This window comes from Cupriavidus sp. SK-4 (genome assembly GCF_000611125.1).
GTDB classification, from domain to species: Bacteria; Pseudomonadota; Gammaproteobacteria; order Burkholderiales; family Burkholderiaceae; genus Cupriavidus; species Cupriavidus necator.
In genome coordinates, this window is sequence record NZ_JFJW01000172.1 from 1 (window position 1) to 57,671 (window position 57,671).

The 57,671-nt window shown below is 65.0% G+C and carries 45 protein-coding genes and 2 pseudogenes (1 of these 47 running past the window's edge); 19 read left to right on the plus strand and 28 right to left on the minus strand.

The genetic code is table 11. The annotated features are described in order from the left end of the window. The 6 genes from CF68_RS32435 to CF68_RS37830 form a co-directional block, all read left to right on the plus strand. A partial coding sequence (locus CF68_RS32435) for a flagellar hook-length control protein FliK (protein WP_035827164.1) occupies nt 1-1,050 on the plus strand: 1,050 nt, incomplete at its 5' end. A gap of 197 nt (nt 1,051-1,247) precedes the next feature. Further along, nucleotides 1,248-1,424, plus strand: coding sequence for a type II toxin-antitoxin system HicA family toxin (locus CF68_RS32440; RefSeq protein ID WP_035827165.1), 177 nt, complete (start codon nt 1,248-1,250; stop codon nt 1,422-1,424). Nucleotides 1,425-1,474: 50 nt separating this feature from the next. Continuing rightward, nucleotides 1,475-1,891 carry a type II toxin-antitoxin system HicB family antitoxin gene (locus CF68_RS32445; RefSeq protein WP_035827167.1) on the plus strand — a complete coding sequence of 139 codons (417 nt, stop codon included), beginning with the start codon at nt 1,475-1,477 and terminating at the stop codon, nt 1,889-1,891. A gap of 30 nt (nt 1,892-1,921) precedes the next feature. After that, nucleotides 1,922-2,584, plus strand: coding sequence for a DNA oxidative demethylase AlkB (gene alkB / locus CF68_RS32450; RefSeq protein WP_035827168.1), 663 nt, complete (start codon nt 1,922-1,924; stop codon nt 2,582-2,584). An 84-nt stretch (nt 2,585-2,668) separates the two neighbouring features. After that, complete coding sequence (locus tag CF68_RS32455; RefSeq protein WP_035827170.1) at nt 2,669-3,157, plus strand: GFA family protein; 489 nt, start codon at nt 2,669-2,671, stop codon at nt 3,155-3,157. A 461-nt stretch (nt 3,158-3,618) separates the two neighbouring features. After that, nucleotides 3,619-3,807: a hypothetical protein gene (locus CF68_RS37830; RefSeq protein WP_035827172.1), complete on the plus strand. Its 189-nt coding sequence runs from the start codon at nt 3,619-3,621 to the stop codon at nt 3,805-3,807. 1,152 nt (nt 3,808-4,959) lie between these two features. On the opposite strand, the gene CF68_RS32465 is transcribed toward CF68_RS37830, so the two are convergent. From CF68_RS32465 to CF68_RS32485, 6 genes are all read right to left on the minus strand, one after another. Next, nucleotides 4,960-8,142 (minus strand): calcium-binding protein, encoded by a 3,183-nt coding sequence (locus tag CF68_RS32465; RefSeq protein WP_035827173.1) that lies wholly within the window; start codon nt 8,140-8,142, stop codon nt 4,960-4,962. A gap of 412 nt (nt 8,143-8,554) precedes the next feature. Then, nucleotides 8,555-8,761 (minus strand): hypothetical protein, encoded by a 207-nt coding sequence (locus CF68_RS37335; protein ID WP_152548589.1) that lies wholly within the window; start codon nt 8,759-8,761, stop codon nt 8,555-8,557. 157 nt (nt 8,762-8,918) lie between these two features. Further along, the gene (locus CF68_RS32470) at nt 8,919-9,254 is read right to left on the minus strand and encodes a hypothetical protein (RefSeq protein ID WP_035827174.1); all 336 of its coding nucleotides are present in this window, start codon (nt 9,252-9,254) and stop codon (nt 8,919-8,921) included. 646 nt (nt 9,255-9,900) lie between these two features. Continuing rightward, on the minus strand, nt 9,901-11,250 hold the full coding sequence (locus tag CF68_RS32475; protein WP_152548590.1) for a hypothetical protein: 1,350 nt from the start codon (nt 11,248-11,250) through the stop codon (nt 9,901-9,903). Next, a complete protein-coding gene (locus CF68_RS32480; protein WP_235205968.1) occupies nt 11,243-13,102 on the minus strand; it encodes a CHASE2 domain-containing protein in 1,860 nt (619 codons plus the stop codon). Before CF68_RS32480 ends, CF68_RS32475 begins: the two co-directional genes overlap by 8 nt. A 47-nt stretch (nt 13,103-13,149) precedes the next feature. Beyond that, nucleotides 13,150-14,484 (minus strand): FecR domain-containing protein, encoded by a 1,335-nt coding sequence (locus CF68_RS32485; protein WP_051591794.1) that lies wholly within the window; start codon nt 14,482-14,484, stop codon nt 13,150-13,152. A gap of 244 nt (nt 14,485-14,728) precedes the next feature. Here CF68_RS32485 and CF68_RS32490 point away from each other — a divergent pair, with 244 nt between their 5' ends. Further along, on the plus strand, nt 14,729-15,448 hold the full coding sequence (locus CF68_RS32490) for a Crp/Fnr family transcriptional regulator (protein ID WP_035827177.1): 720 nt from the start codon (nt 14,729-14,731) through the stop codon (nt 15,446-15,448). On the opposite strand, the gene CF68_RS32495 is transcribed toward CF68_RS32490, so the two are convergent. The 10 genes from CF68_RS32495 to CF68_RS32540 form a co-directional block, all read right to left on the minus strand. Continuing rightward, complete coding sequence (locus CF68_RS32495) at nt 15,412-17,808, minus strand: glycosyltransferase (protein ID WP_235205964.1); 2,397 nt, start codon at nt 17,806-17,808, stop codon at nt 15,412-15,414. The genes CF68_RS32490 and CF68_RS32495 overlap by 37 nt on opposite strands. Nucleotides 17,809-17,883: 75 nt before the next feature. Next, on the minus strand, nt 17,884-18,909 hold the full coding sequence (locus tag CF68_RS32500) for a glycosyltransferase family 4 protein (RefSeq protein WP_035827180.1): 1,026 nt from the start codon (nt 18,907-18,909) through the stop codon (nt 17,884-17,886). After that, on the minus strand, nt 18,906-20,540 hold the full coding sequence (locus tag CF68_RS32505) for a methyltransferase domain-containing protein (protein WP_161786888.1): 1,635 nt from the start codon (nt 20,538-20,540) through the stop codon (nt 18,906-18,908). Before CF68_RS32505 ends, CF68_RS32500 begins: the two co-directional genes overlap by 4 nt. A 49-nt stretch (nt 20,541-20,589) precedes the next feature. Then, entirely contained in the window at nt 20,590-21,858 is a 1,269-nt protein-coding gene (locus CF68_RS32510; protein WP_035827182.1) for an ABC transporter ATP-binding protein, read from the minus strand. A 1-nt stretch (nt 21,859) separates the two neighbouring features. After that, nucleotides 21,860-22,612 carry an ABC transporter permease gene (locus CF68_RS32515; protein ID WP_235205965.1) on the minus strand — a complete coding sequence of 251 codons (753 nt, stop codon included), beginning with the start codon at nt 22,610-22,612 and terminating at the stop codon, nt 21,860-21,862. A 32-nt stretch (nt 22,613-22,644) separates the two neighbouring features. After that, nucleotides 22,645-24,147 carry a mannose-1-phosphate guanylyltransferase/mannose-6-phosphate isomerase gene (locus CF68_RS32520; RefSeq protein ID WP_035827186.1) on the minus strand — a complete coding sequence of 501 codons (1,503 nt, stop codon included), beginning with the start codon at nt 24,145-24,147 and terminating at the stop codon, nt 22,645-22,647. Between the two features lie 21 nt (nt 24,148-24,168). Beyond that, nucleotides 24,169-25,608, minus strand: coding sequence for a TolC family outer membrane protein (locus tag CF68_RS32525; RefSeq protein ID WP_084187579.1), 1,440 nt, complete (start codon nt 25,606-25,608; stop codon nt 24,169-24,171). Further along, on the minus strand, nt 25,605-26,951 hold the full coding sequence (locus tag CF68_RS32530; RefSeq protein ID WP_035827188.1) for an HlyD family type I secretion periplasmic adaptor subunit: 1,347 nt from the start codon (nt 26,949-26,951) through the stop codon (nt 25,605-25,607). The genes CF68_RS32525 and CF68_RS32530 overlap by 4 nt, the downstream gene beginning before the upstream one ends. Before the next feature lie 11 nt (nt 26,952-26,962). Beyond that, a complete protein-coding gene (locus CF68_RS32535; protein WP_051591797.1) occupies nt 26,963-28,780 on the minus strand; it encodes a type I secretion system permease/ATPase in 1,818 nt (605 codons plus the stop codon). A gap of 180 nt (nt 28,781-28,960) precedes the next feature. Beyond that, the gene (locus CF68_RS32540) at nt 28,961-30,115 is read right to left on the minus strand and encodes a glycosyltransferase (protein WP_035827191.1); all 1,155 of its coding nucleotides are present in this window, start codon (nt 30,113-30,115) and stop codon (nt 28,961-28,963) included. 144 nt (nt 30,116-30,259) lie between these two features. Between CF68_RS32540 and CF68_RS32545 the strand changes: the two genes are divergently transcribed. From CF68_RS32545 to CF68_RS32565, 5 genes are all read left to right on the plus strand, one after another. Continuing rightward, a complete protein-coding gene (locus CF68_RS32545; protein WP_051591798.1) occupies nt 30,260-31,501 on the plus strand; it encodes a glycosyltransferase family 1 protein in 1,242 nt (413 codons plus the stop codon). 353 nt (nt 31,502-31,854) lie between these two features. After that, on the plus strand, nt 31,855-32,247 hold the full coding sequence (locus CF68_RS32550) for a GtrA family protein (protein WP_035827193.1): 393 nt from the start codon (nt 31,855-31,857) through the stop codon (nt 32,245-32,247). Then, a complete protein-coding gene (locus CF68_RS32555; protein WP_152548592.1) occupies nt 32,244-33,923 on the plus strand; it encodes a DUF6311 domain-containing protein in 1,680 nt (559 codons plus the stop codon). The genes CF68_RS32550 and CF68_RS32555 overlap by 4 nt, the downstream gene beginning before the upstream one ends. Before the next feature lie 5 nt (nt 33,924-33,928). After that, entirely contained in the window at nt 33,929-34,999 is a 1,071-nt protein-coding gene (locus tag CF68_RS32560) for a glycosyltransferase family 2 protein (RefSeq protein WP_051591799.1), read from the plus strand. A gap of 294 nt (nt 35,000-35,293) precedes the next feature. Next, entirely contained in the window at nt 35,294-35,668 is a 375-nt protein-coding gene (locus CF68_RS32565; protein ID WP_035827197.1) for a helix-turn-helix domain-containing protein, read from the plus strand. Nucleotides 35,669-37,077: 1,409 nt separating this feature from the next. Here the strand turns inward: CF68_RS32565 and CF68_RS32570 are convergent. Further along, a pseudogene (locus CF68_RS32570) lies at nt 37,078-37,459 on the minus strand (SMC family ATPase); the annotation flags it as partial. A gap of 192 nt (nt 37,460-37,651) precedes the next feature. On the opposite strand from CF68_RS32570, the gene CF68_RS37340 reads away from it, so the two are divergent. Beyond that, nucleotides 37,652-37,939, plus strand: a complete 288-nt coding sequence (locus CF68_RS37340) for a hypothetical protein (RefSeq protein WP_152548593.1) — start codon at nt 37,652-37,654, stop codon at nt 37,937-37,939. Between the two features lie 242 nt (nt 37,940-38,181). Here the strand turns inward: CF68_RS37340 and cysK are convergent, their stop codons facing one another. Next, nucleotides 38,182-39,099: a cysteine synthase A gene (gene cysK / locus CF68_RS32580; protein ID WP_035827201.1), complete on the minus strand. Its 918-nt coding sequence runs from the start codon at nt 39,097-39,099 to the stop codon at nt 38,182-38,184. A gap of 296 nt (nt 39,100-39,395) precedes the next feature. Here cysK and CF68_RS32585 point away from each other — a divergent pair, with 296 nt between their 5' ends. Together CF68_RS32585 and bcsS are read left to right on the plus strand one after the other, a co-directional pair. Continuing rightward, nucleotides 39,396-41,555, plus strand: a complete 2,160-nt coding sequence (locus CF68_RS32585) for a glycosyltransferase (RefSeq protein WP_035827202.1) — start codon at nt 39,396-39,398, stop codon at nt 41,553-41,555. Then, nucleotides 41,552-42,283: a cellulose biosynthesis protein BcsS gene (bcsS, locus tag CF68_RS32590; RefSeq protein WP_152548594.1), complete on the plus strand. Its 732-nt coding sequence runs from the start codon at nt 41,552-41,554 to the stop codon at nt 42,281-42,283. Before CF68_RS32585 ends, bcsS begins: the two co-directional genes overlap by 4 nt. Nucleotides 42,284-42,413: 130 nt before the next feature. On the opposite strand, the gene CF68_RS32595 is transcribed toward bcsS, so the two are convergent. The 3 genes from CF68_RS32595 to CF68_RS32605 form a co-directional block, all read right to left on the minus strand. Then, nucleotides 42,414-43,043, minus strand: a complete 630-nt coding sequence (locus CF68_RS32595) for a DUF938 domain-containing protein (RefSeq protein ID WP_035827207.1) — start codon at nt 43,041-43,043, stop codon at nt 42,414-42,416. A gap of 74 nt (nt 43,044-43,117) precedes the next feature. Then, nucleotides 43,118-43,630 (minus strand): GNAT family N-acetyltransferase, encoded by a 513-nt coding sequence (locus CF68_RS32600; protein ID WP_035827209.1) that lies wholly within the window; start codon nt 43,628-43,630, stop codon nt 43,118-43,120. 109 nt (nt 43,631-43,739) lie between these two features. Continuing rightward, nucleotides 43,740-45,725 (minus strand): PhoX family phosphatase, encoded by a 1,986-nt coding sequence (locus CF68_RS32605; protein WP_035827210.1) that lies wholly within the window; start codon nt 45,723-45,725, stop codon nt 43,740-43,742. A gap of 298 nt (nt 45,726-46,023) precedes the next feature. Between CF68_RS32605 and CF68_RS32610 the strand changes: the two genes are divergently transcribed. Further along, nucleotides 46,024-46,683 (plus strand): YigZ family protein, encoded by a 660-nt coding sequence (locus tag CF68_RS32610; protein WP_235205966.1) that lies wholly within the window; start codon nt 46,024-46,026, stop codon nt 46,681-46,683. Then, nucleotides 46,676-46,990 (plus strand): 2Fe-2S iron-sulfur cluster-binding protein, encoded by a 315-nt coding sequence (locus CF68_RS32615; RefSeq protein ID WP_035827214.1) that lies wholly within the window; start codon nt 46,676-46,678, stop codon nt 46,988-46,990. The genes CF68_RS32610 and CF68_RS32615 overlap by 8 nt, the downstream gene beginning before the upstream one ends. Before the next feature lie 56 nt (nt 46,991-47,046). Here the strand turns inward: CF68_RS32615 and CF68_RS32620 are convergent, their stop codons facing one another. Then, on the minus strand, nt 47,047-48,144 hold the full coding sequence (locus CF68_RS32620) for a PHB depolymerase family esterase (protein ID WP_035827217.1): 1,098 nt from the start codon (nt 48,142-48,144) through the stop codon (nt 47,047-47,049). Nucleotides 48,145-48,275: 131 nt separating this feature from the next. Between CF68_RS32620 and CF68_RS32625 the strand changes: the two genes are divergently transcribed. After that, nucleotides 48,276-48,476: a DUF3606 domain-containing protein gene (locus CF68_RS32625; RefSeq protein ID WP_010810704.1), complete on the plus strand. Its 201-nt coding sequence runs from the start codon at nt 48,276-48,278 to the stop codon at nt 48,474-48,476. Between the two features lie 328 nt (nt 48,477-48,804). Further along, a complete protein-coding gene (locus tag CF68_RS32630; protein ID WP_035827218.1) occupies nt 48,805-49,554 on the plus strand; it encodes a carbonic anhydrase in 750 nt (249 codons plus the stop codon). A gap of 31 nt (nt 49,555-49,585) precedes the next feature. Here the strand turns inward: CF68_RS32630 and CF68_RS32635 are convergent, their stop codons facing one another. The 6 genes and pseudogenes from CF68_RS32635 to CF68_RS32660 all read right to left on the minus strand — a co-directional run. Continuing rightward, entirely contained in the window at nt 49,586-50,338 is a 753-nt protein-coding gene (locus CF68_RS32635; RefSeq protein ID WP_035827220.1) for a sulfite exporter TauE/SafE family protein, read from the minus strand. Nucleotides 50,339-50,350: 12 nt separating this feature from the next. Next, nucleotides 50,351-50,707 (minus strand): antibiotic biosynthesis monooxygenase, encoded by a 357-nt coding sequence (locus CF68_RS32640; protein ID WP_010810707.1) that lies wholly within the window; start codon nt 50,705-50,707, stop codon nt 50,351-50,353. Between the two features lie 25 nt (nt 50,708-50,732). After that, nucleotides 50,733-51,857 carry a cytochrome P450 gene (locus CF68_RS32645; RefSeq protein WP_035827222.1) on the minus strand — a complete coding sequence of 375 codons (1,125 nt, stop codon included), beginning with the start codon at nt 51,855-51,857 and terminating at the stop codon, nt 50,733-50,735. A 155-nt stretch (nt 51,858-52,012) separates the two neighbouring features. Further along, nucleotides 52,013-55,189, minus strand: coding sequence for a CusA/CzcA family heavy metal efflux RND transporter (locus tag CF68_RS32650; protein ID WP_035827225.1), 3,177 nt, complete (start codon nt 55,187-55,189; stop codon nt 52,013-52,015). Between the two features lie 13 nt (nt 55,190-55,202). Further along, the gene (locus tag CF68_RS32655; protein WP_035827226.1) at nt 55,203-56,471 is read right to left on the minus strand and encodes an efflux RND transporter periplasmic adaptor subunit; all 1,269 of its coding nucleotides are present in this window, start codon (nt 56,469-56,471) and stop codon (nt 55,203-55,205) included. Nucleotides 56,472-56,487: 16 nt separating this feature from the next. Beyond that, nucleotides 56,488-57,671, minus strand: a pseudogene (locus CF68_RS32660) (TolC family protein) (it continues 105 nt past the right edge of the window).

Genomic DNA, 57,671 nt, shown 5'->3' on the forward strand with positions numbered 1-57,671 from the left:
GCCGCGCCGGCCGGCGCGGCGGCTTCCGCGCTCGCCGGCGTTGCCGACACCGGCGGCGCCGCCGCACTGCAGGCGGCGCTGGCAAATGCCGCGCAGCCGGCCACGGCAGATGCCCAGGCCGATGCCACGCCGGCGGCCGCCACGCCGCTGCCGGACACGCTGCAGGTCGTCACCACCGAAGCCCGGCCCGCACAGCCTTCGGTAGCCGACACGCTGGCCACCATCGCATCCCAGCGCGCCGCGATGCAGGCCAACACCGGCGCAGGCACCGACGGCAAGGCCGGCACGACCCAGGCCATCCCGGGCGGCGTGCTGGCCGTCCAGCAGCAGGACGCCAGCGGCCAGTCTGCCGGCGGATCGGGCAATCGCCCGGACAGCGGCATCGCCCAGCACCGCGCCGATCCGCTCGCCGCCAGCCCCGGCACGGCCGATGCCAGGCCCGTGGCAACGCCGTTCGCCGTCGCACAGGCTACCGCCCGCACCGGCGAGGCTGCTGCGGCCAGCCCCGACAACACACAAGCCGTGGCCGCCGCGCTGGCCGGCCAGGCCGCCCCGTCGGCTACTGCAGCCGCTGCGGCCGCCCGTCCTGTGATCGCCCCGCAGCTGTACGACAGCCAGTGGCCGCAGGCCCTCGGCCAGCAGATGATCCGCATGAGCACGCAAGGCCAGCAAAGCGCCGAACTGCAGCTGAACCCGCCCGATCTCGGACCGCTCAAGGTCGTGCTCAACGTGGTCAACGACCAGGCCCAGGCCCAGTTCGTCTCACCCCACCAGGCCGTGCGCGCCGCGGTGGAAGCGGCGCTGCCGCACCTGCGCACCGCACTGTCGGAAAGCGGCATCCAGCTTGGACAGACTTCGGTGGGCGCAGACGGCTTTGCCAGCCAGGCGGGCAATGGGAACGGGCAGCAACAGCAGGCACCTGGGAATGGGCGCGGGCAAACCGGTTTTGGTGCCGGCACGCTCGCGGCTGTTGAGCCGGCGGCAGTGGCCAGTACGACGGCGCGTCCCGCGCGCGTGCTCGGGCGTGGCGAGATCGATACGTTTGCCTGAGTTCGCGCTGTGTAGCGCGTGGTCATTGCGCCACGGAAGAAAGCAAGGCCGCCCGACGGGGCGGCCTTTGTCATGTCAGCGGCGGGGCGATTCATGTACTTCGCTCACAATCCTGCAACCAGATTTAACGGATTGCTGCTAGAATCAGTAAACATTTTTGCTTACCCTTATTTTCCCTGAGGTGCAGGAAAATTCGGGTGAAGCAGAGTGAATTCCGGCGATGGCACGCCGGACAGGGCGCCACCTTCAGTGAAGGCGCGAAGCATGTGAGGGTGTATCTCAATGGCAGGCAAACCAGGCTGCCACGGCATCCCAGCCACGAGTTCCGGGAGGGGTTGCGCAAGGCGATTCTCAAGCAACTCGGCCTGTCATGAGTCTTCAATCTCACGCCCCAACGTGCCCTTGTCGCCAAAGGAGTCCCAATATGCTGCGTTTTCCTGCCAACATCGTCCCGGACGACGCTGGCTTTGCTGTGTCGTTTCCCGATATCCCCGAAGCCCTGACCAGCGGCGACACCATCGAGCAGGCCCGCGAAATGGCCGCCGATGCGCTCGCCACGGCCATGGAGTTCTATTTCGAAGATGGCCGCCCGGTGCCGCTGCCGTCGAAGGCAAAACGCGGCCAGCATCTGGTTGAACTGCCGGCCAGCGTGTCGGCGAAGGTGCTCCTGCTTAACGAGATGATCGCGCAGGGCGTGACGCAAGCGGAACTGGCGCGCCGGCTGCATACGCGCAAGCAAGAGGTGCAGCGTATCGTCAACCTGGACCATGCGACCAAGATCGATACGATCGAGGCCGCATTCCGGGCGCTGGGGAAGCGGCTGGAACTGACGGTTGCCTGACCGCGCCAGGGCGTCCGCAATCCTCCACCCATGACTTTCGACCTGTTCGACGACCTGCCACCGAGCGGCCCCGCCAGCCCCGCCATCGAGCCCCTCGCCGACGGCGCCGTAGTCCTGCGCGGCCTGGCCCGTGCGGATGCCGAAGCGCTGCTGGCCGACGTCCAGGCCATCAGCGCGCTTGCGCCCTGGCGGCACATGATCACCCCCGGCGGGCTGAGAATGTCGGTGGCGATGGTCAACTGCGGCACGGTCGGCTGGGTCTCCGATGCGCGCGGCTATCGCTATGACCCCATCGATCCGCTGAACGGAAAGCCGTGGCCGGAGATGCCGGCGAGTTTCCGGCACCTGGCCACCACCGCCGCGGCGCAAGCGAGCTTTGCCGGTTTCGAGCCGGATGCCTGTCTCATCAATCGCTATGAGCCGGGCACCCGGCTCTCGCTGCACCAGGACCGCGACGAGCGCGATTTCAGCGCGCCCATCGTCTCGGTCTCGCTGGGGCTGCCCGCGGTGTTCCTGTTCGGCGGCATGCGCCGCGCGGACCGTCCGCAGCGGGTGCGGCTGGCGCATGGCGACGTGGTGGTATGGGGCGGACCGTCGCGGCTGGCCTTCCACGGCGTGGCGCCGCTGGCCGACGGCGACCATCCGCTGCTGGGGCGGCTGCGCATCAACCTGACGTTCCGCAAGGCGCTTTAGCCATCACCGCCGCCTTGGCACTTTGCCGGGGGTTTTCTACAGTCAATGGACTGTCCTGAACGCCACCGTGCAAAGGCCCACACCATGCATCTCGACGGCTCCTGCCATTGCGGCGCGGTCCACTTCTCGCTCGAATCCGATTCGCCCAGTCCGTACATGCATTGCCATTGCTCGATCTGCCGCAAGACGGCCGGCGGTGGCGGCTACGCGATCAACATCGGTGGCGACGCGGCCACGCTGCGCGTGCGCGGGCGCAAGCACCTGGGCGTCTATCACGCCGTACTGCGCGAGCCCGGCAAGCGCGCGCGGCGCTCGCCGGCACAGCGGCATTTCTGCGTGCAATGCGGCAGCGCGCTGTGGCTTTGGGACCCGCGCTGGCCGGAGCTGGTGTATCCGCATGCATCGGCCATCGACACGCCGCTGCCGCGCCCGCCGGAGGTGGTGGAGGCCTCGCTGGAATCGGTCGCGCCCTGGGTCGACGTGCCCAAGGGCAAAGGCCATGTGCACTGCGACACCTGGCCGGAGGAATCGCTGGCCGACTGGCACAAGCGGCACGGCCTGTCGTCGCGCTGAACGGCTGACGTTCGCGATATGAACGTTTTCATCGGCCGATCTTAGTCCTTCTTTGCCTCGCGGCGAATGCAACGGTTTGCCCGCCGCGCGCATTGCCTCGTGCGGAGCGCACCAGTGTCGCCGGTGAGGACGTCATTGCGCGTCGGGCTGGCATCGAAGCAGTTGTTGAGATAAACAACTGGCCTACGCCATACGAGCGACAACGTGCTTCAGGTGCGCCGCCCCACTTCCGATTAGGTTGTGACAAAGGTCACCACATCAAACGATGACAGCCCGTACCATTCCAATCGCTGACAGTGACCTCGTTGGCAATTAGCGACACGCCGAGCCCTTCCCCGCGGCTCGGCGCTTTTTTGGGTCGACCGATAGTGGACTACATGACCAATGTGGGGACCACCCTAAGCAGCTATCGTCCCGACTGTTCCTGGGGCTACGGGACGGCCCCAGTCTGACCACGCCGGGTGCTGCGCCATGCGAGCCACACCAGCACCGCGCACCTGCGCGAGCGCATGCCAGCCTTACCCGCCAAACATCACGCTGCCGAACTGCTGCGGCAACTGCGCAGCCTGCTCGCCCACGAGCAGATGGTCACGCAAGCCTACGGGCTCGTCACGCTCCTGCAGCCGTACTTGCAGCCCGATAATTATTAAACCTGTTTACGGGATGTTGTACTAGCGACATTCCATTCCATGTCCGGTGTCGTAGGAGCTTTCCACGCGGAGTGTGATAGCCGGCACGTTCGTTTTTGTCCGCTTCTGGTAGGACTGTATCCAGCGTAGACATGCCTGCGCAAACTCACCACTCAAGGAGCCACGTATGACCGACGGAACGAGTTCGCAAACCAGGCCTGACGCCGTATACGGCTGCAATCTTGGATGTGCAAGGGATGGTTCGTTCCTGGTAGCGAGGTTTGATCTTGGTATCTCCGCACGTGCGGTTCGCATACCCAGGGGGGCCGCCATCTGGATGCTCGATAATATTCCTATTAGCGAAGGCTTGGTATTCGGTGGTCACTATCCAATCCTCGAGCCAGAAGACTGGGACGACGCACATACTCCAAGCGTCGTGAAAGTCGGAGCGGTCGAGATGGAAGGGAGACTCGCCCTATTGCTTGAACTACAAGACGGGAGCGAAGCGAACTTCTACTTGCCGAAAATGCCGCGGTGGACGTTCACACACCAGCTACGTTCATATGAACCGCAGTTAAGGAGTCAGCGCGCAAGCGGCATGCTCTGAACGGCAGGCCGAGCGAAGTTAGCACCGTCTATGGGATCTTCAGTCGCTTCGAGGTGGGGTCCTTGGGGATCGACTACACCGTTGGAGGTGGAAAGGAACATCGCCAGCAGTAAGTTGATCGCCTATAGCTGGAATAGAAATAAGGATCCTGCGGGTCTCTTCTGAAAAGTGCTGGCTATCGATCGCTTTCGGGTTGTTCGGCAATCGGGAAGCGGGGGAATACCTGCCTCGCTGCCTCTACAGCGTCCAGCTTCGTCATGAAGGACTCGGTTAGCACAACGTCATGGTCCGCAGTGACGAGTTTGACGTACCAGCCGTCCTCTTGCCGGAGGATGAGTACAACAGGAATTGGCGGCGTCTGGCTGATTGCTTGTGGCTGGTGCGCTGGCTCAGTTGCGTAGTTTCGCTGCGAAGAGGGCGACATGGTTGTGGGCTTGCTTCAATGAGGGGCGGCAAGGAATGAGATCCCGCATTGAGTGGAATTTTCTGCCGTCAAGGAGAAGGGGCTGGCTTGTGCCAGCCCCTTTTACAGCCAACTACATGGAACTACATGGAACTACAACAGCTTAAACCCAAGCGAAGTCGGCCTGGCCGATGCTGCCGAGCTTATCGGCAGCACCCAGCAGTGCCACTTCATGCTCGGCCTGGTTGAAAGCGTTCAGACCGTTATTGGTCGTCGCGTCGAGCACCGAGAAGCCGTCGCCGTTGTTGTTGAACAGCAGTTGGACGTCCTTGCCACTGTCGGTGTAGTTGAACGTGCCATCTGCGTTGTAGTTGCCAATGCGCGCGACAACTTCAACGCCATTCACCAGGGTCAACGGGCTGCTGCTGATAACGCCTTGGGCGGAACCGTTCGTGATCGCGATGTCGAAGCCGATGACATTGAACGGAATCGGGTCTGCCACATCGATCTGGATCCTGTCCGTGCCGAAGGTGTAGTCGGTGATGTAGTCCTGCTTCAGATCCGGGTCGGTCGACTTGCCAGCTTCAGCCGCGTTGTTGGTGAAGTTGAAGTAGAACGTATCTGCACCTGCTCCGCCGGTCAACACGTCAGATCCGTGACCGCCGGAAATGAAGTCGCTACCGTCACCACCGTCGATCTCGTCCTTGCCTTCGCCGCCGAACAGACTGTCAATGCCCGCCCCGCCGCTGATGCTGTCATCGCCGTCGTTACCATAGATCGTGTCGTTGCCAGCGCCACCGTTCAGCACGTCCGCTGCGTTGGAGGCATAGACCGTGTCAGCCGCGTCGGAGCCGATGAACGTGAAGCTGCTAGCACTCGACGGGTTCTCCATCACGATGGTCACGCCGCTGCCCTTCAGGGCGGATGCGTCGATCGTGGCGAAGTTGTTGTCGGCGAACGCGAAGCCAGTCACCTCGCCCTTGCCCGACAGAATGAGCTTGCTGTCGGCGCCAGCTTGCTCATCAAGGTCAAGACGGGCCAGTTCAGAGGCGTTCACGAACAGGTTCGAGCCGTCGACACCTGCACCGACGACGACTTCGCTAACGAGGGCGTTGCCATTGAGCGAAGCACCGGCAGCCACGTCGACCTTCAGCAGGTTGACCGATGCCGCCTCAAGCCATTCGCCGCCGTTCTCGAAACCGACACCATTCAGGTGCACATGCCCCGAGGCTGCCGCCGCGATGTCGATGCTGGTGATCGTCGCGCGCTTGTCGGCGCCGGCAGCATCGATGCCCCACGAAGTCACTTCCGAGCTGATGCCGGCGCTGATCTTCACGGTTTCCAGATCGCCAGCAGCACGCCAGTCGCCAACCTGGCCGACTACGATGTCGCTGTCGGTAGCCGACTCGATCACCAGGTTCTGCAGATTCGACGCCTCGTCCATCAGGCTGATGGCCGAATTGCCCAGGGTGATATCGCCGACGTTGCTCGACTTGATCGTCAGGCGCTGCACGGTGTCGCCGTCCAGGATGACGCTATCCGTGAAGTTGTTACCGTCGATCGTCAGATCGCCGACCGAGTTGTTGGTGATCGACAGATCGGTGGTGTAGCGACCCGAGAACGAATCATCCACCTGCAGGCCACGAGCGATCACGACGCTCTCGGTGCCGTTGTGAGCCAGGGCCACCTTGTCGGCGTTGATCACGCGGATGCCAGCCGGGTTACCGGCGTTGCCAATCGAAGTGGTCTTGCCTTCGATGTTGATGTCCAGCGTGGTCAGACCTTGGCCGTCGTAGTCGACTTCGACGCCCTGCGCCAGGTTGCCCTGGATGTTCAGGGTCTTCAGCGTGCTGTCGAAGTTGTTGAAGTCCGCGCGGCCGGCCGACGCCTTCAGGTTGATGGTCGCCAGGTCGTTGATGTTGGTGCCGTCCAGGTGAACAGCGTTCAAGAACGTAGCATCCAGGGTCTCGACGCGATTGATCGTCGGTGCACGGTTGGCTTCAGCCACGGTCGCGTTCGCATCGAACACGGCGACGATCTTGTCAGCACCGGCGCCGCCGTCGATCACGTCACCCGTGCGCAGCGAGTCGCCGACGTTCAGCACGTCGTTGCCAGAGCCCAGCTTGACGTCGACCTGCTGGTCGGATTCCGAAATGTTCAGGCTCAGGTTGGCCAGCGCACCGGAAGCGTCGATGGTCGTCAGCGTCGAATCCAGGGCGCCCACGATGCCAAAGTTCAGGCCGGCTTGGCCGCCCTTGATGTTCAGCGTCTTGGTACCGTCGCCGATCAGGTCCGTCAGGTTCGACTCGAATCCAGCCTTGTCATCGTTGATGGTCAGGTTGATGGTCTCGACGTCAAAGCCTGCATCGGTGTTCACTTCAACCGTCGCGTTGACTTCCTTGACCGACACGTTGGCTTCTTTGCCCTTGATCTGCTGGCCGTCGAAGTTCAGCGTGATCTTGTCTTCGCCGTTGATCGCGTCGACGAGGTCATATTGGGTGGCGGCGCCTTGCAGGTCTTCCAGGCTCACGTCGCCCTTAACCTTCTCGACCACGACTTGCTGCAGGTCGGTCCAGTTCTTGGTCGTGACAGCCACGTCGCCGGTCGGCTGAATGGTGACCTTGCTGGCACCGGTGATGGTGGTGCCGGAGTACAGGTCTTGTTTCGCTGCCAGGCTCAGGACCACCTTGCCGGGGCCAGTGATCGAGTCGCCTTGGGTCAGGGTCTCGGTGCCACCAGTCACCGTGTCGGCGGCACCGATGACGATGGTGTCGATGGCCGTGGTCAGCACCTTGCTGACCGGCTCCGGTGCCGGGCCGGCGACGATCTTGTCGATCACGGCTTGCGGGTTGGAACCTTCGCCCTGCTGGTCCACCGGCTTCAGCCAGTCACGGGCCTGCTGGGCGGCCCAGTCGCCGCTGTACTTCAAGATCTCAGCCGTTGTGTTCAGGGCTGCGGTGAAGCCTTCGGCAGCAGCCAGCTTGGCTTCGAACGCTACCTTGTCGGTACCTTGCGCACCGTTGACGATGTCCAGCGCAAGGCTGGCCAGAGTCGCCTTCGGCGGCGTTGCAGCCAGCAGGCCAGAGTAGAAGGCGAGGGCAGAGGGTTCGGCGTCACGGCCAAACATCTGTTGGAAGATCGCGTTGATCTTGGTCTCGACGGTCTGGTTGCCGTACAGAGCGTTCGACTCGGCAGAATTGCCGAAAGCATCGATGATGGCGTTCAGGTTGCCGTTCACGCCGTCCAGCTTGGTGGCCCAGAATTCGAGACCAGTCGGATCGGCAGGGCGACCGTAGTAGGCGATGTAGACCTTCTGTACCTGATCGTAGTAGGCAGATGCTGCCATGAGGTTCTCCTAGGAGGTAAAGACAAGGGATCTGGATTTCGACCTGGCCTCTGCAAATAGATGGCAGATTGAACTCCAGATCTCGCTTCGTTGCGGCCTTCACTAGCACGTGCTATTCGCGGTGCAGTCCGCGACACGCAAATGACGTGTCGGGGTGGAGTATCGGGAAACAACGCGTCGACTTCGGTGATGGCGGGCACAAAACGCGCGACTAGCCGCTGCGGCAGCGGCCGTTGTCGACAGGCAACGCTGCCGGTGCGGCAGCGAAGGATCTCTGGCAGGCTGCTGAAGTACTCGCCGCACAAACGGGCTGCTTTCCGCAGGTACAGGTGAGTACTGTGTGATTTCACAAGCCGGAAGCCGCGCAGCAGATAGCTCTTGCTGATAGTGGCCCTTTCGGCGAGCTCTCTAATCAGTAGTCCGCGAGATCTCCGCCACATGCGGATTCGGGAAGAAGCCGTTCGCTGCACTCCTTAATGAAATCCCACGCTTCGGCTGGGATGACCGCGGAGCGCTCGCCTTCGCGTTCCATGTACTGGGCATTACCTGGTGGGCTTCCAAGCAGGGTGGGAGTCGAAGCAAAGCCGGCGATGGCTGCATTAGGGGTGATGCTGGTCACCAGGATGCGGCGGTCGCTCGTGACAACGCTGTTCTTTGGGGAAGCTGTGCAGAATCCTCGGAGGACGATGAGGCTTGGGGGTACTTCCAGCCAATGCAAGCCAGTGAGTTTCTGCTAGACGTCCAACGTCGGGCCGGTGCCGAAGGAAAGGGGAAGATCAGTGCGCATAGCGACGGATAAGTTCGCGGTGCGCCTCCGCGACGCGGCTATCTACTTCCTGTGGCGACTTCGCACCTAGGAAAAGCATGATAGGTCGCCCGTCGATATCGCCTGCAACAATCGCCAAGCATTCGATCGCCCCATCCTTGTATTCTGCAATCGCGTCGGCCAAGGCGGCGCCACACTCCGAGGTGCTCTCAATGCCATCGAGCCCGTCTAACTGATCGACATGGCCAGCGGCCCACAGGACTTCAACGCCGCCGAGCAGGCCAATCAGCAATCGATCCCTCGCTTCCAATCTTTCGATTGTGGCAAATGCTTCGAATAGGTTCATGGCAGAGCGAACGGTTCGGGGATGGCGGCGCGCTTTCCGATAATCCTGCCTGCTGCACGACAGACGTTTGGCATGGGACGGAAACCTGGCCGCCTGAAAAAAGTACGCCGAGTCACGGGGATGCTCGGCGTGTCAGGAATGCTGACCGGGCCGCAGTCAGCAGCTCATAAAATACATGCGGGCGTTGTTGGATGCGGTGATGCATGTCACATTTGCGGAATACAATCCGAAGCGTCGCGCGACCTGTTGGCGTGAGCTATTGTGGTCGCGGCAAGCGCTTACATTTTCCCGCATTCGCGTATGTCAAGATATTCGCTTTGCGCGCTTGCCGAAGCGGTTTGGCTCGTATACGCCCCTTCGGTCAGAAAGGCGAAACGCGTCAGTTTGCGCCAGTCCCCAGGGCTCGACTTACCACACCCAGTATGCCGTGGCCAACCCTGCGGCAAGCACCAACACCACGAGAATGCGCAACGTGCGGTTTCGGCGGGGAGCCCTCGGATAGCGATGGAACTCACCAAGGCCGCCATTACTCAGTTTTTCCCAATCCATGAGAGAAGTCTGTTTCGGGCGCAGCAGCCGATTTTACTTTCCCCGATGCACATCCGAGTGTGTCCGTCGGCACAAATTGTGAAATCCGGTGCACTGTTCAGAAGTCCATCAGCACTCCAGTGCTGACGCTGCCGGCCTGATAGCGGAACATTGCAATGGAGTCCTCCGACTGCTGGTACAGCCCCTGGACATAAAACGAGAGGCCGGGCGCATGCCGATACGTGTAGCGCAGCGCGAGCTGCCTGAGCACCTGGCGCCGTTGGGTGTCGCCGAAGAATGCCCGGAAGTATGGTTCACGATCGCGTAGTGTCTGGTGTTGCGCAAGCACTACCACGAGGTGGCGGGGATGGGGCAGCCATGACACATTGGCCACGATGCCGTATCCGTCGCGGTCACCGCCCGCCCGATCATTCAGGGCCGTATCCCGGATAACGCCGAGAGCACCAAAAAACTCCAGGTTCGGCATGATGTGGGCTCGGCCCCGCAGGCGCACTTCGTGGCGGCGTGCGTCAAAAGCATGCCCGTCCGGATAGCTGGCCAGCGCCATGCTGGTGTCAAACCCAATTCGATATGGCACCCCGGCAAACTCGCGCCCAGGCAGCCAGTAGCCCAGTTGCACGTTGCCGCCGTACTGGTAAGGACGCGCTCCCAGCCACGTATAGCCGAGTGCTGCCTGCGACTCCACCATGCCGAACTTCGTCTCACGGCCGTAGTACGCCGCGAGGCTGACGCCGGCCTGGTTATAGTCGTGGCGCTGGGCGTACTGTCGGATCGACGCGCCAACTGTCAAGTTCAGCCCCTCCGGGCCGGCGGTGCCCCACGACACGCTACCATCCATGCCGACAAAGCGATCAGGGTTCGCCAGCTGGGACGGCATCAGTAGCAGGTACGGCACCGGGGCACCCGCTGCCAACGGTACCAAGGGGCCGCCGGGACCGTAGTTGACATTGCTCGTGTAGCCGGTCAGGACGGATAGTTGCGAGCGTATTGGCCTGTCCGGGCGCCTGCATCCTGTCTTGACATAGGAATCGATGAGCATCCGGATTGCCGGCGGCACATCGTTGCCGGCCTGCAGCCGCGAGAATAGCGTAAAGGCTTGCTCTCGCTCGCCGACTTCGCACATGGCAATGGCAATATCCAGTTGGGCGCCCTCGTGCGGCAGCTGCAGCGGCTCGACTTCCGCGAGCATATGCCGCGCCGAATCGAAATCGCCCTCGCGCATCGCACGATGGACGCGCTGATAGAACGCCTCGTAGGTGTCATTCGCATCGGATTCAGCCACCGGTCGGCCGGCAACGCCGGCTGTCGGTGCGCCGGCCTGGTACGGCCCCCGCATGTCCGGCATGGCGGGTCGGGGGGGCATCGCCGGTTGCGCGGGCGCCGTGGCGATCCACAGCGACAGGACAAAGGGGCCGAATCGCCGGCCCCTCGCACTCGCATCAATCAACAGCCAACTCCGCCAGGTCGAAGGGCTGCGGCCGAGGGCGGCCGCGGACTGCGTAAATCGCTTCGGAGCGGCTGCGCCCACGTAACCTCGCGTGGCCGACCGGCAACAATGCATGACGGCGGGCGTGGGCCTTGGTCCCCCACCCCACAAGCAGGTCAGCCGAGACAGATTTGCATAGGTCCTGCAAACGTGATGCGATATTGACCGTGTCACCGATGGCCGTATAGCTCTTGCGCAGCACAGAGCCGATTTCCCCGACCACCGCGTCGCCGCTGTGCAGTCCGATGCAGATGCGCACCGGCGCAAGCCCCGGGCATGCCTCCTGAAGCCGCAGGTTGAGCGCCGGCATGCCGGCCAGTATCGCGCAGGCGCAGTCGAGGCCCATATCCGCGTGATCTGGGTGGTCCAGCGGGGCATTCCAGAATGCCATCACCGCATCCCCCATGTATTTGTCTACCGTGCCGCCAGCCGCGTGAATCCTCGCGGTCAATTCGCCCAGCACGATCTCCGTGACTTTCACCAGCCGCTCCGGCGCCATCGTTTCGGCGAGCGCGGTGTAGCCCTCCATGTCCGCGAACAGCACAGTGAGGGTCCGTCGCATCGGCAGCATGGCCTCGTAACCGCGCTCGCGCAGCAGTACGTCCATCACCGCTGGCGGCAGATAGCGGCGGAAGCGGCGCTCGAACTGGCGTGCCTGCATGCGCGCCAACGCCCACTCCATCGGCGCCTGCAATAGCAGTAGCATGAGACCAGCAACGCCGGGAAGCATCGCCGCTCGACCTGCACCGCCGGCCGGTAGCATCAGCAGCACCAGTATCCACAGAGCCGCCAGCCCGGTCATTGCGCCGTAGACAATCAGCAGGTTTCCGCCGCGCGACAACCAGGCCAGCCACAGCACGCTCGCTACCGTCCAGGCCCAGCCGAGCCAGGGGAGCACCAGTCGTGGCGAAGGCGCAGCGGCCTCGGCCAGCAGCCAGTCGAGCATCTCCGCATGCGCCATCACGCCTGGCACGCGAGGATCGTGTGGGCTGACGACATGGTCGGACAAACCCAGCGCGGATGCACCGATCAGCACATAATGTCCCGCCAGCGCACCCGCAGGCACGCGCTGCGCCAGCACGTCCGCAGCACTGAACACCGGAAATCCCTCGCCGGCGTGGCGCCACGGCACCGGTAGGAAAACGTCGGCATCCCTGCCTGTCGCGAGCAGCGGCGCAAGCTCCGTCCAACTCAGAGCCGGGGCGAGGTTTTTCCTGGCGCACAGCAGTATGGCCGCCGCCAGCATCGGATAGCGTTGCCCCTGGTAGGCGATCACCGGTGCCATGCGCCTCACCACGCCGTCAGGGTCGACCTGCGGTGTGATATGACCCACGCAGTCATCGGGCGCGGTCGTGAAGAAGTTGCCGAGATGTCCTGTTGCAGCCGGCACCTCAGGCAGCGTTGCGGTGGCGGACGACGGTAGCGCGCCGCCCGGATGACCGGCGCGGGCCGGAGCGTCGGGCGACAGATAGAAGGCTTGCGAGAACACGAGTCGATGCCGCCGGGCGACATCAACTAAGGCAGCGTCGGCACTAGCATCCGTCGGTTCCGGGAACACAATGTCGAGCGCAACGGCACGCGCCCCATGCCGTTCGAACAATTCACGCGCCAGGCCCGCCATGACCTGCCGTGGCCACGGCCACGGACCGAGCGTGTCGAGACTCGCCTCATCGATCTCCACGACCGCGACCTGCTCTGACGTGCCCGTTGACGGGCCGAGCCGCCACCGCAGGTCGGCAACCAGGTCCTCGAAGCGGTGGAACCAGCGCGGCGACCACGCACCGCTGCCCAGCAACCCGCAAACACCCAGCACCAAAACAAACAGTCCTGAACGTAGCCAGACGCGCGGCGAGGCCGCGCCTAGCGCCCCCAATTCGTCGCCCCGACTGCGGTCTGCCTCGATGCGCCAATCTCGCTGCTGAAGACGTAGCCGGCCTGCGACGCGTCCTTGCCCGCCAGGGCACCGCGCACGATGGCATTGCCCGCGGCCTGATCGCTTCGCATCATGCCGTCTGCCGCGACCGATCCCTGCGCATGCACCTGGTGCCTGAGCTGGTCGGTGCTGACAGTGAGTTGAGTTTCAAAGCGCCGCTTGCCGAAGTCGACCATCAGGGAAGGATCGCTGACCGTCGCGGCTGTCGTCTTACCGTCGCTCATCACATAAGCCTCGGCACCCTGTAGTCGGAAGCGGAACACCCCCGTGCCTGGCATTGTCATTGCCTCGCGCGCATCCCGCACCATGGCGAACGGACCGAACCCGCCCATGGCAACAATGCTGTACACGCCTGCGCGCAGCGCATCGAGGCTGGTGTCGGCCGGCAGCTTGGCGAGCGGTTGGTAGCGCCCCCAGAAGACTTTCTGCGGCTCGGGCTCGGGCGCGGGCTGTGGCGGATGCACCACCGACGGTTCGGGCACGGGTAGCGGGGCGGGACGCAGCTCTGGCGGCGACCTTAAGCTGCCGCCAAAGGCGATTTCGTTGGCGGTGACAACCACCGGCACGCTGATCGACGATACCCCCGTTTGGGAGGCCGCGGCGCTGCCTTCATCCTTGCCCGGAGGCGTTACTGACTCCGGAGACAGGTGCTGGAACTGTGGGCTGAGCAGCGTCGGCTGCGTGTCACCATGGCGCAGCTGCAAGATGCCGCCCGCCTGGCCAGACAGGCCCATGCCGTTGTCGCACGGGCCCTCGCCGGCCGGCATGCAGCCTCCGAGGAACGGCGACATCACGATGCCGCCGGTGCGAACGCTGGCGCGCGTGGTCTGGTCGTCGGTGAACACCGAGAAATCGGTGCCCCGGATGCCGATCGCCGCCACCGGGGTATTCATGCGGAAGCGCTCGCGTGCCGCCTGCGCGCCTTCGCCGGAGATGGTCCGCACCACGCCCCGGTTCAGGCGCAGCTTGATCTGGGTACTCGCAGGCGCAGCGCTGTCATAGGCATATGCCTCGATGGTGAGGCTCGAGTTCGGTCGAAGGCTGATGAAACCGCGGTCCACCGTATTGACGTAGACGTAGCCGTCGCCCCCCGTCAGAAGGGTTGCGCCCTCATGCACGGATACGCCCGCCGCCAGGGGCTGGCGCTGCCCTTGCGACTCGACCCAGGCGCTGCCAGCCACCACCGAAACCTTGCCCAATACGGCCGGCGCCTGCGCCCACCCGAACCCCACACCGCAGATCGACAAGACGCCAATCAGCATTCCCCGGATCATCGCTCTCATTGCTACCCCCGCATACTTCAGTGCGGCCATCAGATATGGCCGCGCAGTCCGGACCTGTCCCGATCCTCTTGGTGACGCACAAATCTGTGCCAAGCCGACAACGGATAATGGCCCACAGACGCGCTGCGCTTTGTGACAATTGTCACAAATCTTCTCAACGAGGACGTGTTAGCTTGAACGCGGGGTGAAAGCTAAGTAAACGTCCATGTCTAGAATTTCAGCAATGAAGCCGCTTGAGCTGCTGCGGCGACAGCGTATCCTCGCCGGCCTGGATGACGCGACGCTGCTCGAACTGCAAGCCGAAGTACGCATGCAACGGTTTCGCAAGCGCGAGTTCGTCGTCCACCATGGTGCGGCCGGTGATTCGCTAATGATGCTGCTCAGCGGCAGGCTCCAAGTCATCGCACTGACTGAGGATGGACGCGAGGTCGGGCTCGATTTCGTCGAGCCGGGGGACTACTTCGGCGAGCTGTCTATCATTGATGGCCTCCCCCGCTCTGCGTCCATCGTTGCGAGCGTCGACTCGCTGGTTGGCTTCCTGCCCAGGCACAAGGCCAAGTGGCTGTTCTACAACCATCCGAGCGTGATCGAGACACTGCTTCAAAAGCTGTGCAACACAATACGCCAGGCCTCAAGCTACCGGTCGATGCTTGGCATGACGCGTGCCTACTCGCGCGTCTATGCGATCCTGATGAGTGCCGCGCGCAACCCGACCGGTAGCCTCGTCACAATCGAGAACCTGCCTAACCAGCAAGGTATCGCGATCATGGCCAACGTTAGCCGCGAAACCGTCTCGCGCGCGATCCACGCGCTGGTCAGCACCGGCATCGTCCAGAAGGACCTGCGCCGGCTCATCGTGCGCGAGCCGGTCATTCTTGAGAAACTCGCCAAAGGCGAAGCCGAGATTCAGGTCCGCAAGAAGCCGGAAGCAAAGGCCGCGTAGCGCGCGCCGATCGTGCGCCAGTCCCCCGTCGCCACCACCTTGGCGCGGGCGGACGCGACCAGCGCGCCATGGCTGCTGGTACCAAGCTCGCGCGCGGCGCGCAATGCGCCCATCAGGTCATCGGCCTCGATCGGCACGAACTCCTCCCACGCCCGCAGGCCGCTGCCGCGCGCGCCAAACTCTGTGCTGAGCACCAGCAAGCCGCTTGCCATGTACTCGGCCAGCTTCAGGTTCGTGCCCGATCCGGCGCGCACGGGATTCAGTCCATAGTCCGCCAGACTGAGCCATAGCGTCTTTTCCGCGGCACCGACTACGCCGAGAAGGGCAACGTTGCCGGGCAGCGCGTGTGTGTCGAGCATGCTGCAGACCGATCCCATGATCGCGAAATCAAGCGCCGGACTGCGAGCCGCCGCTGCCAGCACCAGCAAGGCAGCATCGAGATTGGGCCCATGGGCACTGCCCATGAAGAGGCCAAGCGGTCGTTCCTTGCCGAAGCGGCGCGCGCGGACCCTGCGCTCGGCCAGCGGCACAAAGGGCGTTTCGGCGATCTCTATACCGTTGGGAATCACGGTCAACGGCGTTTCGGCGAGCTCATACAGCTCGCCCAGCCGTGCCGCATCCAGTTCGCTGCACGCGGTCACGCCCCGTGCCTGCTCCGCGCACTGCCGTTCGAAATGCCGCACCAGCTGTGCGGCCCAGGCGTGCTGGCCGTACATACCCGCCTTCAGGTCATACTCGACGTTGTGAGCCTCGTAGAGGTGGGGCCGCCGCTCGCCGGCCGCCTGTAGTCCCGGAAAGCCGTAAGGATGCGCGCAGATGGCAAGCTCGGCCGCGCGCAGTTGTTCGCGAACTGCCTCCAGCCACTGCGGCACGCTGTCCGGGTACATCGCCGCGGCCAGATCGCCAGCGGACACACCAAGCTTCTGCTCTAGTTCCTGTCCGTGCTCCCGCAGGCGCGGCGAGACCGGCACCACCTCTTCCACGAGCCCTGGCGCTAATGGCCTGGCATGGCGCGGCACCCCTGCGTCGGCCAGGTTGACAAAGCGCACGTCGAACGCGTGGGCCAAATGGCGGTAGAGGCCGAACAATCGCAGCTTGCCTCCGCTCACCACGGGTTCAACGGGAAACGAATTGACGACCACGATACGCGGCCTGGCAGGCCGCGCCACATGGGGTGCAACAAGCGGCGCCACATGCTGTGGACCATCCGGCCTGGCAGGCGACAACAACCAGTCGCCAAACGCCTGCCAGTCGATCGCCGAGGCCCGCTCCAGCGCGTGCGCGCTCATCCGTTTGATCCCGGGCGTGTCAGTCGCCAGCCCAGCAATGGCCATGCCAAGCGATGCCGCGCTCGGCTCTGCAATCACACCATTGACACCATGTTCAATCAACTCGGTCGGCCCGCCGCTGTCACTCACAGTCAGGACAGGCCTGCCACACAGCATTGCCTCCAGCGTGATCAGTCCGTAGTCTTCCTGGTACGGCACGAACGGTACGAATGCGGCCTTGGCATACTCTTTTGCCAGTTCAGCATCGGTCAACCGGCCGAGGAAGCGAATGCCATCATGCCCCTCGGCGCGTGTGCGCAACGCTCCCTCTTCAGGTCCGGTGCCGGCGATGCGCAGCGGCAGCGTCACACCGCTACGCACGTAGGCGTCGATCAGCAGGTCGATCCGCTTGGCGGGAACAAGCCGGCTGGCGGTGAAGATCCCGGCGCCGTCTGGCGGCGTGGCGGGCATCAGTCCTTCCAGGCCGGTCGGGTGATAGAACACCTCCACAGCGCAGCTGTCGGGAAAATGCGCAGCGCGATCTCGCACCGTACGCGAGATGGCGGCGTAGCGCCGAATGTGCCCGGGCTGCATGCCGATGCGGTCGAGCAGGTGTACGACAGCGCGTGCGAACGTACCGGGGAAACGCAGCAACTCCTGCGGCGTATCGGGCCGCGACAGCGCGGCAAGCAGGATATCGGCCACCTCCGCCGCGTCGAGCCCTTCGCCCCCATGGCCTTCCAGCAGCGCAGCTTCAAGCGCCGACGGCAGCCGGAGCTGCGCCACCTGCGCGGCATCCGGCGGTCGCGCCGCATGCGGCGGACAGGTGTCGTACAGCCCGCGCAGCTTGTGTTGCAGGTAAACCATGTGGTTCGGATGCCGGACCATCCAGGCGGGGTACTTGGTACTGATGACGAGGTCGAAATGGCGCAGGTCCAGGCGGGCAAAGGTGCGGTAACTGCCGATCAGCTCGATAAGGTTACGTTCCGGGCTTGGCAGCTTGATCAGTTCGGCCACCACGCCCGAACGCCGGTTCAGTTCGCGCAGCATGCCCCACCAGAGGTTCTCAGCGCCGCCAATGATGAAAGGCACCGGGCTCGGCGCCACTATCGCTACTCTCATGCTTCTGTTCTACCGTGATGTGGTGTATTTGCGCCTGACCGCGCCTCAGGCCGTCAGCGTCTCGACAACGTGCTGCCAGTTGATGCCACGCGCCAGCAGCATCTCCCGCCCGGCCACGCCCATTTCAGCGGCCTGCCTAGGACGCGCAGCAATGCCTTCGAGCGCGTGGGCCAGCGCTTCGGGATGCGGCGGCACGACCCAGCCGTTCTCGCCATGGCGCACAAACTCGAGTGGGCCGCCGGCGTCGCTGCAGACCAGCACGGGCTTGGCCGAAAGCATCGCCTCCAGCGGCACATAGCCGTAGTCCTCGTCTTGGGCCGCAAAGCACACTGCCAGCGAACGCGCATAGAAGTGCAGCTTTTCCTGGTCACTGATTTCGCCCAGCAGCATCACACGGTGGCCCATACCTAACGCGTCGATCCGCCGGCGCAGCGGTTCCATTTGTCCGCCAGCCCCGGCCAGCACGATGAACAGCTCGGTGCGCAGCCGCGCGGCAGCATCGATCAATAGCTCCTGGCGCTTAAGTGTCTCCAGCCGGCTCGGCATGAAGACGAACGGCAACGCCGCTTCGCAGCGGAAGTGCCCGAGCAGAGGTGGGGGATGATAGAGCGGCTGGGCGGCGAGCTGGTTGTACTGCTGTAGGCGCTGTGCCACGCGCCCCGAGTTGGCAAAGCGCCGCCGGGCTTGGGCCAGATGCGCGTTGTCGAAGGCGACGATGCGCTCGCGCAGCTGCCGGAGCCGCGGGGTCGCCTCCGCTTCGGTAAAGAGGTCGTAGACGGCTCGGTGCTGGTGCATCAGCCACACGTGGTGATCGGGGTGTGAGATGCCCCAGCCAGGGAATTGCAGGCTGATCATCCTGTCGATCTCCACCCCATTGGGCCGATACATGTCCAGGGAGGCTGCGCGTTCCATCGCGTGCTCCACTTCATCCTCCGGTCCGAAGCGGAACGGCAAGCGCAATACCTCTACCGAGTGGCCGCCTTCACGCAGCGCCGTCGTTAGATTGGCGATGTGGTACTCGGCACCGCCGCGCACGAACGGCACCAGGTTCGCAGTCAGCAGGATCTTCACGTCAAGGCTTCGTCGTCAGTCTTGCGCGGCGTCAGCGGCTTACGCGCGATCAACGCGTAGTCTTGGGGACCGCACAGGTGGCCGTTGACACGTTCGGTCAGCGGATCGTCGCCCGGCACCTTGGCCGAGGCCGGATAGGGGTTGAGCCGCACCATTTCCAGCGCCTCGAAGCCGTGGAACTCCAGCAGGAAGGCGAGCGAAGTCGGCGTGACCGGGTTGCGATGGGAGAAGTCGTGGTAGAAGGTATGGCTGCCGACGAGCAGATTCTCGGGATTCGGCGTTTCGATAAGAATGGACCCGCCAGGTGCTAGTGCACGCCCAGCATTGGCGATCATGGCATACAGCACTTCGAACTCCAGGTGCTCGACAACGTGGAATGCCGTCACGGCACCCAGCGCGCCGGGTGGCATGCGGGAGAGCGCCTGCACCCCGTCGCATGCGTCGACATCGAGTCCACGGTCCAGGCAGAATGCGACCATCGCGCTATTCAGGTCCACCCCACGCGCGGCGATGCCGCGTTCGGCCAGCAGTTCCAGCCATTCGCCGCGTCCACAGCCGATATCGAGCACCGGTCCCGGCGCCGCCTCGTGCAGCGCCGCGATCCACCCATCATATGCGGCCAGTTTGTCGCGGATCTCCTCGCGCGATCCGCGGTTGGCATTCTCGAAAGCCATGTAGTAGGCCTCAATCTGGGCGGCCAGGTCCTCGCCAGACGCCACCTCGCTAGGCGCGTGCGCCGCCTGCCCGCTGCTCTGTGTGGCCGGTCCCGCCGCCGGTACAGCGGTGCGGCGTCCGCCCATGCGCGACAGACGATCGTGCGTCAACTCGGCGGACAACTTCTCCAGCTTGTCCTCAAGCACGCTGATGCGCTCGCACTCTTCGCGCTGCTCGCGCAGCGCGTTCAGAACGCTGCCAGCAATGGCTTCGATCGGCTTGCGCCAGCCACGCTGGGCACGCAGCATGCCGTCACGTTGCCGCTGCAACGCTCCGGCCAGCCAAACGACAGCCGCTTCACGCCTGGACACCCGGTGCTCGAAGCGGCCGAACGCGCGGAGTGCCAGGGCACCCAGCCCGAGGCGTGCGGCCACGCGTGCAGCCAAGTACCGCGCCAACAGCCCGCGGCCACCGACAATGCGGGTTCCGCGACGACGCCCTTCGGCCGAGCAGCGTAGCTGCGCGGCCACCCACAGCCGGCTGCCGGTCAGCCCGAGTACCCCGGCATAGTGCGCCGCCCCGATCTCGTCAGCGTCGCGCCCGAGCAGCAGCCGGTAGGCCTGCGAGACGAACTCAGCGCGGGGAATCGACAGAAGGAAAGCCAGGTGCAATGCACCGTCCGCATCGGCATAGGCAAGCTCCGGCAGTACGGGCTCGGGCAGGCTCAGATAGTCGGCGCAGACCGGATCCAGCGTGAGCGCCTTGCCCTCCGCCGCGGCGGCCTCGGCTCGCACCCGTGCCACGACGGCCTCCAGCCCCATGCGCGCCTCCTCGCGAGCCTCAGGCGAGCCCTCCATCTCGGCCATCGGTAGCGGCTCAAGGCCTGCGGCGGCCTGGGCCGGCATGCCCGAAACCGGTGGTGCCAGCGGCTCCTGCGGCAACTGACGGTCGGCCGGCATTGTCTGCGTTTTTGGCATCCCGGGCACATCGGACTCTTGTGTCTGACGTGTCGCGGGATGAGAGGGCTCATGAAGCAAAGGGAATCTCCTTGTCGGTGTCGGCGCTGGCGCCGACGCCATACGCCGTCTCAGTGAACGTGACCGGCAGCTCGCACAGTCCGGCAAACGCCCGCGTGCCGAAGGCCGAGACTTCAAGTTCCAGCGCGTTGTCCAGCCAATGCTGACAGTTATGGACGTGCGTCAGGTCCGAGTGGATCGCGACCGTGACCGAGTAATTGCCCGGCGCCAGCCGCACGGGAAAATCGAAACGGCATACAGACAAGCTTCCCGCACGGAACTGCACGCGGCGAGCCAGCAGCCCGGTATTGGTGCCGAAGATGTCTTGCCCGAAGCGGTCGCGCAGCAGGAAGCCAACGTTCAACTCCACGTCGTCGTCCGACGCTACGTTGAGCTGCAGGCTGACGGTTTCACCGCAGATGAACTTGCGCGTTTCCCGGCCCTCCTCATCATGCAGCGCTACGCCAACAATACGCGTACGCATCCGCCCATAGTCCCGCTCACCGTCGCGCGCTGTCATTTGCATGCCCGATGGCACCCCGGCAATCAGGCGGAAGTACCGACTCACTGCCTGGTCCGGAGCGCCGTCGAACAGAATCCGGCCAGCCTCCAGCACGACAGCGCGATTGCACACGAGCTTGACAGCATTGACATCGTGCGAGACAAACAGGATGCTGCCGCCGTTCTCCCGGTACTCGCGGATTCTGGCGATGCATTTCTGCTGAAAGCGGGCATCGCCTACCGACAGCGCCTCGTCGACCACAAAGCAGTCGGGGTCAGCATGAATGGCGATCGCAAAGCCAAGGCGCATCGTCATGCCGGATGAATAGGTGCGCACCGGCGCGTCGATGAAGGCGCCCAGCTCGGAGAATTCGATGATCGCGTCGAGCTTGCTGCGCACTTCCTGGGTGTCCATGCCCAACAGCCTGGCGTTGACGTCGATATTGTCCCGACCGGACAGGTTTGGGTCGAAGCCGGTACCCAACTCCAGCAGCCCGGTGATGCGGCCCGCATGACGGATCGTGCCGGCGTCCGGCAAGAGGACGCCAGTGACCAGCTTGAGCAGCGTGGACTTGCCGGCGCCGTTGCGCCCCAGCACCCCGACCGCATCGCCTGGCCTGACCTCAAGGCTGATGCCATCGAGCGCCTGGTGGTCACGATGGCAGCTACGGCGAAGCAGCGCTTCCTTCAGGCGATCGGCCGGCGACGCATAGAGCCGGAACGCCTTGCCAACGCCCCTGAGGCTTAGTAGCGTCGCGATCGATGTCGTGGCTGGCATGTCAGAGCAAATCCCGTAGTTCGCGTTCGAGGCGCCGCTTCATCCAGCGCGCAGCCAGCAACAGACCCGTTGCCAGCAATGCGAGGCCGAGCAGCGGTGCAGGTGCGGGGAGTCTGCCGCCGAGCACGATGGCGTGGACAGCCTCGACGGCCCAGTAGACCGGATTGAGCAGGAGAAGGTCACGCGCCCAAGATGGCAGAATTTCGGGGAGGTAGACGACTGGCGTCATCCAGAAGCCGAACTGCAGCACAACCGCCACAATATTGCGTACGTCGGGCAAGAAAACCTCGAGCATGCCGAGCACAATGCCGATGCCGTACGCAAAGGCGCTAAGCAGGCCGACCACCGTCGGCAACGCTAGCCACGCCATGGTGAAGGGGAAGCCAATCACAAGCAGGTATGCGGCAAAGAGTCCCATCGATATGCCGTAGATGACCAGCTCGACCGCCAAGACGTGCAGTGGCATCAGCCCCAGACTTACCGGTACCTTGCGAATCAGGTGTGCCTTGGCCGAGTAGACCGTGGACAGCCGGGCCAGTGTGTTAGCGAACAGATTCCAAGCCAGCATCCCGCCGATCAGGTACACCGTGTACGCGTACGGGTTGCTGCTCGCCCCCAGCCTCGCGCGCATCAAGTGAGAGAACACGGTGCTGAAAACAAGGATCAGGCACAGCGGATGGATGATCAGCCACGCCATGCCGAGCAGCTGGCCCCGGTGCCGGTCCACCAGCTCCTGCCGCGCAAACAGCAGCATCGTTGAAAGCGCCTGGCGCCTTGGCATGGTCCCTACCCCTTTGCTACGCAGACTGCGTCCGGCAAGCTCGCCGGCGCCTGCGCACGTCCATAGTCGTCCTCGAAACGAACGATGTCATCCTCGCCGAGGTAGTTGCCGCACTGCACTTCAATCAGCACCAGGTCGTCGCTACCCGGGTTGTGCAGCCGGTGCTTCTGTCCCGCAGGGATATATGTCGACTGGTTAGCGAGCAGACGCGCGTGCTGCGCGCCATTTTCGACAAACGCTTCGCCACACACGACGATCCAGTGTTCATAGCGATGCGCGTGTAACTGTAGCGACAGGGACTGCCCGGGCGCGACCACGATGCGCTTGACCTTGAAACGCTCACCCTCCACCAGCACGGAATAGGTTCCCCAGGGACGCCGAACCGTGCGGTGGTGCCGATACGCGTCATGCCCCTTGCGCTGCAGCTCGGCAACGATGTGGCGCACGTCCTCCGCGTGCTCGCGATGCGCGATCAGCAGCGCATCCTCTGTATCGACGATCATGAGGTTGTCCACGCCAACAGCGCCGACAAGACGGTCGCTGCGGATGTAGCAGTGGCGGGTGTTGTGCAGCACGGCCTCCCCCGTCACGCTGTTCCCCTCGCCGTCCTGTGGCAGCAGCGCGCTGACGCTCGACCACGAGCCGACGTCGCTCCAGCGCATATCATTGCGCACGACCGCCACGCGATCGGAGCGCTCCATCAGCGCAAAGTCCACGGATTGCGAGCGCACCGCCTCGAACGATGCCGGGTCCAGTTCAAGCGAAAGCTGGCCAGCAGCCATGAGCTCACGCCCTTGCCAGACGCTGCGCGCGGCATTGTCGGCGATGTCTGCGGCGTGACGCCGCATTTCCGCGGTCACGGCGGCAGCGGAAAAGCAGAACATGCCGGAGTTCCAAAGATAGTCGCCGCTCGCCAGGTAGGTCTTCGCCAGTTCCAGTGGCGGTTTTTCCACGAAGCGGCGTGCGAGGTGCGCCACATCGCCCGCGGCTGCGATCGGCGGCCCGGCCTGAATATAGCCGTAGCCGGTCTCCGGCGCGGTAGGCGACACGCCGAACGTTGCCAGCCATCCTTGCCGTGCTACCGCCTTGGCGGCCGCTACGGCCTCAACGAAGCTCTCCAGCGGCTCGATCAGGTGATCGGCCGGTAGCACAAGCATCAGCGCGTCGTCGCCGTGCCGGCGTGCGACCCAACTCGCCGCCGCAGAAATTGCCGCGGCAGTGTTGCGGCCCACCGGCTCCAGCAGGAAGCTGCATGGCAGGGCACTGGCGTCGCTGCGCGCGAAGATGTCACGCGCCAGAAAATAGATGTCCCGGTTGATGACCGTCACCACCTCGCGCACCCCGGGCAGGGCAGCGATGCGGTTAAAGGTCTTGAGCAGCAGGCTCTCGCCGTCGGCCAGCGTCATCATCGGCTTCGGGAACGTCTCGCGCGAGACAGGCCAGAGTCGGGTTCCAGCCCCGCCTGAAATCACCACGGGAACGAGCGCCGTCGAGTCAATGTTGTCCATGTCTGGGTTCTCCAAAATGCTTCATCGCGGTTGACGACGCGGGGTTGCCTTGCTTGCGGCCGGCGTGGGTTTCATGCTGACAGCGTTACCCGAAAACAGGGCACTCGCCTCGCGCACGTCCTGCTCCGTCAGCAGGCCCGCGGCGAATCGTAGGCGTAGCCCTGTCAGGACGTTGGTATAGCGGGCTCTGGCGAGATTCAGGCGGGCCGTATGGAACTGCCGCTGTGCGTTGAGCAGATCCAGGTTCACGCGCATGCCCGCCGCGATACTGAGGCGCGTCGCACGCAGCAACTCCCCTGCCGCCTGCTCCGCCTGTTCGTAGGCGCCGACCTTCGCCACACTGCTGACAGACAGATCGAACTGCTTGCGCACCTCGTCAATGACCTCGGTGCGGCGTCCGTCAAACTCTGCCATCGCCTTGCGATAGTTGGCCTCTGCCTGGCTAACCTGGGCGCTGGTGGCGCCGCCACTGTAGAGCGGCAACGCAACCTGCAAGCCGACGTAAGCGGTGTCGTACTTGAGGTTCAGCGTGTTGACGGTTTCCGACTTGTTAGCACCATAGCTCGCCACCAGATCAACCTTCGGCAGGTGGCCGGCGCGCGCCCTGCCGATATCCTGCCGCGCCGCCTCGACGCCGTGCTCTCTCGACTGCAACTCCGGATTGCTGGCGACTGCGGCATCGGTCCAGTAGCCGATATCGCCTGGCACCGGGCCCCGTGCTCGGAATCCGTCCGGCAAGGTAGCCGGGGTCCAGTCCTGTCCCGACGGATTCCCGCCAAGAATGGCATCCAACCGCTTGCGCGCGGCCGTCAGGCCGTCCCTGGCCTCTATCACTTGCGCCACCGCCAGGTCCAGCCGCGCCTGCGTCTCGACGATATCGGTGCGGGTTCCCTCGCCCTTGTCGAAGAAGCGCCAGTTTTGCTTAAGTTGCTCCTGCAATGCGTCGCGCTCCGCCTCGGCGAGCGCGATTGCATCATAGGCTTCCAGGACCTCGGTGAAGGCAGTCGCCACCCGCAGCGCCAGATCCTGCCGGCGGCTGTCAAATAGCGCCGCGCTTGCCTGCGACTGCGCTTCTCCTTGCCGGAAACGAGACCAATAGTCCCAATTGAACAGCGGCTGGCGCAGCTGCACGGCGCCTGTATAGCTGCGATAGAACTCGGTCTTGGTCTGCTCGCCCAAGAAGGGGCCCGCGTCGCGCGTAATGTCCGAGCGATTGCGCGCCCAGTTATAGGAGAACTGAACCTGAGGCAGCAAGAACGAGCGCCCGATGATGCGGTACTGCTCGCCAGCGGCGGCTTCTTCGATCGCGGCCCGATACCTTGGGTCCTGCGAGAGCGCCCGTTGATAAGCGTCCAGCAACGTCAGCCCGGGCTCGGCTGCGGCGGTGCCCGACGCGCAGGCGAGGAATACGGCTGCGAGCGCCACACGGGCACGGGCCCTTGCACGAATATCCGGCATCATTCTTCCGTCAGCGCAGTTCTTGCGCGGTCGGTAACAGGCTTGAACAGGTAGCTGAGCATGGTGCGCTCGCCGGTCTTGATGAAGACCTCCACCGGCATCCCGGCACGAACATGGTGTCCGGCGAGCCGGGTCATGCCCTCGGATGTAACCTGCGCGCGGACCTTGTAATACGGCGTGCCTTGTTCCTCGGTCAATCGATCGGCGGAGACCACGGATACCGAAGCGGGGATTCGGGGCGTGCGGCTCTGGTTGAACGCCGTGAACAGCAGCTCCACCGGTAACCCGCTATAAACCTTGTCGATCAGGTTGACTGGCACCTGCGCCTCCACCTCGAGCGGCTCGCCATCGGGCACCACATCCATTAGCTTGGCGCCCGGCGCCACCACGCCGCCCTCGGTGAAAATGGCCAGTCCCACCACCGTGCCGGACACCGGTGAGCGCACCTGCGTATTGGCCAGATCAAAGTCGAGCGCTTGCAGCCGGCTTTGCAGCATCCGCACGTCGCGCTGTGCGTCGCTAAGCAGCGAGCGCACCTCTTTCTGTTCCTGATCGCGCCGCAGGCTGGTGCGTATGCGCAGTTCGGTGAGTTGGCTTTGCGTGCGGCCAATGGTGCCCAGGTCCGCCGAGATTTCGCCGTTCACCTGCGCAAAGAGGCGTTCGGTGTCCAGCAGGCGGTTGCGGGGCACGTAGCCTTCGCCGGCCAACTCACGCATGTTCTGCAGCTGCTCGCGCAGGGCCGCAAGTTGCTGTTGCTTGCTTTGGCGGGCATCGCGCAGGCCATTGAGCTGCGATTGCAGGCCCGCGATGCTTTCGGCAATCGTGCCGAGCTCCTTCTGCAAGGCAAGGCGTCGGGAGGTAAACAGCTGGCGTTGCACGGCAATCACTTCGGCGACGGCCGGGTCCGTTGCCGCCGCTTTTTCGGTCTCGCCGAAGTCCACCGCGTCAAGGCCGTCGCGTTCGGCCAGCAGCCGCGCCTCGACCGCCAGCGTCGTCACCAGTTGAGCGCGGGTGGCGTCCGCCTGGGAGCGAGCCTGCGTATTGTTCATTGTCACCAACACCTGGCCGGCGTCGACCTTGTGGCCATCCCTCACCAGGATCTTGTCGACAATGCCGCCGCTTGGGTGCTGGATCGCCTTGCGATTGCCTGAGACGATGATCGTCCCCGATACCGGCACGCCCTTGTCCAGCGGCGCCAGGGCGGCCCACAGCAGGAATCCGCCAAGGCCACCAGCTATGACAAGCCAGCCGATACGGCCATAGCGGCGTGCGGTACGGCCCGCTCCGGTGAAGGGCTGGCCCTCAGCAAGAGTTGGCGATACTGGCGATGCGTCGTTGCGCGACATAATGTTCCGAATCATGAATTGGTGCCGGCTTGCTGCGCGAGCACGACGGGACTCGTTTGTGCCGGCGTGGTCTGTGGTGTTGCCGACGTAGCTGGTGTGGCGGGCGCCGCCCGCGTGCCCGGCGCAGGTTTGCTGGGCGACTGGGGCACCGTACGTTGTTGCATGGCGCGCAGCACTTCCTGCGTCGGCCCGAAGGCCAGCGAGGTGCCGTCCTGCAACACCAGCAGGCGGTTCGTCGTGGCGAGGATGCTGTTGCGATGGCTGATGATGACCACGGTCGCACCGCGTTCCCGGCATTGCGCGACGGCACGGGCGAGAGCGGCCTCGCCGGTCTCATCGAGATTGGAATTGGGCTCGTCGAGCACGATCAGCGATGGCGAGCCATACAATGCCCGTGCCAGGGCGATGCGCTGCTTCTGCCCGCCCGACAACCCAGCGCCATCCGCGCCAAGCTCGGTGCTGTACCCATTGGGCAGCTTCAACACCATGTCATGCACGCCGGCGAGCCGTGCTGCTTCCACGACCGCCTCGGAGTCCAACTCGCCGAAGCGCGCAATGTTCTCTGCAACAGTCCCCGCAAACAGCTCGATGTCCTGCGGCAAGTACCCTACGAAAGGCCCGAGCTCGTCCTTGTTCCACTGTCCGACATCGGCACCATCGAGCCGCACATCTCCGGCCAGCGCGGGCCATACCCCGACCAGCAGCCGTGCCAGCGTGGACTTGCCCGAGGCGCTCGGCCCGATCACGCCCAGTACCTCGCCGGGCATCAGTGCGAAGTTGACGTTCTTCAACACCGGCGCCGCACCGGGCGCGCCCGCGACAAGCCGCGACACGGTAAGCTGCCCCTTGGGGCGCGGCAACGACATCACGCTGCGGCGTATCGGATTTGCCTCGAGCAGCGCATGCAGGCGATGGTAGGCTGACTTTGCCGCGCTCCACTGCTTCCATCCCCCGATCACCCCTTCGACCGGGCTCAGGGTCTTGCCCATCAGGATCGAGGCCGCAATCATCATGCCGGCCGTGATCTCGTTGTCCAGCACCAGCAAGGCACCTACGCCCAAGACCATGGATTGCAGCGAGATGCGAGAGAATCGCGTCCATGCGCCGACAATCGATGCCTTCTCGCTCGCCTCGCCCTGCTTGGCGAGGAACGCTTCATGGACGCGTAGCCAGCGTGTCTGCAAGGGGACCAGCATCCCCATCGCTTCAATTGCCTCGGCATTGCGCAAGGTCACGGTGGCCGAGTCGGCGGAGCGCAGCGACAAACGGTTCGCCTCGTCGAGCGGCTTGCGTGAAATTCTCTCGTTGATCACCGCAAGTGTGATCAGCAGCACGGCACCACCTAGCGCAAACAGGCCAAGATGGAAGTCAAACATGAATATGACCGCCAGATAGAGTGGAAACCATGGCGCATCGAAGAAAGCAAACACCGAGGATCCGGAAATGAACTGGCGCAGCGTGGTCAGGTCGTTGAGCGCCTGGCCGGCCACATAGCCGCCGTGGCGAAGATTGGTTTCGAAGGCCGCGGTGTAGACGCGGCGATTAAGATGGGCATCCAGATGCGCGCCGACGTGGATGGCCACCTGGCTGCGCACGTACTCCAGCGCGGAGATCAGCGCGAACAGGCCCAACGTGATCGCGCTAAGCATCCACAGTGTGGTCTCGCTGCGGCTCTGCAGCACGCGATCGTAGACCTGCAGCATGTACAGCGAGGGCACGAGCATCAGCAGGTTGATCGCTGCGCTGAATACACCGATATTGCGCAACGCGCTCTTGTGGGCGAGAAGCGCGGTCATGATCTCGCCGCGTGGAAGCGCTTGTTGTTTCATATGAATATGCGGAATGCGATGCGAGGCACTGCGATGAATGGCAATCGGCAAGGCCGTACGGGCTGTGACATCGAGTCACAAACAGGAGCGCATTCTGTCGGAGCATTCCGCTCGAACATGTGACACCCATCACAAAAGATGTGTGCGCTGTGTCAACGATTCGGCAGCCATGACAACCTCCTACCGCGGCAGCATCGGCTTCGCTATCGGCGTCATGACGGCGCCGTCGCGCAGTACCGACTCATAGAGCGCGCGATAGCGGGTGCGCATCACGCTGGCACTGAATTTCTCGGCAAAGCGCGCGCTGGCGTTACGGCCCAGCGTCGCGGCAAGCGCGGCGTCCTGATTCAGGCGCTCCAGCGCCGAGCGCAACGCCTGCGGGTCGCTGGGCGGCACAACAAGGCCCGTGTGCCCATGCACATTGACGTAGCTGCTGCCGGTACCGATCTCTGAGGAAACCAGCGGCTTTCCAAACATTGCCCCTTCCAGCAGCGTGACGCCGAACGCTTCGGCTCTCAGGTGCGAGGGAAATACCACGCCGCGGCACAGGGACAGCAATGCGTGTTTGTCAGCATCGGGCAGCGCGCCCAGGAACGTCACGTTGTCCAGGTTGAGCGCCGCGGCCTGTCGCTTCAGTGCCTCCTCCTGCGGCCCCGTACCGACGATCACCACGCGAAATCCCGCGCCACGGCAAGCCTGCATCAGGATATGCAGTCCCTTGTAGTAGCGGATCACGCCGACAAAGAGGAAGAAACCCTCGCCGACGCGAGCGCGCCACTTGGCCACAAGCCTTGAATCGGCGACGCACTCTGACGCATCAAGGCCGATCGGGATAGTTTGCACACGGGACCGATGGCGCCGCAACACATCGCTGGTCTCCAAGTAGTTGGACGACGTCGCGACAATGGCCTGCATGCTTCCGAGGAAGCGGTGCATCAGCGGGGCGTACAGGGGCACCAGAAAGCGCTGGCGAACGATGTCTGAATGGTAGGTGACGATCGAAGGCGCACGAACGCCTGCGGCAAAGTGCAATAGATCGCCGAAGGGCCACGGAAAGTGGTACTGCACTACGTCGGCACGCGTCACGGCCCGCCGGAATGTCCGCAGCGCACTAAACGACATTGGTGTGGACGCGGCGGACAGGTGCGTTCGCGCGCGCGTCACCGGTACGCCATCGATGGCGAGCTCCCTTTGACCGCCAGACCCGTGCGGGCTTAACGTGAACACTTCATGCGTAAGCCCGTCGGACTGCTTGCGGGCTAGTTGCCGGATGACCTGCTCGATGCCACCGTAGGAATCCGGGTAGTACACCTTGAATACGTGGAGAATGTTCATGGAGTGCAGTGCGCGGCAACTGCCGCCGTGGGCCCGCCTCCAGATCGGGCGGGGCGCTAGCGCCAGAGTCTCTCGTGGCGTGCAAAGTCAAAGTGTGATGCCGGTCACAGAATGCCGGCCTCTGCCTCGTTATCGTTGCCGTCCATGCCAGAACGCTACCGACCCATTCCGGCTGCGCCGCTGCGGGTCGCGCTTGGCGCGGTCTCGCTGTCAGCCCCGTTGACGGGGATCGGGCAGTACACGCGCCACCTCGCGCAGGAGCTTGCCGCCCTGGGCGCGGCACCGCACTGCTTCCTCGGTGCGCACTGGGCCGAGGTCGTAACGGCAGATGCACCTGGCGCCGGCCCGACCAATGCGCCGCCAGGCGCCGTTCCGCTGTCCGTTTGGCGTACGACAGCGCGCCACCTGCTTTCAGGATCCTGGCTCGCGCGCGTAGCCTCTCGTACCATGCGGGCTCGGCGTTTTCGCATCGGCCTGCCGCATGACGCGGCGCTGTATCACGAGACCAATTTCCTGCCGTTCGGCGACGTTGGGTTGCCGACGGTGCTCACGGCGCATGACGTGTCGTGGCTGCGTTACCCAGAGACACATCCCGCTGCGCGGGTAAGCCTGCTGCGCCGGCACTTTCCCCGCGCGCTTAGGCATGCGGATCGTGTCATCGTCGTGTCGGACTTCGTCCGGACCGAACTCCTCGACCTTTGCGAGGTGGACCCCGGCAAGATTCGCGTGGTGCACAACGGTGTCTCGCCGGCGTTCCTTCCACGCTCCCCTGAGGCGCTGCGCGCGGTCCTGGCACGCCATGGGCTGCTGGCCAACCGCTACCTGCTGGCCCTCGGCACCATCGAGCCACGCAAACGACTATCGACGGCACTTCGCGCGCACCAACAGTTGCCCGTCGCGCTACGCCGACAGGTTCCACTGGTGCTCGCCGGCATCAAGGGCTGGCTGACCAGCGAGCTCGAGCGCGAAATGGCTCAGGCAGTGGCACGTGGCGAGGTGCGGGTGCTCGGCTATGTGCCGGACGCGGACCTGCCATTCCTGGTTGCCGGCGCCTGCGCAATGGTCTACCCGTCGATCTATGAGGGCTTCGGCTTACCGCCGCTCGAGTCAATGGCGTGCGGGGTACCCGCGATCTGCTCGAATCGCTCGGCGATTCCCGAGGTTGTCGCGGATGGCGGCATCCTGCTGGATCCAGACGACATCGACGGTTTCAGTGACGCCATGCTGCGTGCATGCGAGGACGCCCCATGGCGCGCAGCCATTGGCGAGCGCGCGCTTCGCCGTGCGCAGTATTTCAGCTGGCAGCGTTGTGCACGCGAAACGCTCGACGTCTATCGTGAACTGGTCGGCTCGCCGGCGCACGGAGCGGCCGTCGAAGGATTGTGATATGTGTCACAGAATGGAATACCGCGGCTCATTACGCTTGCCGTCTCGACAATGCGCAATACAGGCAGCAAGGCCATGAGGCACGCCATTCAGTTCGACATCGTAGTGGACGGATACCGCATTCCGTGCACAGCTTCCGCCGAAGCCGGCTCGCATGCGCGCCGCTCCATCGGTGGACGACCGGCGGGCCTCGATGACGCCCTGGCCCGCCTTCAGGCGGCTGCGCGCTCGCGGTTCCTGCAAGGGGCGGCCCCGCCAGTGGTCGTGTTACGCGAACATCTTGGCGCCGCCCCGGCATGCTCGTGAGGCAAAAGCGACGTAGCGAAGCTGCGCGGACGAGATCCAGCTTCGCAATGCTCGGCCCGTACCTGCTGACCGGCGGCGCGCTGTTCCTGGCCGACCTCGTGCTGTTTCTGTCGCTGACATACGCCAGCGTGGCCCCGGCGGCAGCCCAGGCGGTGAGCCGCGGCGTTGGGGCGCTGATCGGCTTCTTCGCGCATCAGCGCTATGCCTTCCGGCACGCCGGCAAGCGCCGACGCGGCTTGCTTTCCCGGGGCGGCGGGTATGGCGCATTGATGTTGGTCGGCGTACTGCTTTCACCCGTCGTGCTTTCCCTCATGTTGTGGCTCAGCGGAGAGCGGCTACTCATCGCCAAGTTGGCCGCCGAAGCGGTGATGGCAGCGTTTAACTTCGTGGTCCTGCGCTGGCTTTTCGTTGGCCGGCCGGGCCATACCGGTACGCCATGAAGGCCACCTTCTACCGCGCCGCCGTCCACGGGCTGTCCGGGGAGCTGGCTCTCGTCCATCGTCTTTCCCTAGCGCTCTTGCTGGCGGTTGTCCTGGCACCCGCCATCCTGTCGCCCGCCGTCATGTTCGGCCTGGATCCCGCCTTGCAGTTTCCTCAAGGGGATCAGGCGCAGGCGCAAGCCGGCGCCTGGTACTACTACCGCGATGGCTGGCGGCTGCCACTGTTTGCCATGCGCGTACCCGGCATCGACGGCTTGCGCAGCGTGATCTTTACCGACAGCATTCCGCTCTTTGTGCTGGCCGGCAAGCTTTGGCATGGGGCCGGTGGCTCGGCGCCCGAGCTTGCGCCGGCCTGGCTGTGGCTGTGCATGCTGGGGCAAGCCGGCGCGATGACGTTGCTGCTGGACCGGCTGGGCTTGCGGCACGCGGTCCACGTCGCCGCCGGCACGGCGATCGCTATGGTCATGCCGGCATTCCTGTTCCGCTATTGGGTGTGGCACCTTGCCTTGTGCGGGCAGTTCGTCCTCATGCTGGCCCTGGCGCTGGCCTTGCGCCCAGCGCGCTCCATGGTGCGAGCGCCGCTGGACTGGCCATGGCTAGCGGTTCTGGTGCTGGCCCTTGGGATCCATCCCTACCTGCTGGCCATGAGCCTTCCGTTCTTCGTGCTAAGCGCGGTGCGCTGTGTCCACGCGCAGGAGGCCGGCGCTCGCCGCAGCGTGATAGCCGCCACAGCCATGACGTTGGGGGGGCTGTGGCTGGCGATGGCCGCCGGCGGCTATCTTGGCAATGGGCTGGTACGTGGCAGCGAAGGCTTCGACGTGTATTCGATGAACCTGCTCGCACCTTTCGGCGCGATGGGAAAGGGCGGCTTGCTGCCGGGTGGCGGGCACTTCGCGCGTGGCACACCCGGCCAGATGGAGGGATTCAACTACCTGGGCCTCGGCCTGATGGTTGGCCTTGCACTGATCGCAGTTGCCGCCTGCACAGGGAGTGCGGCGCCACTGCGTGACGCGATCAGACGGCAATGGCCATTGCTCATCCTGCTCGCCGGTCTGACGCTTTACGCCTTGTCCACCAGCGTCTATGTCGGCGAATATCGGCTCTTGCGCTATGACTGGCCTACGGCCCTGCATGGTGTAACTGCCACTTTCCGCGCATCAGGCCGCTTCTTTTGGCCGGTGGGCTATGCGATTGCGGCCTTTGTGCTGTATGGCCTGTCGCGCTGCTATCGCCCCCGCACAGCGGCGTTGCTGATGGTGGCCGTCGCTGCGTTGCAGTGGCTCGATACCGCCGCGCTGCGGACCGTCGCGGTCGCGGAGAAGCCAATGGACCGGGTGTCCTCAGATGCACTGGTGGGCGCGCTGGTAGCGAGCCACGCCAAGCTCGTGACCCAACCGCCAATAGGCTGCACCGACGATCGCGCCGCGTTGGATGGCGGATTCGCGATGCAGTTGCTAGCCGCCCGCGGCGGGCTTGCCATCAACAGTCTCTCCGGCGCACGCCAGGACATGGATTGCGGGCGCGCCGCGGCAGCGCTTTCGCAGCAGACGCTTGAACCAGGCGTCCTCGTGGTACTGGGCCCTCCATATGACGCGGACTATATTGCACGGCGCGGATGGCAATCTGCCTGCCTGGCCCGGCATGGTCTGCACTTCTGCAGTGCGAGAAACAGGTAAATCCGATGCAAGTCAGCGAACAGACGGAGCTTTCCGTCATCATCCCGGCCTTCAACGAGGCGGCCAGCTTGCCGGCTGCGCTCCAGTGCATCGTCAATGAGATCGCCCAGATCGTCGCCCGCTTCGAGATCCTGATCGTGAACGACGGCTCGAGCGACCAGACGGCAACCGTCGCGGACGAGCTGGCGCGGCGGCATGGGTACGTGCGTGCCATACACTTCTCGCGAAACTTCGGCAAGGAAGCCGCCCTGGAAGCAGGACTAGCCCACGCGCGCGGCACCGGCCTCCTGTTCATCGACGCAGATCTCCAGCATCCGCCCGCCCTGATTCCCCAAATGGTGCGTGCCTGGCGCGCGGGCGCGGATGTCGTCAATGCTCGAAAGCGACGTCGCGGCAAGGAAAGCCGCGCTTACTCTGCAGCCTCGCGCCTGTTCTATCAACTGTTCGAGCGTGCAACCGGGCTCGCCTTCGAGGGCGCCAGCGACTACAAGCTCCTGGATCGTCAGGTGGCCGACGCACTGCTGCGCTGCCCGGAACGCGACCGCTTTTTCCGCGGGCTGGTCGCGTGGGTCGGCTTCCGACAGGTAGACATTCCGTTCGATGTCGCACCTCGTCAGGCGGGGCGTTCATCCTGGTCGGTGTTCGGCCTGATACGATACTCGTTGCGCAATCTGGTGGCCTTTTCTTCGTTTCCGCTACAGGCTGTGGCGGTTGGCGGTTTCGTCGGAGTCATGCTGAGCCTGCTGTTGATCGCCCAGACGGTAACGCGATACCTGTCGGGCCATGCGCTTGACGGCTTTACCACAGTCATCGTCGCCCAGGCGGCCTTCAGCAGCCTGTTATTGCTCGCCGTGGGCGTGCTCGCCGTCTACCTCGCACGCGTCTACGACGCCCAGAAGCAGCGCCCGTCATTCCTCGTGCGCGAGTTCAACCGCGGCGCCCAGACCGCCGCTCCCGGCGCTACTGCGCGCCATGACGCAGCGCAAAAGCAGTGGACCGACGCCCCCGCCCACATACCGGCTACCGTGGCGCATTGTGATGCCGATCACCACACCGTCAGGCGCGAGCACATATAGTGGATTTCGTTGGCGATGACCCCGCCAACTTTCCGTTACCGCCAGGGCGCCGCCGGCGCACCTGGCTTTTTTTCACTGACGGTTGCCAATGTATGCGTGAGCGGCTTCTTTTCGCTGCCGTGCAAACCTATCTCGTCAGGCTCAGCGAGCCCCAGAGTTTCGCCTATCCCTCAAAAAGATTGGCTTGCACCGTAGCTGTGACACCGGTCACAACACAGTCTGGACTCGAACATTAGCCTTGCATTGACCGCTATTTCACAGCGAGGTTGCCCCATCTAAGGGCGATACAACAACATGCACGACGTAGATTTCATCGAGCACGACGGCCGGCGATTCGCTCTCGTCCCGGAAGGAACGTGGGAAGACATTCAGGGCTATGTCAAGCGGCAACTTGACGAAGAATCAAAGGTGGCGGGTCATGCCGCCTCATTTTCCCCACCGCTCCTCGTCCAAGCCGCGATTTCGGCCGGCAGTTCGGAACTGCGTGCATGGCGCCGGTTTCGGGGCGTGCCGATTCGGCAACTGGCTATGCGCATTGGCGTCTCGCGGGCCTATATTTCGATGATCGAGACCGGCAGGCGCCGACCCGCCCCGGACCTGCTGCGCCGGCTTGCGAGGGAACTGGATATCCCCCTACACGCGCTGATGACAAACCACGGCTCCAATTAGCGCATGCTCATTGCTGCTGGCACAGCCGCAAACCTGTTCCGGACGCTTCGCAATCCACGAATTGCAACCCTTCACGAAGTACCCGGATGCAAATCAAGGGCCTTCCCCTATGCGTCGCAGCCGCTTACGGCTTGAAACGAGCCTACGTGATCTTGCTGAGAAAGGCCTCGTGCCCTTAGCAATCGTCCACCTCAATGCGCATAATTAACCCCTCGACACTTGCCGAAACGGGGATTCTCGGGGTCATTTCGCTCACCCACTTCTATTTCGGTTCTGGTTTTTATATTTGGCTCTATCGGAACTCGGATGATCCAATCATCTGGTCGACAGCGACTGTGGACTTGGGGGTCACTTTCCTATCTTATTCAGCCTGACAATTGATCTTTACGTTGATCATGAATACGTTCTATGCTCCTACCGCAGCTACTCTGTCGGACACCATCGCCAGTCACCAAAACACCCCACTCCCCCGGAGTTAGGCAACACTGCTCATTCGGTCGCTCTGCCCCCCAGACTATGTCGTGATGGCTTCTTCCGATGATCGGATGGGAATGGACGCATCCACGCAAATCCGATCCGTTTTCGCAAGTTGACAGTGGTGCCTGGTGGGTATCGTCCCTCCAGTTGCATCGCCGGGTCGCGGCACGTCGTGGCGCCGGGCCATCACTTCGGCCCGCCCTCGTATGTCCTGCGCCGGGAAAATTCTATCCACGGCGAGCGAGAAAATTGCCTCAAAGTACCGAGCCGTCGGCGGCCCACCGCCTTATTGCGCCTACCACCCCAAAGAAATAAACGCCAGCGCGAAATCCTGCAAATCGCACAATATATACAAGCATATATCATCATATGTGATTGACTTCATATTTTAAAAATCTTATCCCCCAAATGCGGGACGCGAACTTGCGTGCGCCATCCTACAATTACAAATACTTACAAGATCGGTGCCGAGAATAGATGATGGAATGCAAGGGTCGTAGAGCAACAACGATGGTGTTTCGAAAAGATAATGGATGGGTCTTCGAGCGCTGCACGGGTAAATACACAATAGCCTTTCATCGTCAGTATAGAACTGCTGCCGCTGCCACCGATGCAGCCCGCATACTGTTCCCTGACGACCTTGTTGAGATCCAGAGGTCTATTTCGCGTGGGTCAGTTGATCTGCCGGTTGGCATTTCTTGAAACGCGAATTTCAGCGCGCCAGAGCAGAAGATCGGCAGCGAGGTTCCCATAGTCAAGCTTCAGCCGCGTCTGGACGGTCGGGCACGCCGCATTTAGCGCGTCCTCGACCAGACCGGCCACAAGCCGCTCACGCCTCTCACTGAGGAACGGTCGTTCGAAGCCATTGTCGGAAATGCAGAAGCCCGTTCCACCTTCGGGGATGCGGGCAAGGCTAATAGTCTATTGCGGTGTCACTGTGCCGCGAGGGCAACGACGTCAATCACTTCGCCAGCTTCGTCGACAAGATCCAGCGTTTCCGAGATGAAGAACTCTCGTTCGTGGCCGCCGAGTCGCAGCACTTCACGCTTCATCTTCATGAAGGCGGCGCTCGCGCTCCGGATCGATCGGACCATCCGCTTCGTCGGTGAAAAGTGTCATGAACGGCTGCTGCGCATCCTGCGCTCGGTAAAGGGCGATTCCACGCGTCAGACACTCGTTGATCCACACCTTCTGTTCACCTGACATCACGGCGAAATCCTTCATGCTGTCATTGTCGGCATCGATCACGTCGATGGCAAAGCTCTCCCGCTTCTCGCCGTTGGCCAACTCCGTCTGCGCCTGGACCGCGATGGTGCCCGCATCCGCCATGGCGTGCCACCCGCCAGGCATGGCACGGATCGGCTCCCTGCATTGGTACCGTGGGTACCGATTCGGCTAAAAATGAACACTGGCTGTGACGGGGCGCACAGAGACAATATCGGATGAACTGATATGAAGAGACGGACGCTTACGCCTATCTCTTAATCCTCAAGACAAGAACGAACCATGAACTTCGAACAGGACGAAATCGAAGACCGCTTGAAGGCAATGGAGTTGAGACTTTTGAATCAGGTAGCTCGCATCAACAGCGTTATCTGTGTGCTAAGTGCGGTAGCAAAACGATTGGAGTCGGATCCTGAGCTCCGCAGCTGCGTTCAGGACGCGCTGGCTGAAAGCTCCGTCCCCCAGCAAATCGGCGATTTTTCGCCTTTCCCGACGCGCACGGTAGGTTTGCATACGACCCGCGCCCTTCTGCCCGAATCCATGCACGATCTGCTGCCGTGGCATCCGTAAATCGGTGCACCGCGCAGCTCCTGTCTTGATGTCCTCACCGGCCATCTTCGGGATCAGCGATTGCGCGCACGCCGTCCAGACCGACATACAAAGTGCTAGGCATCGGCTACCGCTTCGAGTTCAAGCCGCGCGTCAATGTGCGGCTCGATGCCGGCTTCGGGCGGCGCACGCGCGGGGTCTACTTCCAGATCAATGAAGCGTTCTGAGCGCCCGAGCTGCAAAGGCCGGGCGCCTGCGTCTGCTTAGGCGGGCAGGAACCCCTCGACGGTCAGGTAGCGCTCGCCGGTGTCGTAGTTGAAGCCCAGCACGCGCGCGTTGGCCGGCAGCTCGGGCAGCTTCTGCGCGATCGCGGCCAGCGTGGCGCCGGACGAAATGCCTACCAGGATGCCTTCCTCGCGCGCGCAGCGGCGTGCCATCTCGCGCGCGGGCTCGGCATCGACCTGGATCACGCCGTCGAGCAACGAGGTATCGAGGTTCTTCGGGATAAAGCCCGCGCCGATGCCCTGGATCGGGTGCGGCGCCGGTGCGCCGCCGGAGATCACCGGCGAAGCCACCGGCTCGACGCCAAAGACCTTGAGCTGCGGCCACTTGTCCTTGAGCACGCGGGCGCAGCCCGTCAGGTGGCCGCCGGTGCCGACACCGGTGATCAGCACATCCAGCCCCTCGGGGAAGTCATTCAGGATTTCCTGCGCGGTGGTGCGCGCGTGCACGTCGACATTGGCCGGGTTCTCGAACTGCTGCGGCATCCATGCGTCCGGCGTGGCTGCGACCAGTTCCTCGGCGCGCGCGATCGAGCCCTTCATGCCCTTCTCGCGCGGGGTCAGGTCAAAGGTGGCGCCATAAGCCAGCATCAGGCGGCGGCGTTCCACCGACATGCTGTCGGGCATCACCAGCACCAGCTTGTAGCCCTTGACCGCGGCCACCATGGCCAGGCCGATGCCGGTATTGCCCGAGGTCGGCTCGATGATGGTGCCGCCCGGCTTGAGCACGCCGCGGCGTTCGGCGTCTTCTACCATCGACAGCGCGATGCGGTCCTTGATCGAGGCGCCGGGGTTGCTGCGCTCTGACTTGACCCAGACCTCGTGGCCGTTGCCGAACAGGCGGTTGATGCGGATATGCGGGGTATTGCCGATCGTCTGCAGGATGTTCTGGACCTTCATGGTGTTCTCCGTGGCGGGCGCGATGCCCCAGGCCTGTACGGCGCTGGCATCGCAGGATCGAATGACGGGACGATTCTAGAGCAAAGCGCCGTGCAGGCGGAATGCTGGCCAGTGACCGAAATCCCTCGCCCCTGCCTTAAATGGTCTTCATATCAGAAATAAACAACAACCGCCCGATGCGACATCGGGTCGTCAAAGAGCTCCCTCCTATGGCACCATGCGGACTAGTCGCATGACTATGCCGACATAGGTCTCCGCTTGTAGCTCGACGGGCACGGCGCCCATTGGAAGCCAACATGAAGACTGAGCAGCCCAAACGCTATATCGCCTGGCTAGTGGCCGTCTATGTGTCTTGCGGATTCGCATATCTCGCCTGGCGCGTAGGAACCGTCAACATGGACGCGCCGTGGCTGTCTCTGCCGCTGTATGCCGCTGAAGTCTACGGTTATCTGAGCGGTCTTCTGTTCGTGCTGATGACCTTTCGGCTCAGCGTGCGGGAGGTAGTACCGCCGCCAGCGGGACTGAAGGTCGATGTGTTCGTGCCCACTTATAACGAGTCCGTGGACCTGCTGCGCCGTACGCTGCTGGCGGCCACGCGGATGGAGTACCCGCATGTTACCTGGCTACTGGATGACGGCCGGCGGCCAGACATGCGCAAGCTGGCCGAGGATCTGGGCTGCCGCTACCTCGCCCGCGATAACAACTCCCACGCCAAGGCCGGCAACCTGAACCACGCGCTGCAGTTCTGCGAAGGCGACTTCATTGCGATCTTCGACGCCGACCATGCTCCTCGCAAGGATTTCCTGGTGAAGACACTGGGATTCTTCCTCGATGCAGACGTTGCGTTCGTGCAGACACCGCAAGACTTCTTCAATATCGACTCGTTCAACCACCGCGTCGGAAAGAAGCGGGTCTGGGATGAGCAGGCGCTCTTCTTCAAAGTCATACAGCGCGGCAAGGACGCACTGAATGCGGCCTTTTTCTGCGGCAGTTGTGCGGTTATCCGACGTTCCGCGGTGGAGAGAATCGGCGGCTTCGCCACCGAGACCGTTACGGAGGATGTCCATACGGCAGTCAAGCTGCACAAGCTGGGATTCAAGTCTGTGTACTACGCCGAATCACTTGCCTTTGGCCTGGCGCCGCACAGCATTGACACCTACCTGAAGCAGCGCATGCGTTGGGGAATGGGATCGATGCAGGTATTCCGGCGCGAGAGAATTCTTTTCAGCCGGGGCCTGACGCTGGGCCAGCGACTCAATTATTTCGCGTCGGCACTTTTCTTCTTCGAAGGTTGGCAGAAGCTTGTTTTCTTTCTGACACCGCCGGCAGTATTTCTCTCGGGCGACCTACCCATAGTCTCATCGCTCAACACCTTCCTGCTGCTGTTCTGCCTGTACTACCTGCTGTCGATGTTGGTTCACCTTGAGCTGGGACGCGGCTACAACTCGCTGCTTCTCAGCGAGCAGTACGCCATGACTCGATTCTTTGCCTTCATGTCAACGAGCGTTGGACTGTTTCGTCGCAACATCCCGTTTGCCGTGACCGACAAGCAGCTTTCCGATACTGGCAGGATGTGGCTCTGGATGTCGCCGGTGCTGGTGCTGGCGGGGATTACGGCAATCAGCGTGCCGATAGGCCTGTACCGGATGCATACAGGGAGCATTCCGGTCGGTGCAGGCGTCGTCACGCTCATATGGACCTGCGTGACCCTTCTCACGGCAGCGATGGTGACCGTCTACGCTCACCGCCATGCAAGCAACCGCCGCACCGAGTACCGCTTCCCGCTGCGGCTGCCGATCACGCTGACCCTTGATGGCAAGTCATACCTTGGCTTGACATCGGACCTTTCCCCCAACGGCGCGCTTTACATCGGGGAGCCAATTCCAACGTTATCCCGCGGCGACACGGTAAACATAACCATCCACCTGCCCAATCTAATCGTATGCGATGCGGCCGTGGCGACCTTCGTCAACCGAGCTGCGGCGTGGGCGGAAAAGGCCGCGGCGGGCGTCGCCGGGGAGGCCACAGTGGGACTGCGCTTTAACTGGGATGCGCAGGGCAACACCGGCGCACTCGAGACGTTCCTGTACGGTAGTCGGCTGCAGCTCGAAATGGGCAACCTTTCCGAAACCGAGACTCCGCCACTTACTCGCCTGGCTGAATTGCTGAGCCGCGACGGGGGCGCGCCACTGCTGACGCAGAACTGGGCGCCGGGACTGCTGATGCAGCCGCTGCGCGCCGGTGTGTTGCCGGTGGTCATTGCCACGATCGAGGGCGCGGCGCCGCTGCTGTTCAGCAGCATCGAACTCGATCTGGACGCTGGTGCCACGTTGCGTCGTACCACGAAAGGCATGGCCACGGAACATACGGTCAGGCTGACGCCCACGGGCAGGCTAGCGACGCCAACCGGCGATTTCCACCTTTACAACATTACGCCGCACGCGACGACGGTATGAAAGAAAAAAGCCGAATGACGCAGGACACGCGCAAGAATATTCGGGCCGACCGTGCTCTCGCCATCGTAACCCTCTGTGGCGCGGCCATGGTCCCGTTGCCGGCTATGGCGGGCACGTTGTTCGGCGGGGCAAGCTTCGCCGGTGGAGGTGAGCGTAGCGAATACGCTGGTGTCACCGGCAATTGGCTGCCGGTGTCCTTCCTCACCCAGAAGCTCGTCGTCAGCGACTACCACTACAAGTACGGCTCGAACGGCACGACGGTGTCAGTGAACGGACAGTCGGCCGAGGCGGCGCTTGGCGTACAGAAAGGCTGGGAGACCGGCTGGGTTGAAGCCACGGCCGGTGCGCGCTATCGCTACAATCGCGTGTCGCCAGAAGGCGCCGATAACCGTGTCGACGGCGGCGAATGGGGCCTGGCATTGACAGTCCTCGGCCAGCAGGAGTTCGCGAAACACTGGGCCGTCAACGGGATCGCGAGCTACAACATCGGGCCCAAGGCGTATTGGGCGCGCGGCCGGATTCTCTACAAGATTTTCGGCGATGCGTGGGCCGGCGCGGAGATCATCAAGCACGGCGACCCGTTTTACCACTCCACGCAGGGCGGTCTGGTGCTGACCGGCATCTCGCTCGGCCAGACCGTGAAGCTTGGCTTCTACGGTGGTGTCAAGAAGACCGGTGGGCAGCCGCGCGCATTCTATGGCGGGCTGGAAATCAGCAAGGCGTTCTGATGGCGCTTGCGCCGCACACATACGGCTGCGGGTGCGGCGCACGGCGTTGCTGCTGACGGGAACGAGTGAGCGCCGCTGAATCCGGGGAAGATCGTCGCAGGTGCCCCAAAGTGCCCCAACAATACGCTAACTATTTGATTCCGTTGACATGGAACGTTAGGCTGAAGTTGTTGGCGGGCATTGGCACCGGCTCGTCGCAGCGCATGCCCTGCGCCTCGCCCAACGCGATCACGGCTTCCATGTCGCGCACGCCCCAGTCGGCATCGGTGGCGCGCAGTTGCGCGTCGAAGGCGGCGTTGCTGGGCGCCGTATGCGCGCCGCCGCGGCGATAGGGGCCGTACAGGAACAGCACGCCGCCCGGGCCCAGCAGCTTGCCGGCGCCTGCGAAGAGCGCCTCGGCCGCGGCCCACGGGGCGATATGGATCATGTTGATGCAGACCACCGCATCCGCGGCGTCGATGCCCCACGGCTGGCGGCAGACATCCAGCGCCAGCGGCGCGCGCACATTGGCCAGGCCCGCATGCGCGGTCCACGCGGCGATCGACGCGCGCGCGGCGGCTTCCGGATCGCTTGGCTGCCAGGTCAGTCCCGGCAACGCTGCCGCGAAGTGCACGGCATGCTGGCCGGTGCCGCTGGCAATTTCCAGTACCGTGCCGCTGGCGGGCAGCACTTTGCGCAATACCGCAAGGATCGGCTCGCGGTTGCGCTCGGTGGCGGGCGCCATGCGGCGTGCATCGGGGTCTTGGGTCGAGCCGGTCATGATGGCATGCTCAGCGGGGGAAAGCGCCTAGCGTAGCAGAATCGGCGCGCCGGGGGGCGCGCTGCCGCAGTGCGTCAACGGCGCCCCGGAATCCGGTAGATCAAGCGCTCAAACTTGCGCGTCGTGGCCTGGCCCACGACCGTGCCGCCAAGCGACTCTGCGATCCGGCGGCTGGGCCAGTTCGGTTCGGCCACGGGATAGACCAGGTGCGCCGGCGACAGGTTGTCCTGCGCCCATTGCGCCAGCGCAGTGACCGCTTCCAGGCCGAAGGCATGGCCGTGGCAGTCCTCGCGGATCCAGATGCCGAGTTCCGGCGCGGGCGTGTCGGCATGGTGCAATCCCACCAGCCCCAGGAACAGCCCGTCGTCGGCACGCCGGATGGTGAGCACGAAATCCGAGCCTCGCGCCATGCCTGCCAGCCAGCCTTGCCACACGGCTTCGAAAGCCGCCGGCGAGGGCGATGGCTCCCAGTCCATGAATCGGGCAAGCGTCGGGGTGATGCAGGCAAAAGCCTCGGCTGCGTCGTCGCCACGAAAGGGCAGCAGGCTGAGGCGCGCGGAGTGGATGTGCGGAAGCTGGTCAGGCATGACGGGTTGGAGGCTGGGCATGAGCCGGAGTTGCCATGTTAGACGATCGTGCCCCAACAAAAAACGGCGGGCCGAAGCCCGCCGCCCTCATCCTGCACTGCGCGACGCGTCAGGCCTTGGCCAGCCTGACGCCGGTCGGGTCGCCCGTCAGGTAACCCACGGCGGCACCGAAGCGGTCCTTGTAGTTGGCCATCACCTTCGCTTCAAGCGTCGGCCGGACCTTGTCGTGCAGCGGCGACTCCCAGTCGCCAACGTGCTGGAAGTTGCTCATCACATAGGTCCAGCCGTTGATCTCGTCCACCGCATGCAGGCCGGTGGATTCGGCGCCGACCGGGCACGACAGCACGCGGCTGAGCACCTTGGTATCGACGTTGTACGCCCACAGGAAGTTGTTGACGTGGGTGTTGCTGTCCTCGCCGACAAACAGCGTGCGCAGCTTTTCCGAGAACTTCAGGTTGTCGGGCGTGGCGACCTTGTCGGGGTTGGCAAAGTTGCCCAGCGCATCCTGCTGCTTCATCTTGCCGCCGCCCAGGTCTTCGCTGACCAGCGCCGGCACCGCCGCCATGTCGACCGGCACCCATTCGCTGTTGATGGCCGTGCCGGTCTTGTCGGCCTGGCCGCCCTTCAGGTTCAGCTCATAGACGGCGCCGGAGTACGGGCCTTCCACCTGGATGTCACCGGCGTTGGCGGCATTGCCCGTGAGCATGCTCGACTCGATGCGCGACATTGCCGAGTAGGCCTTCTTGTCCTTGATGTTGACCGTGGTGCCTTCCATCTTGGTGAAGCCCAGGCTGCCGCCGACCAGGGCGGCGTAGCGGTGCGTTTCCAGGAACGCCGCGGCCTTTTCCATGCCCGGCATCAGCTTCACCCAGTTCGGCTTGCCGTTGTAGATGACGCGGGTGTAGCTGACGTCAGCCGGATCGGTGGTCTTGACATCCATGATGTCGGCCAGCCTGATGCCGCCGTCGACCAGCGCGCGGATTTCGGCACTGGTGGCACTGCCCAGCCTGATCCACGACAGCGTGGCGCTGCCCGGGCCCACGCCCGAGGTCTGGTGCCACTTGGCCACGTACAGCGTGCCGGACGACAGGTCGCGCGCTCGGTCGGCGATAAACAGGAACAGGCCGCCGTTGGTGGCATCGTCGCCCATCAGCACGGTGCGCTCATCGGGCATGACCTGCACCAGCTCATGCGAGATGCGGCCCAGGCAGTAGTGCTTCTTGATGGTGCCGGTGCCGTCCGGGTTGACCGTGACTTCCGGCAGGTGGCCGTAGTTGTAGGCGTTGGCGCGCGCCGGGTCGCCGTACAGGTTCTGGCTGTAGCCCTGCAGCTGCGTGACCGCGCTGGCGTTCAGCAGGTCGGTCTCGTACTCTTCGCTCGACAGGTGGGTGTTCCACGGCGACAGGCTGGCGCCGCAGGTGATCCACAGGCCGTTGACGCCCGAGGTATCGACATTGTGGTACTTGACCGGGGTCAGCTTGCCGGTGGCCGGGTCCTGGTCCAGCGTCACCACCGCGATCGGCGACGGCAGCAGGCCGTACATGCTGGCATTGCCCTGGTTGCGCGTGGTGTACTCGAACTGCACCACCGCAAACACCGTCTTGCCCTTGACGCCGGGCACGGTCGGGTTGGCCAGGGTCAGCAGCGAGCTGCCGTCCGGCGCGTCGGAGAAGAACTGGCGTTCCTTGCCGGCCACGGAGGTGTCCATGATCGGCTTGTTGTTGATGTCGTAGTAGCCGCCGGCCAGGATGGTGCCGCCCTTGCCGTCGGGCAGGGTGTCGCCGGTGATGAAGAACGGCTGGTAGGCCAGCTTGTAGGTCTGGCTGGTGCCGTCGCTGAACGACACCTTGAGGCTGGAGCCCACCGTGGTGGTCGCCATGGCGTCGGGCGTGGCCAGCGTCGGCGCGCTCATGCCAACGAATTCGGCAGTGGTGAACGTGGCGGCCTGGGTCGGCGGAAGCGGCGCAGCGACAGCGTCGTCGCCACCGCCGCAACCTGCCAGCAGGCTGGTGGAGGCAAGGCCAAGCGGCAGCATCGGCGCGCCGGCCAGGAGCTTCAGGGCCTTGCGGCGCCCAGCATTGGGTTGTTCAAGCATGTTGTCGATCCGGGGAAGAGGAAGGGATATGTTGTTCACTGCGTATTTGCGCCGGTCCCGCGAGCGGGACCGGGCACCTGTTGGCACAGGCGGGGGGGCGGGGGGGGGGGGCGGGGGGCACCTGTTGGCACAGGCGGGCGGCCGGCGGCATTGCGCATGGCCGGATCGGATCGTAGGCGCCGTTTGTGACAGCAAGTTGACGATACGACACAAGAGCGGTGCTTTCGGCCTGGTCCCGGATGCCGCTGCGGTACACTCGCCCTTTGCATCCGCGGCTCCACAGGCGCGGATCCGTTGAATGCCGGCAGCTCTCCGTTTCTGCCTCCTTCCGCCCTTCCGCTTGCCCACTTACACGCTAGCCACCCCCGTCCAGGCCGAAATCGAAATCCGCAAGAGCCGCTTCCTGGCGCTGGCGCTGCCCGTTGCCGACCGTGACGCCGCCATGGCGGCGCTGCAGGCGCTGCGCGCCGAGCACCCCACCGCCACCCACGTGTGCTGGGCCTTGCTGGCTGGCGGCGCCTCGGGCATGTCCGACGATGGCGAGCCCTCCGGCACCGCCGGCCGGCCCATCCTGGAAGTGCTGCGCCACCATGACCTGGACGGCGTGCTGGCGGCGGTGGTGCGCTATTACGGTGGCGTCAAACTGGGGGCGGGCGGGTTGGTGCGCGCTTACACCGATGCCATCGCGGCCGCGCTGAAAACGGCCGAGCGCGTGGAACGCATCGCCTACGGCACCCTGACGGTATCAGTCGACTATGCCGACGAGCCGCGCGTGCGCCGCTGGCTCGACTACGACGCGCAGCCGGGATGCACGCTGGCCGACACCGCCTATGGCGCGCTGGCCACGCTGGTCCTGCGCATGCCCGCAACCCAGCTCGACGCCGCGCGCGACGCCCTGCGCGACGCGACCCACGGACGCGCCCAATTCCCGGAAGCGGAGGATGAGGACCATGGCTGAACGCGAGCCGGTGGCGCCCGACGACCGCGCGGAATTCACCGCAAGCGTGCTGCCAGGCAATACCCGCTTCGCCGCGCCGGCGGCGCTGAGCCTGCTGGAAGCTGCCTTGCTCGAAGGCGTGACGCTGCCCAACTCTTGCCGCAACGGCACCTGCCGCGCCTGCGCCAGCCGGCTGCATGCGGGGTCGATCCGCTATCGGATCGAATGGCCGGGGTTGAGTCTGGATGAGAGGGAAGAGGGGCTGATCTTGCCGTGTGTGGCTTGTCCGGCCAGTGATGTGGTGATTGAGCCTGTCAGTTTGGGGTAGGGCTCGGGCCTGAAGAGAGCCTTAATCACCCGTTGTGCGGCGTCAAGACTACTCTCTCACCCCCCAACCGCCAGAAAAAACCGCAACGCCAGCTTCAGCCCATCCGGCCCCGCCGGATCGGAGAACGCCTGCCCGCCTGCCCCGCCGCTCCAGGCGTGACCCAGGCCCTCGATCCGCACCAGGCGCACGTAAGGCGACTTTCCCTCCATCCAGTCGAACACATCCATTGCACGGCGCATGCCGCGCTGGATGCGCCGTGCCGGCACCGCGGACAGCGCGTGCGCATGCTCCGGCTGCAGGTGCATCCACATGCCCGCCGCGGCGGTGGCGTTGCTGAAGTCGACCACGTGGTCGGCATCGCCATGCAGCAATAGCAACGGCGGCGGGCGGCGCCCTGCCAGCCCGAGCCGCAGCGCCTGCATGGCCTTGGCATCGGGCCCGCGCCCCCCGCGCATGGCGCGCGCTGCCTGGGCGGCATTGGTGGCGCTCCATGGCACCGCGCCGGAGTGCGACCCCACTGCGGCAAAGCGTTCCGGATAGCGCAGCCCCAGCATCAGCGCCATCGCGCCGCCCGCGGACAGCCCCAGCACGCTGATGCGGTCCGCGGCAACCGGATGGCGGCGGCAAGCCTGGTCGATCAGCGCCATCAGCAGCCCGGCTTCGACGCCGCCCTGCGCGGCGGGCCGGAACCAGTTCCAGCAGCGCTGTGCGTTGGCCTGCGAGGTCTGTTCAGGCAGCAACACCACCCAGCCGGCTTCGCGCGCCACCGCGGCGGCGCGCGTGACCGCGGCAAAGCTGGCGGCGTCCTGGCCGCAGCCATGCAGCAGCACCAGCATCGGGGCGCGCCGCGACGCCGTGACGCCAGCCGGCACGAAGATGCGGTAGCGGCGCGGTGCCAGGGGCGCGCCCCATGCGCCTTCTTCCCAGCGCCCACTGCCGCGGCTCTGCGGCGCCTGCACCGGCGATACCACGCCCGACAGTGCGCGCTGCGTGGCGGCCGTGACTGCAGCCGATTGCTTCACCGCGTTGCGCACGATGGCCTCGGTCATCGGCCCGGTCAGGTTCTGGTTGACGGCGCGCTGCATGCGGCGCGCATTGCGGGCCGCGGCCTTGTTCAGCGTGGACCAGAGTTTTGCTCTGGATGAGCGGGGCATGCGGCGTCCTGTCACTTGGGTAACCCGTACATCATATGCGCAAGCTCAGGCCGTCTTGCATGCAACGTGTGCCGGATGACTGCCTACAATGCAAGGGCCGTGTCGCCCCGAGACATGGACAGGAGGCAAGCATGAGCGATGTGACAAACGAGTTCAGGCCCCTGGATCCGGGCCGCATCAACCTGATGGATCCGCTTGAAGTGCAGTACTGGTGCCGGGAGCTGGGCTGCAGCACCAGCGACCTGGAGAACGCCGTCGATGCCGCGGGCGACCATATCTCCGCGGTACGCGCGCAACTGGAGTCGAACCAGGCCGGCGCGCGGCCTGGCTGAAATCCCGAGACAAACGGTGGCAGGCAGGCATCCCCGGCTGAGCGGGGATGCCTGTGGCGCGCTGCGCCTTCAGCGTGCCACGTGAGATGTCGGCGCCTTGTCCGTTCCATGACGGCATGCGCGGCACGCATCAATCGCATGCGTGCATGCAGTCCATACCCTTGTTAAGCGCTGTGCAGACCGGAATTCAGCAATGCCTTATTCGCTGGACGGCAGTTTTGCTGCATGATTTCCGGCCCGGGCAAGAGACCCGGCACTCAAGACTGGGACAGCTTGACAACACCATGTCGGAAAACAAGGGGTTAGCCAACACTAGGACGCATCGACAATGAACACCAGGCTGCCGATTATCACGGTTTGCACCGCCTTGCTTGCACCTGCCGCGTGGGCCGGCAATGACCCGCACTGGAGCTACACCGGACCGACCGGTACCAGCCACTGGGCCGAGCTCGACCAGGACTACAAGACCTGTGCGCTGGGCAAGCACCAGTCGCCCATCGATATCCGCACCGGCAAGGCCCGGCCTGCGGACCTGAAGCCGATCGGCTTTGGCTACGCCGCGGCGCCCGCCACCGTGGTCAACAATGGCCACACCGTACAGGTCAACCTGCCCGCAGCGGGGCAGATCGAACTCGACGGCGTGCCCTACAAGCTGCTGCAGTTCCACTTCCACACACCCAGCGAAGAGAAGATCAACGGCAAGAGCTATCCGCTGGTCGCGCACCTGGTGCACCAGAATGCAGAAGGCAAGCTGGCGGTGGTGGCGGTGCTGTTCAAGTCCGGGCGGGAGAATGCGGCGCTGAAACCGGTCTTCGCCAGCCTGCCGGCCAAGGCCGGAGAATCGCGCGAACTGACGGCGCCGCTGGATGTGGCGGCGTTGCTGCCGGCTCGGCAGTCGTACTGGGCCTTCACCGGCTCGCTGACCACGCCGCCGTGCAGCGAGGACGTGCGCTGGCAGGTGCTCAAGACCCCGGTGGAAGTGTCGCCGGCGCAGTTGGCCGCATTCCGTCAGCTTTATCCGATGAACGCCCGCCCGGTGCAGCCGCTGAACGGCCGCACGGTGCAGGCCAGCCACTGAGCGTGCAGGGCGGGGAGCATGGCGGGCTTGATCACAGCCCGCGCAGCGCCAGCTCCCCGCCCAACACCAGCATCCCGCAGAAAAACAGCTTGCGAAAGCGCTCGGCGCTGATCCGGTGGCGCAGCCACTGGCCCAGGAACATGCCGCCGAGCGCCGGCACCAGCGCCAGCGCCGAGGCGCCCAGCACCGGCATATGCAGCAACGACCCGCCCATGGCCAGGCTCACGGCCAGCGCAATCGTCGATACCGTGAACGACAGCCCGAGCGCCTGCACCAGGCTTTCCTTGTCCAGCCCGAGTCCCTGCAGGTAAGGCACGGCGGGAATCACGAACACACCGGTCACCGCCGTAATGCCACCCGTGACCAGCCCAATCAACGGCCCGAGCCACCGCTCCGCCCCTGCCGGCACCACCAGCTTCACCGCTGCCAGCCCGACCACCGCGTACAGCACCAGCGCCACACCCAGGGCCGAGGTAGCGTGCGTCATCATGCCGGCCGGCACCCATGCCGCACACAGCCAGGTGCCGGCGCAGATCGCCACCAGCATCGACCACAGCCGTAGCATCAGCTGCCCGAAGCGCGGCCCGCCGAACAGCTGCACCACGTTGGTCACCATCGACGGCGCCACCAGCAGCGCCGCCGCCTGCGCGGGCGGCATCACCAGCCCCAGCATGCCCACCGCAACCGTGGGCAAGCCCAGGCCCACCACCCCTTTGACAAAGCCTGCCAGCAAGAACGTCAGGCCGATAAAGGCGGCTTGGGTGCCGATCGCTTCCATCGTCATCGCTGCTCCCCCTCAGCCCGCCTTGTGGTCATGCACCGCGCGGCTGTCCGCCGGCGCCTGGTCGCGCTCGTTCAGGCCGTAGTCGCGCAGCACCTGCGCCACGCGCAGCCGGTAGCCGGCGAACACGCCGCCGCGACCGGCCGCCTGCGCCTGGCGATGCGCCAGCGTATTGCGCCAGGCGATCACCGCGGCCTCGTCGCGGAAGAACGACAGCGACAGCAGCTTGTTGGGGTTGGTCAGGCTCTGGAAGCGCTCCACCGAGATAAAGCCGTCGATGGCCTCCAGCTGCGGGCGCAGGTGCGCGGCGATGTCGAGGTAGTTGTCCTGCCGGCCCGGCGCGGGCTCGACTTCGAAGATGACTGCGATCATGTTGTCTCCAGGGGCAATGACGGGATCAATGGAAATGCGGAATGCGCGCGTTCAGCGACGGACGATAGCGGAATGCCTGCGCCAGCGCGGCCGGGTCGGCACCACGCGCACGCAGCGCCGCCACCGTGGCGGCAGCCAGCGCCTGCGCCAGGCGGTCGCCGGGACAGGCATGGCGGCCATGGCCGAAGGTCCATGGCCGCCCGCCGGCTGCGGCACCACTGCACGACGCCGCGGCCAGCAGCACCAGCACCGCATCGCCGGCCTTGACGGCGTGGCCGCATAGTTGCACATCGGCGGCCAGGAAGCGGCGCGTATTCTGCACCGGCGGATCCTCCCGGGCGACCCGCGCCACCAGGGCATCGAGCGGCAGCTCTGACTGCGTCGTGCCGCGACCCAGCCGCAGCAGCGTATTACCGGCAAGCGCTGCGGTGGCTTCGCAGGCCTGCACCAGCAGGCCGATGATGTTGGCGGCGACAGCCTGCGCGTCGATGCCGGCGGCACCGGCTGCCTGCCGCAGCGCCGGCAGCGGCCCTGCGCCGGCCGCCGCACCGGCAAGCCAGTGGCCCAGCCATTGAGCGGCCTCGACGCCTGCGCGCACGGCCGGTGCATCGGCCAATGGCGACTGCGCGCCGGCAAAGGCCGCAACGCGTTGTGCAACTTCGGCTGCGTTGCTGCCTTCGGTGGCAACCGGCAGGCCAAGCAGGTCGGCGAGCGTGATGACCGGCAGCGTGAACAGCCAGCGATTGATGCGCTCGCCGGACATGGCGGCCCGGGTCGCTTCGCCGGCATCGAGCACCGCCGCCAGCACCGTTGCGCGCTGCGCCGCGGCGGCCGGGTCGATGCCCGCCAGCATCGGCATCAGCAGGGCCTTGAGCGGCGCGTGCGCAGCGCCGTCGTTCATCCGGATCAGCCGGCCGAACAGCTCGCCGGCGGCGGTGCCGGCCAGCGCGGGCGGCACCGGCTGTGCGGGCGGCCGCACGCGGCAGTCGGGGTGGGCGAGCACGTCGGCCACTTCCCGCGGGCCGGCGGCGACCCACAGGCCAAGGCGGTCATCGCGGAAGAATGGCTGGCTGGCGGCCAGCTCACGGTAGTACGGGTACGGGTCGGGATGGGTGACGGCGGTGAGCGGGTCGATGTTGGTATCGGGCATGGCGGCACAGTGGATGGAAGTGCTGAGTCCTTGCAGTGAACCCAGCGCCCGGGGGCGGGCTGACAGTCGCATCATGCCGCCGCGGCGCAGGCCGAAGGTTCATGGTGACATGAACTATCGAATGCAATGGCGCAACACCGCCGCACCCTGGGTCTTCACGCATCCAGTCGCGCCAGCTCCCCTTCCCCTTGCGCCGCTTCCGTCGCCGGCTCATCGTTCCGGTGGGCCAGCCGGTACAGCACCGGCAACACCAGCAAGGTCAGCGCCGTCGACGACAGGATGCCGCCGATGACGACCGTCGCCAGCGGGCGCTGCACCTCGGCACCCGTGCCCGTGGCCAGGGCCATCGGCACGAAGCCAAGCGACGCAACCAGCGCCGTCATCAGCACCGGCCTCAGCCGCGTCAGCGCCCCATCGCGGATGGCCGCATCCAGGCCATGGCCTTCCTCGCGCAGCGAACGGATAAACGACAGCATCACCAGCCCGTTGAGCACCGCCACGCCGCACAGCGCGATAAAGCCCACTGCCGCCGAGATCGACAGCGGAATGCCGCGCAGCCATAGCGCCAGGATGCCGCCGGTCAGCGCGAACGGGATGCCGGTGAAGACCAGCAGCCCGTCCTTGAGGTTGCCGAACATGGCGAACAGCAGCACGAACACCAGCCCCAGCGCCAGCGGCACCACCACGCGCAGCCGCGCGGTGGCGGACTGCAGCTGCTCGAAGGTGCCGCCCCAGCTGGTCCAGTAGCCCGCCGGGATCTGCACGCGCGCGCGGATGGCGGCCTCGGCCTCGGGCACGAAGCTGCCGATATCGCGCCCGCGCACATTGGCGCTGACCACGATGCGGCGCTTGCCGTTCTCACGCGAGACCTGGTTGGGGCCCGGCGCGATCTCCACGCTGGCGACTTCGCTCAGCGGGATATAGCTGGTGCGCGCGGCGGCTTCCTTCGGCAGCGGCACCGGCAGGCGCCGCAGCGCTTCCACGTCCTCGCGCACGGCATCGGGCAGGCGCACCACGATATCGAAGCGGCGGTCGCCGCTGAAGAAGGTGCCAGACACCTTGCCACCGATGCCGATCGCCACCGCATCCTGGATATCGCTCAGGTTCAGGCCGTAGCGCGCCGCCTTGTTGCGGTCGATCTGCACCGTCAGCATCGGCAGGCCGGTGGTCTGTTCGACCTTCACCTCGGCCGCGCCGGGGATGCCCTGCAGCACCGCCGCGATGCGATTGGCGGTCTGCTCCAGCACGGCGTTGTCGTCGCCGAACACCTTGACCGCCACGTCGGAGCGCACGCCCGAGATCAGCTCATTGAAGCGCAGCTGGATCGGTTGCGAGAACTCATAGTTGTTGCCGGGCAGCTTGCCCACCTCATCGCGGATCGCGGCGATCAGCTCGTCGCGCGTGCGGCGCGGCTCGGGCCATTGCGAAACAGGCTTGAGCATGATGTAGCCGTCGGAGATATTCGGCGGCATCGGGTCGGAGGCGATTTCCGCGGTGCCGGTGCGCGCAAAGATGCGCTCGATCTCCGGGAATTTGGCCTTCAGCGCGGTTTCCACCTGCTGCTGCATCGCCACGGATTGCGTCAGGCTGGTGCCGGGGATGCGCAAGGCCTGGATCGCCAGGTCGCCTTCGTTGAGGCTGGGCACGAACTCACTGCCCAGGCGCGTGGCAATGGCCAGGCACAATGCCACCGCCACGCCGGCAAACGTCAGCACCACTGGCGTCGCCTCCAGCGAGCGCTCCAGCAGCACCGCATAGCGGCGGCGCGCCCAGGCCATCAGCCGATTCTCGCGCTCAGCCACGCGGTTGCCGATGAACAACGCCACCGCTGCCGGCACGAAGGTCACCGACAGCACCATCGCGCCCAGCAGCGCCAGCACCACGGTGAAGGCCATCGGGTGGAACATCTTGCCCTCGACCCCGGTCAGCGCAAAGATCGGCAGGTACACCACCATGATGATCAGTTGCCCGTACAGCAGCGGCCGGCGTGCCTCGCGCGCCGCGGCAAAGACTTCATGCAGGCGCTCGCTGCGCGTGAGGGGCCGGCCGTGGCGCTCCTGCGCATGCGCCAGCCGGCGCACGCAGTTCTCGACGATCACCACCGCGCCGTCGACGATGATGCCGAAGTCCAGCGCGCCCAGGCTCATCAGGTTGCCGCTGATGCGGTAATGCACCATGCCCGTGAAGGTGAACAGCATCGACAGCGGGATCACCAGCGCGGTGATCAGCGCCGCGCGCAGGTTGCCCAGGAACAGGAACAGGATGGCGATCACCAGCACCGCGCCTTCCAGCAGGTTCTTCTTGACCGTGGCAATGGCCTTGTCGACCAGCGTGGTGCGGTCGTACACCGTGACGGCCTGCACGCCCTTGGGCAGGGTGCGGTTGATCTCGGCCATCTTGCGGTCCACCGCCTGCGACACCGTGCGGCTGTTCTCGCCGATCAGCATGAACACGGTGCCCAGCACCACCTCGCGGCCGTTCTCGGTGGCCGCGCCGGTGCGCAGCTCACCGCCGGTCTGCACGGTGGCCACGTCGCGCACGCGGATCGGCTGGCCCTGCGCGGTGCCGACGATCACGTCGCGGATATCTTCAAGCGAGCGCACCTGCCCCGGCACGCGCACCAGGTACTGCTCGCCGCGGCGCTCGATATAGCCGGCGCCGACGTTGTCGTTGTTCTTCTCCAGCGCGCTCACCACATCGGCCAGCGACAAGCCGTACGACGCCATGCGCTCCAGGCTGGGCGCGACCACATAGGCGCGCGCATGGCCGCCGATGGCATTGACCTCGGTCACGCCAGGCACGTTGCGCAGCTGCGGGCGGATCACCCAGTCCTGGATCTCGCGCAGATCCGACAGCGTATAGGGCGTGCCGTCCGGCTTGCGCGCGCCGGGGTCGGCCTCGACCGTCCACAGGTAGATCTCGCCCAGCCCGGTCGAGATCGGGCCCATCGCGGGCGTGATGCCGGCGGGCAGCTTGTCGCGCGCTTCCTGGATGCGCTGGTTGACCAGCTGGCGCGCAAAGTGGATATCGGTGCCGTCGCGGAAGATCACCGTCACCTGCGACAGCCCGTAGCGCGACAGCGAGCGGGTCTGCTCCAGCCCGGGCAGGCCCGCCATCACGGTCTCGACCGGGTAGGTGATGCGCTGTTCGGTCTCCAGCGGCGAATAGCCCGGCGCGGCGGTGTTGATCTGCACCTGCACGTTGGTGATATCGGGCACCGCGTCGATCGGCAGCCGGGTGTTGCTGTACAGGCCCAGCGCGGCCATGCCCAGCACCGCCAGCAGGACCAGCCAGCGTTGCTCGATGGCAAAGCGGATCAGGCGTTCAAACATGCGTGCCTCCCGCTCAGTGCTCATGCCCGGCGCTGGCTTTGCCCAGCTCGGACTTGAGGATGAAGCTGTTGGCCGCGGCGTAGCGCGCGCCGGCCTGCAGGCCCTCGGTCACCTCCACCAGCTTGCCACCGGCGCGCCCGGTCTTGACCGGCTGCACCGCAAACCCGCCCGGCACGGCGATGAACACCACGCTCCGGCCGTCGACCTGCTGCACCGCGTCGGCCGCCACCGTCACCGGCACCTGTGCCGGCGCGCCCAGCACGCTGACCGTGACGAACAGCCCCGGGCGCCACGCCATGCCGGGATTGGCCAGCGTCACGCGCGCCTTGGCGGTGCGCGTCTGCTCGCCCAGCAGCGCGCCGACGTACGACACCTTGCCCTCGGCCTGCGTGTCCGAGGCGCTCGAGCGCACCGTGACCGCTTCGCCCACGCGCACCTGGTCCAGGTCGCGCGCGGACACCACGAACTCCGCCCACACCGAACTCAGGTCGGAGACGGTGAAGACGGTGGTGGTTTCCTGGACCGCTTCGCCCAGCGCCAGGTGCTTCTCGACCACGATGCCATCGAACGGGGCACGCAGCGCAAACTGGTTCAGGCTGCCGCCCTTGCCCGCGCTGTTCTCCGTGGCGCCAATCGCGGTCAGCTTCTGGCGCGCGTTCTGCACCGCGATCTGCGCTTCCTCCAGCGCCGTGCGGGCCTGCTGGTAATCCTGCTCGGCGGAGATCTTCTCCTGCCACAGCGTCTTCTCGCGCGCGTAGGTGGCACGCGCCAGCGCCTCGCGCTTCTGCGCCGCCAGCAGCTCGCTGCGCTGCTCGGCCAGGGTCGTGCTGGCGAGCAGCGCCAGCACTTCGCCCTTGCGCACCTGCTGGCCAAGGTTGGCCGGCACCGCCTGCGCCACGCCCGCCACGCGCGGCACCACGTGCGCGGTGCGGTCTTCATTGAAGCGGATCTCGCCCGGGAAATCGACGCTGCTGCGCAGCGGCGCCGCGGCGGCAGTGGCAATGCCGATGCCGGCCTGCTGGATCTGCGCGGGCGTCAGCGCGATCAGGTGCGACTTGCCTTCGGCTTCCGGTTTCGCCGCGGGGACGCTGGCGGCAGCGTGCGCGGCGGCCTTGTCTCCTTCCTTGCCATGTTCGTGCTCGTCGGCATGCTCGGCATGCCCGTGCCCGGCCTCGCCGGTCGCGCCGCCGCCCTTGCCGGTGAACAGGATCGCCGCGCCGCCCAGCAGCCCCGCGACCAGGATGGCCACCACGGCGGCCCGTTGTTGCTTGCTCATTGCCATGTCTGCAGCTTCCGTATCAGTGTCCGAGGATGCGGTCGATGCTCGCCGCCGCGTCATAGGTGCGGGCCAGCACGTCCAGGTAGCGGATGCGCGCCTGGAACAGCGTGCGCTGGGCATCCAGCACATCGAGGAAATTGAATTTGCCGGCCTCGAACCCGCGCGAGGCGGCGGCATAGGCCTGCTCCGCCGCGGGCAGCACCGAGGCCTGCAGCGTCTGCGCCGCGGCGCGCGACACCGACAGCTGCGTCGACGCCTGCTGCAGCTCACCGACCAGGCGGATGCGCGTGGCCGCGTGCGTGTCCTGCGCCTTGTCGGCGCGGCGCAATGCGGCGTACAGGTTGCCCTGGTTGCGGTCAAACAGCGGCAGCGGGATCGCCACGCCCAGCACGGCCATATTGCGGTTGGCCTCGTTGTCGCGCTTGGCGCCCAGGCTCACGGTCACGTCGGGGTACTGGCGGCTGCGCGCCACGGCGACTTCGGCGCGGCTGCGTTCGGCGAGGAGGCGGCTTGCCGCCAGCTGCGGCGAGTCTTCCAGCGCCGCTTGCAGCGCTGCCGGCGCGGGGCGCGAAGGCAGCGCGTCAAGGTCGCCCTGCGCCTGCGCAAAGTGCGGCACGGCACTGCCCCACAGCGCGGCCAGCGATTGCCGTGCGGATTGGAGCGCGCCGGTGGCCTCGGCCAGTTCCAGCTCGGCATTGGCCTGTTCGACCCTGGCGCGCGTTTCTTCCAGCGGCGCGACCTTGCCGGCTGCCACGCGCCGCCCGGCCGCCGCGGCCGCCTTGCTGGCGATGCCGACCGAGCCTTCGGCCAGCTCGACGCGCTCCTGCGCCACCAGCACGCCGAAGAAGCGCGCGATCACCGCGGCGCGCAGCTCGGCGCGTGCGCCGCCCAGCTCGGCCTGCGCCAGTTCGCGCCCGCGCTCGGCCACGCCGATGCGCGCGGCGCGCTTGCCGCCGAGTTCGATCGGCAGGGTGATCTGGCCGGGGGGGGAGCGCGNCCGGTGGTGGAGCGCGTGGCCTTGCGCGTGTCTTCCATCGACACGGCCAGTTCGGGATTGGGCAGCACGCGCGCCTGCGTGACATCGCCCTCGGTGGCGTCAAGCTCCTTGCCCGCCGCGGACAACGTGAAGCTGCCGGCTTCGGCCAGCGCCAGCGCGGCGTCGAGCGTGAGCGTGCCGGCAGGCTCTTGCCCCGGGGCCGGCGA

What these genes read in the sequence shown, in the direction of transcription:
- CF68_RS32445 (WP_035827167.1), top strand. Translation starts at nt 1,475, where the DNA reads ATGCTGCGTTTTCCTGCCAACATCGTCCCGGACGACGCTGGCTTTGCT.
- alkB (WP_035827168.1), top strand. Translation starts at nt 1,922, where the DNA reads ATGACTTTCGACCTGTTCGACGACCTGCCACCGAGCGGCCCCGCCAGC.
- CF68_RS32455 (WP_035827170.1), top strand. Translation starts at nt 2,669, where the DNA reads ATGCATCTCGACGGCTCCTGCCATTGCGGCGCGGTCCACTTCTCGCTC.
- CF68_RS32465 (WP_035827173.1), bottom strand. Translation starts at nt 8,142, where the DNA reads ATGGCAGCATCTGCCTACTACGATCAGGTACAGAAGGTCTACATCGCC.
- CF68_RS32470 (WP_035827174.1), bottom strand. Translation starts at nt 9,254, where the DNA reads ATGAACCTATTCGAAGCATTTGCCACAATCGAAAGATTGGAAGCGAGG.
- CF68_RS32485 (WP_051591794.1), bottom strand. Translation starts at nt 14,484, where the DNA reads ATGCTGATTGGCGTCTTGTCGATCTGCGGTGTGGGGTTCGGGTGGGCG.
- CF68_RS32490 (WP_035827177.1), top strand. Translation starts at nt 14,729, where the DNA reads ATGAAGCCGCTTGAGCTGCTGCGGCGACAGCGTATCCTCGCCGGCCTG.
- CF68_RS32505 (WP_161786888.1), bottom strand. Translation starts at nt 20,540, where the DNA reads ATGCCAAAAACGCAGACAATGCCGGCCGACCGTCAGTTGCCGCAGGAG.
- CF68_RS32510 (WP_035827182.1), bottom strand. Translation starts at nt 21,858, where the DNA reads ATGCCAGCCACGACATCGATCGCGACGCTACTAAGCCTCAGGGGCGTT.
- CF68_RS32515 (WP_235205965.1), bottom strand. Translation starts at nt 22,612, where the DNA reads ATGCTGCTGTTTGCGCGGCAGGAGCTGGTGGACCGGCACCGGGGCCAG.
- CF68_RS32520 (WP_035827186.1), bottom strand. Translation starts at nt 24,147, where the DNA reads ATGGACAACATTGACTCGACGGCGCTCGTTCCCGTGGTGATTTCAGGC.
- CF68_RS32525 (WP_084187579.1), bottom strand. Translation starts at nt 25,608, where the DNA reads ATGATGCCGGATATTCGTGCAAGGGCCCGTGCCCGTGTGGCGCTCGCA.
- CF68_RS32530 (WP_035827188.1), bottom strand. Translation starts at nt 26,951, where the DNA reads ATGTCGCGCAACGACGCATCGCCAGTATCGCCAACTCTTGCTGAGGGC.
- CF68_RS32535 (WP_051591797.1), bottom strand. Translation starts at nt 28,780, where the DNA reads ATGAAACAACAAGCGCTTCCACGCGGCGAGATCATGACCGCGCTTCTC.
- CF68_RS32540 (WP_035827191.1), bottom strand. Translation starts at nt 30,115, where the DNA reads ATGAACATTCTCCACGTATTCAAGGTGTACTACCCGGATTCCTACGGT.
- CF68_RS32545 (WP_051591798.1), top strand. Translation starts at nt 30,260, where the DNA reads ATGCCAGAACGCTACCGACCCATTCCGGCTGCGCCGCTGCGGGTCGCG.
- CF68_RS32550 (WP_035827193.1), top strand. Translation starts at nt 31,855, where the DNA reads ATGCTCGGCCCGTACCTGCTGACCGGCGGCGCGCTGTTCCTGGCCGAC.
- CF68_RS32555 (WP_152548592.1), top strand. Translation starts at nt 32,244, where the DNA reads ATGAAGGCCACCTTCTACCGCGCCGCCGTCCACGGGCTGTCCGGGGAG.
- CF68_RS32560 (WP_051591799.1), top strand. Translation starts at nt 33,929, where the DNA reads ATGCAAGTCAGCGAACAGACGGAGCTTTCCGTCATCATCCCGGCCTTC.
- CF68_RS32565 (WP_035827197.1), top strand. Translation starts at nt 35,294, where the DNA reads ATGCACGACGTAGATTTCATCGAGCACGACGGCCGGCGATTCGCTCTC.
- CF68_RS37340 (WP_152548593.1), top strand. Translation starts at nt 37,652, where the DNA reads ATGAACTTCGAACAGGACGAAATCGAAGACCGCTTGAAGGCAATGGAG.
- cysK (WP_035827201.1), bottom strand. Translation starts at nt 39,099, where the DNA reads ATGAAGGTCCAGAACATCCTGCAGACGATCGGCAATACCCCGCATATC.
- CF68_RS32585 (WP_035827202.1), top strand. Translation starts at nt 39,396, where the DNA reads ATGAAGACTGAGCAGCCCAAACGCTATATCGCCTGGCTAGTGGCCGTC.
- bcsS (WP_152548594.1), top strand. Translation starts at nt 41,552, where the DNA reads ATGAAAGAAAAAAGCCGAATGACGCAGGACACGCGCAAGAATATTCGG.
- CF68_RS32595 (WP_035827207.1), bottom strand. Translation starts at nt 43,043, where the DNA reads ATGACCGGCTCGACCCAAGACCCCGATGCACGCCGCATGGCGCCCGCC.
- CF68_RS32600 (WP_035827209.1), bottom strand. Translation starts at nt 43,630, where the DNA reads ATGCCTGACCAGCTTCCGCACATCCACTCCGCGCGCCTCAGCCTGCTG.
- CF68_RS32605 (WP_035827210.1), bottom strand. Translation starts at nt 45,725, where the DNA reads ATGCTTGAACAACCCAATGCTGGGCGCCGCAAGGCCCTGAAGCTCCTG.
- CF68_RS32610 (WP_235205966.1), top strand. Translation starts at nt 46,024, where the DNA reads ATGCCGGCAGCTCTCCGTTTCTGCCTCCTTCCGCCCTTCCGCTTGCCC.
- CF68_RS32615 (WP_035827214.1), top strand. Translation starts at nt 46,676, where the DNA reads ATGGCTGAACGCGAGCCGGTGGCGCCCGACGACCGCGCGGAATTCACC.
- CF68_RS32620 (WP_035827217.1), bottom strand. Translation starts at nt 48,144, where the DNA reads ATGCCCCGCTCATCCAGAGCAAAACTCTGGTCCACGCTGAACAAGGCC.
- CF68_RS32625 (WP_010810704.1), top strand. Translation starts at nt 48,276, where the DNA reads ATGAGCGATGTGACAAACGAGTTCAGGCCCCTGGATCCGGGCCGCATC.
- CF68_RS32630 (WP_035827218.1), top strand. Translation starts at nt 48,805, where the DNA reads ATGAACACCAGGCTGCCGATTATCACGGTTTGCACCGCCTTGCTTGCA.
- CF68_RS32635 (WP_035827220.1), bottom strand. Translation starts at nt 50,338, where the DNA reads ATGACGATGGAAGCGATCGGCACCCAAGCCGCCTTTATCGGCCTGACG.
- CF68_RS32640 (WP_010810707.1), bottom strand. Translation starts at nt 50,707, where the DNA reads ATGATCGCAGTCATCTTCGAAGTCGAGCCCGCGCCGGGCCGGCAGGAC.
- CF68_RS32645 (WP_035827222.1), bottom strand. Translation starts at nt 51,857, where the DNA reads ATGCCCGATACCAACATCGACCCGCTCACCGCCGTCACCCATCCCGAC.
- CF68_RS32650 (WP_035827225.1), bottom strand. Translation starts at nt 55,189, where the DNA reads ATGTTTGAACGCCTGATCCGCTTTGCCATCGAGCAACGCTGGCTGGTC.
- CF68_RS32655 (WP_035827226.1), bottom strand. Translation starts at nt 56,471, where the DNA reads ATGGCAATGAGCAAGCAACAACGGGCCGCCGTGGTGGCCATCCTGGTC.